This window comes from Pseudomonas sp. TSO6 (assembly GCF_056098905.1).
In genome coordinates, this window is the sequence record NZ_JBLZWV010000042.1 from 114,103 (window position 1) to 171,773 (window position 57,671).

Genomic DNA, 57,671 nt, shown 5'->3' on the forward strand with positions numbered 1-57,671 from the left:
GACGGCCCAGTTCGCGGTTCAGTTTGTCGATGCTCTCGAACGCGCGCCAGGGCGAAAAAGGGTCTCCAGGCACGTAAAGCAACACCCGACGCGTCGTGTTGAACAGGACGCCCTGCTCGACCACTACGAACACTGTCACCTGCTCAATCCGGCAACCCAGCAATTTCAGTTGCCTGGCCTGCACAAGGTCGCCCGCCAAGCGCGGCAGCTCGCCCTTCTCGCACACAGCCACCATCAGATTGAGTTCGCTGGCATCCAGCGTTCCCTCCTGCCTGGCTTTGTAGGCGTCCACAAGCATGGTGTAGCGCGTGGCATCTACAAGCTGTGATACCAGGCGCTCGGCACTGCCAGTGGGCGAGAGGACGGCATCCAGATGACGTTGATAGCGCTCACCCAGGTCCAGCTCACGACACAGTCCGGCAAATTCGATGCTCGTAGGGAGTTTGACCGTGCCATGGCGTGGAAGCAGCAGGCGGTTACCGCGCGGCTGACCACCTTCCTGCGCCTGCGCGGCCGTGAAGTTGCGCAATGCTACTTCGAGCAGCGGCTTTTCTTCATACACCACGTCAGTCAGGTGCGCGCCTACCGGCTGACTGTTGATCACAGGCTCCCGGCGGCCCTCCAGAAACCTGAGCAAGTACGGGTTACGGCCAAGCCCGTAACGCTCGTCAAGGGCCTTCCCCAAGGCTGATGCGACGAAACTGTCGAGGCCCTCGATACCTCGCAGCACCGCCTTCACGTGCTCACAGCAGCGAAGGCTGTTTGCCAATGCCTTGCCGATCTCAGGCAGTTGCTCAGCCGGTGCATGACGCAACCAGGGCGGCAGGCGCCTGCCGATGATGCCGTCCTGGAAAGTATCGATGGCGGCCTGCGCATCTGACGGCACAGTGGTGTCCATGGCTGGGGGCCTCTTCATGAAAAGAAGCCAGACTAAGTCGCCTGCCCCGCGCCAGGCGCTATATAACTAATGCCTGCGGCCAAACAACCGGCCACCCGCTAGTTGAGCAGACGTGGCGCTGCATTCCTGTCCAGCGCTTCCAGGGTCAACTGCAGCAACATCGCATGCTCCCGTTGCTGATTGCTGATCTGTAGCCGTGCGATCTCCTCTTGCCGGTTACCCGACGCCATCAACCGTTCCAATTCATCGTGTATGCGTTGCGGCACTTGCAAGCGCGCAGGGAACATCTTGCGCAGGTAGTCCTGCCAGAACCACTGCTCCGACAGAAAATGCGCAACACCTTCCGGGGTCTGTCTGGCCAGGACGATGTCACGGGCCAAGCGCACGTCTTGCTCGGTCAGGGCCGGAATACCTGCATAGAGCATTGCATCTGGCTGAGCGGGTAAATCCAAAGACTTGCGCAAGGTGATCCGGTATGCCAAGGCGAACTCGATCGACTCATTGCCCGCCCCCACCCGCTGGGCATGTTCAGCGGCTATCTGGTCGAGCAACGCCAACCGCCACAAGCGACCACCGAGCCATAGCAAGGCCCGCTCAGGTTGCCGGGCAAACTCGCCACGTCGCGCACGCCATATCATCACTCGCAGTTCCAGGTCAGCGAACCTAGCGGTGGCGTTATCCTGGCAATCGGTCGCCGCAGCGTGCTCGAACAGCTCATTCTTGAGGGCATCGTCCTCAGTCATAGCCTGGAACATTTCGAACACGCGGGCTGCCAGCGCGGACGCAGTCGAGGAAAACCTGAAGGCACCCGATGCTGTCAGCACCGACAGGGTGTTGAAGAACTCAGCCGATTGCTCCTCGGCCTCGAGATGGACCCACAGCGCAGCCATTTCATCGCGACGCTCGTCTGGCAACACATCCAGAAAGCGCAGCCGGTAAGGCACGCGACTCGCCTCAAGCCAATGCCAGGTAGAAAGCCCATCATGCGCAGCCGCCAGTAGATTGCCGGAAAGCTCGACCCTGCCCGAGCGCCACAGCTGCGACAGATGAAAACCATCGGGCAGCTCGGAAATACGGTTGCCGCTGAGGTTCAGGGTGTGCAGTGCTGGCGCGTCCATCAGCCCGTAGGGGAACACGGGCATCTGGGTGTTCGACAGGTGCAGGGCATTGAGCTCGCTCATTGCGAGCACGGAAAATGCCCTGCGCAATGGGTTGTCCGATAGGTTCAGGTACACCAGGGAACGGCAATCCGCCAGGATCAACGCCTGGCTTTGGTCGAGAACGATCTGGTTACCCGACAGGTCGAGCACTTCCAGCCTTTGCACAAGCATCAGCGGCAAAGGCAAACGCCTGAGTCGGCAATTGGTGATTTCCAGGTTGCGCAAGTTGGGAAACGCGCGCAGGAACTCATCCGGAACCCGCTCAACGCGCATCGAGCGCAAGGCCAGGATCGAGACATGGGGAAAGCCCACTTGCACCGGTAGGGCCGGCAGTTGATATAAACCGCTGCCGGTCTGGGTCAGCATGAAGCCTCCGTCTGCCGCTGCCGCTTCCCCTTGCAGTTCCGGGACAAGGCAGCGCCAGCAGTCGATCAGCCCCTTTTTGAACTCACGCCGGGCGGCCAGTTCCGGTGTCGGGAAGGCACTGCGTACCCACTTGCTCAAGTGACTCTTGAGCAGTCTGTACTGCTGCTCCAGCATTTGTAACCTGGCTTGCGCGTTGCCTGACTCCAGCCAGCGGCCGATCTGCTCGTCGCTGAAGGCTGGGTACAGGTCTCGCAGCCGGGCCTGAAGCGCCCTCGGCCTGGACAACTCCAGCGCCGCCCAGAGCCTACCGCCAGCCATGGGATAGCCAACCCGGCCATCAGCAAGACGTTGCGGCGCAAGAAACGAGCCGCTCGGCCGCTCCAGCCTGAGCAGGTTCACCACGGCTTGGCGTTGGTCGATAGCAACGTTTGCCAGCGCCTGGCGCAGTGCGGGCACGAACGGCTGGCCTTGGCCGATGGCCGCTTGCGATGCGTCGTCATAGGCCGCGGCCAGGGTCTGGAACAACTCGCCCGCCTCACCGGCAGGCGTGTGCGCCTGGGTACGCAGGCGGAACAACCCATGCCGGTGAAACAGGTCAAACGTGTGCCCCGATCCCTCGATCATCAGTAACGGTTCGCTGGCATCGCCGTCAAACAGTCGCCACCCCCGCCCGCCAGCCCCCGGCACGTGCACCAGCAGATTCAGCACGACCCGCGCCAGGTCGAGGTTCTGCGGGGTGTCGAAGCTCAGCGCCTCGTACACCCGTGCCATGCGAATCCGCGCAACCTGCAACCTCGCCGCCTCGGCCATCAATAACGGCACGCGCCCCGTCTCACGCAGAAGCTGCAGGTCATCCTCGCTGGCATCGCGCAGCACCTCATTCGCCGCCAAGCGGTGCAGACTGGCAAAATCCCCACGCAGTGGGCGGCCAGTTTCGGTGTCGGGATTCTGCTCCTCGTACAACGTCTGCAGCAGCTTTCGTCGCCCGGCCCAAGCCACATCGGCCAACGCTGCCCCGTCCTTGCCAGCCGCCTGTGGGAGGCTCATGACCCGCTCCAGTAGCTGTGGGTCGGCGGTGGCCGCCCCCTCGCGCAACCGGTTGACCAACGTACCTATCCTGCCAGCGAGCAGCACGCGCTCGACGGTGTCGGCCAGCACTGCCTCCGGCGGTCGGCCATACACATGCCATGCTCGCAAATGCTCGTCATCGAGGCCATGGATCGCCAGCGACTGGTCGATCTGCGCGTCATCGAGGTCGCTGAATGGCCTGCCCAGGCGGCGGAACAACTGGCGAGTGTCGTCCCACTCGGCAGGTTGCTCGCACCACAGCCGCCACGCACCGGCACCATTGTGGCGTAGCGGCGGCGCATAGCCCTGATAAGGCAGCAGTTGCCAGTGCTCATCCTCGTTGCGCCAAGTTATCTCATACCAGTGGCCATCCATGCTGATCCAGCGCCGCTCGCCCAGGCGGTGCATACCCTCCGTATCCGGCACCGCTGTGTCCGGCGGGCTTTCGCGGCGATAGGGCCGCAGATCCGCGTTCCACAGTTTTTCCTCACCGTTTTCCAGCTGCGCCGGCACCAGTTTGTCCACCTCGCTCCAGGCGCGTCGCGCCGTAGCGACTACGGCAACGGTCGCACCTATAGCCAGCAACCCTTTGCCTACATTGAGCAGATGCGCCAGCGCTGCATTGCGCTCGTTCTCCTGCCAGTCCCCGACGGCCTGGAACGTCTGTTCAAGCAGCTCCCAGGCCATCACCCCCAGCAACACCGCGCCAATGCCCGGAACGAAGAACCCTGCAACGCCCACCAGGGTCCAGCCTTCAGCGCGCAGACGGCGGCCATGCTCGGCCTGGACCTCGCGATCGAGCATGGCCACGGGCGGGGCGATGATCGCAGCATCGTCCTTGATCTGGGCAATCCAATCGCCAGCAAGCTGTTCGAACAGCGGCAAGCGATAGGCAGAAGTCTGCTCATCGAGGTCCCTGGTTGCCCAGATGGCCACGTCATCGAGCCGTTCGCTGACGGCCGAGAAGAATCGCTGGCTATCGCGACGGCGCACGAAGCGATTGAAGAAACGCCGGTAGTCATCTTCGCGCAGGCGTTTGCCAAGCACCCGGCGGGCATAATCTTCCAGGTCGCTACGCACGCTCCAGGGGCCTTGCGGGTCACCCGGCACGTAAACCAATACGCGCTTGCTGGTGTTGTACAACAAACCTTCGTCGATCACATCCAGCACTACGATCTGCTGCAGACGGCAGCCGAACAGTTCCAGTTGCCGAACCCTGACCGGCTTTCCTTCAAGCTTGCCGAGCACATCGTGAAGGCAAAGCTCCACTACCCACTGCAGCTGGCCTGCGCTCAACACACCTTGCGCCCTGGCCTGAAGGGCGTCCACCAACATGCTGTAGCGTTGCCGTCGCGCCAACAACGCTCTGATTCCGGGCTGGAGAACGGCGTCCAGATGCGCCTGGTATTTCTGGCCAAGATCCAGCGTTCGGCACAACGTGGCGAAGCCCGGTGCAGAAAGCTCGCTACGCTTGGCGCCGCCCTCATCGACCAGGCAATTGCCACGCGGCTGCTCGCGCGCCTGCTGTGCGGTGAAATTGCCTAAAGCGGCCTCGAACAGAGGGATATCGTAGTAGTCGGTGCCAGGCACCGGAACTCGGCTGGTCACATAATTGATCGTGGGCGAGGTGAAGGTGTACCACTGGCGAAAATACAGCTGATCAAGGTCGAGGTCGCCGCGGGCACTGAGCGCTTGCTGCAGCAAGGGCCGGGTAAAATCATCCAGGTTGCGCAGCCTCGCCAACGCTGCCGACAAGCCTTCGCGGCAGGCCAGCAACGCTGGCAGCGCCTCGCTCAAGTACTGGTATTCGGCCCTGCCCAACTGCGCTATCCAGGCTGGCAGCCGCTGCGCGATGTACTGGTCCTGGCCTGCTTGCACGATGGCAAGGGTATCGACCGTATTCGATGGTTGGTTTGCATTGCCCTGCATATCTGCCTCCGCGATGACGTGGAGGCGCGAGTTTGCACAGTGTTGCGTCGGACCGACGCCTAGCTATCTACCACCCGTTCAGAACAGCAGCAATTGCTGGTCGGTAAGGCGCGTGAAGTCATCGCCGACAAAAGGCAGGATGGCATCTGCCACCGGTTGAAGCTGACGGCTGATGTAGTGATCGTAGTCGATCGGTGCCTGCAGGTTTTCCAGCGGCTCAGGGCCGGCGGTGGTGATCACGTAACTGATCCAGCCCCCACGCTGGTACTGCAGAGGGCGTCCCAGACGTTTGTTGTACTCGTCGGCAAGGCGTGCGGCACGCACATGCGGCGGCACGTTGCGCTGGTAATCGGCCAGCGGGCGACGCAGGCGCTTGCGATAAACCAGCAGTTCGTCCTGCTCGCCGGCCAACGTTCGCCGCACGTACTCGCGGACATAATCTCGGTAGGGCTCGCTGCGGAACACACGGCCGTAGAGTTCCTGCTGGAACTGCCGGGCCAGCGGTGACCAGTCGGTGCGCACCGATTCCAGGCCCTTGTAAACCATTTCTTGCGAACCGTCGGCCCGCTGCACCAGGCCGGCATAGCGCTTTTTACTGCCTTCATCGGTACCGCGGATGGTGGGCATCAGGAAGCGTCGGTAATGCACCTCGAACTGCAGTTCGAGGGCGCTCTGCAGGTTCATGGTCTCGTGCAGATGGGCTTGCCACCATTGGTTGACCTTTGCCACCAGCTCGCGGCCGATGCGCGCCGCGTCCTCCTCGGCGTGGGCCCCCTTGAGCCAGACAAAGGTGGAGTCGGTATCACCGTAGATCACATCGTAGCCACACGCCTCGATCAGGGACCTGGTCTGGCGCATGATCTGGTGGCCGCGCATGGTGATCGACGACGCCAGGCGCGGGTCGAAGAAACGGCAACCGCTGGAACCCAGCACGCCATAGAAGGCATTCATGATGATTTTCAAAGCCTGCGACAGCGGCGCATTGCCCTCGCGCTTGGCTGCTTCCCTGCCCTGCCACACCCGTTCGACGATGGCTGGCAGGCAGTGCTGTGTGCGTGAAAAACGCCCACCGCGAAAACCCTCGACCGAATGTGCGTCGTCAGGCAGACGCAGGCCTTCAATCAGCCCGACAGGGTCGATGAGAAAGGTACGGATGATCGACGGGTACAGGCTCTTGTAGTCCAGCACCAGCACCGAATCGTAAAGCCCCGGCCGCGAATCCATGACAAAACCGCCGGGGCTGGCTTCGTCAGGGCGGCTGCCAAGGCTGGGCGCGACAAACCCAAGACGGTGCATCTGTGGAATGTACAAGTGACAGAACGCAGCTACCGACCCACCGCTGCGGTCCACGGCCAGCCCCGTCACCGACGCACGCTCGAGCAGGAAGTCGAGCAGCCGGGTATGGGCGAAAATGCGCGTGACCAGTTCGCAGTCCTTCAGGTTGTAGTGCGCCAGGGCCGGTTTGTCTTCGGCGAAGCGGCGGTTGATCTCGTCCATGCGTTGGTACGGCGTGTCGATGGCCTTGCCTTCGCCCAGCAGGGTCTGGGCGACGTTCTCCAGGCTGAACGAGGGAAAACTCCAGGTAGCCGAACGCAACGCCTCGATGCCATCGATCAGCAAACGCCCCGGCGCATCGGCAAAAACGTGGCCACCACCGGCATGGCTGCGCAGGGTCATGGCCGCACCGTTGCGCCCCAGCGTCAGTGGCACCTGCAACGACTTGGCATGCTCATGCAGCAGGCGCAGGTCGAACTGCACCAGGTTCCAGCCAATGATCGCGTCCGGGTCATGCCTGGCCATCCACTGGTTGAGCCGGGTAATCAAAGCGGCGCGATCGGCGCAATACTCCAGGTCGAAGTCAAGCTCGGCGGCATCGCCGTTGGCCGGGCCGAGCATGTACACCTGGCGCTGGCCACAGCCCTCCAGCGCGATACTGTACAGCTCGCCACGCTCGCTGGTCTCGATGTCCAGCGACACCAGGCGCAGCGGCGGGCGATAACCGGGCGAGGGTTTGAGCTGGGCATCGCCGAGGACGCCCTGGGCATCGGGTTGGCCGGTGAACTGCACCGGGGCAGTGATGAACCGCTCCATCAGGTAGCGTTCGGGTGGGCGGATATCCGCTTCGAACACCTCGACACCCGCCGTACGCAGGCGTTGCTCCAACTGCATCAGTTGCCGGTGCTGCCGGCAGTACAACCCCAGCACCGGGCGCTGGTCGAAGTCTTTGAGGGCCAGTGGCCGCAGCTCGACGCCGGGCTCGTTGGCCAGCAACACCCGCGCATGCGCCTCATGCGTCTGCGCAATGAACGCCACCGAGACCTGTGGCGCCAGGCGTAGCTGCCGTGGCCCCTGATCGGTTGCCAGCCAGAACTCCACGCAGGTGCCTTCGGGCGTGTCATGCCAATGACGGGTCAGCACAAAACCCTGCTGCAACTCCACTGCGTCGACCTCTGCTGAAAAACGCAATTCTACGCTAGCGGGCCCCCGCCACGAAGCCACTTCTGCGCGCCGCCCAGGTCAGCAACAAGGCCACCGCGATCAATGCCAACACCACCCCGCCAAAGGCCTCGGTCCCGCCCCCGACGAGCAACGCGCCACCCACGATCCCGCCCAAGGCGATAGCGCTGTTCCACACTGTCACCAGCATCGATTGCGCCACATCCCCGCCCTCGCCCGCCGCATCGGCACAGGCGGTCTGCAGCAGGGTCGGTGCGCCACCGTAGGTCAAGCCCCACAGGGCGATGCTCAGGTACATCAACCACGACGACGCCTGCCCCAATGCCAGCGTGGCCAAGGCAAAACCGGTCAAACTCAGCAACACCAGCTTGCGCAGGTGTCGGTCGACCAGCATCCCCACCAGGCCGATTCCGGCCAGGGCCGAAAGGCCAAACACCATCAGCACCGGGCCAATGTCCGCCGCCATGCCGGCCGCCGCCAGCAGCGGCACAATGTAGGTGTAGAGGATGTTGTGGCCAAGGATCCAGGTCAGGATCACCAGCAGCACGATCAACACCCCCGGCGTGCGCAGCACCTGCATGGCCGCCGGGCGCTTGCCAGCGGCATGCCCCGGGTACTCCGGCACCGAGCGCAGCACCCACACCACCAGCAGCAACGCCACCAGGGTGACCAGCACAAACGTTGCACGCCAGCCCAGCCCAGCGCCCAGCCAGGTGGCAATGGGCAGCCCGAGCGACAACGCAATCGGCTGCCCGAGCATGGCCAACGCCATGGCCCGGCCCTGCAACGGTGCCGGCACCATGCGCCGGGCATGGCCAGCGATCAGGCCCCATGCCAAGCCGGCCGCAGCCCCCGTGAAAAAGCGCAGCACCAGGGTCAGGCTGTTGGAGCCCGACAAGGCCGTCAGCCCGTTGAACAGCACGAAGCCGAGGATCGCCAGCAACAGCGCCCGGCGCCGATACCAGCCTTGGGTCAACGTAACCAACGGGATGGCGGTCAGTAACGAGCCCAAGGCATACGCCGTGACCCATTGCCCGGCCATGGCCTGGCTGATGTGCATGCCGTTGGCGATCTGGTCGAGCAAGCCCGCCGGCAGGGTTTCGCTGAGGATGGCGATAAAGCCAGTCATGGCCAGCGCCAGCAGCCCGCTGACGGGCAGACGCTCGCTGCTGGCGTCCAGCAACGGTGGGGAGGATGTCTGGGACATTGCAATTGCCTTGAGTTGGAAAACAAGGCGGACAGTCTGCAAGCAAGGCCACTGCGGAAAAAGACGGGTACAATGCCGCTCACCCCGGACACCTGTGTCCGCAATCAGGAATGCAGCATGGACAGCCTCAGCGGCTTCGTGGTGTTCAATCGGGTGGCTGAAACCCGCAGTTTCGTCGCCGCAGGCCAATCGCTGGGCATCACTGCCTCGGCCGTGGGCAAACGCGTGGCGCGCCTGGAAAGCCGCCTGGGCGTGCGCCTGTTCCACCGCAGCACACGCAGCATTACCCTCACCGCCGAAGGGATGATGTTCCTCGAGCGCAGCCGACGCATCCTTGCCGAAATAGAGGCCACCGAGCAGGAACTGTCGCAGGCCATCGAAACGCCGCGCGGGCGCCTGCGGGTGAGCATGCCGCAGGTGACCAGACTGGTAATGCCGGCACTGGCCGAGTTCATGGCACTGTACCCACAGGTTGAACTGGACCTGGACTTCTCCGACCGCATGGTGGATATCGTCGGCGAAGGCTTCGATGTGGTGATGCGCGGCGGGCAGCCGGTGGACTCCCGGCTCAGCGCCAAATTCCTGGGGCACTTTCAGCACCGCCTGGTGGCCTCGCCCGAGTACCTGCGCGAACGCGGCACACCCTTGCACCCACGCGACCTGGCGGCGCATACCTGCCTGCATTATCGATTCCCCAGCAACGGCAAACTGGAAACCTGGCCGCTGCGCCAGGAGCATCCCGAGCAAGCCTATGACATCCCCATCTCGATGGTCTGCAACCACGTCGAAACACGCGTCTGCTTTGCCTTGAACCACCGCGGCATTACCTGTCTGCCGGACTTCAACGTGGGTCGTGAATTGGGCAATGGCTCGCTGGTCAGTGTGCTCGACGACTTCATGGAACGGCGCGGCAGCTTCTATCTGCTGTGGCCGTCCGGGCGGCAGATGCCGCCGAAGTTGCGGGTGTTCATCGATTTCATGCTCGAGCGGGTGTTCAACCGTACAGGTAGTTGATGTCCTTGTAGGCCAGTGGTGGAACCTGGCCCAGCAGGAAGTCGCGCAGCTTGTGCATCTGCCGCGCTTTTGGGCTGGCCTTTAGCCAGGTCATGTAGTACCCGTCACCGGTGGCCACTGCGTGCTTGAACGGCGTGGCCAGGCGCCCGGCCTGCAGGTCGGCACTGGCCAGCACCAGGTCGACCACCGAAATACCCAGGCCTTGCTGGGCAGCCGAAATGCCTTGGTCGAGCGTATCGAACACTTGCCCCTGGTCGATGCTGATCTCCAGTGCGCCCATCCGCGCCAGCCAGCGCCGCCAGTCCCGCCGGTCGGGTGACGGGTGCAGGAACTCGCATTGGGCGAGGTCTGCAAGGGCCGGTTGAGCCTGTGGCATGTAGTCGGGCTGGCACACCGGGATAAGCCATTCATCGAACAGCTTGAAACTCTCGATATCAGCGGGAAAACGCCCGCTGGCCAACAGGATGGCGCAGTCGTAGGGCTCGGAATAGAAGTCCACGGTGTCGATATCCATCCACACGCTGGACAGTTGCACACTGCAGTTGTCATCGGCCTTCTTGAACGCATCCAGCGCCCGCAACAGCCAGCGCATGGTGAGCGTTGACGGCGCCTTCAGGCGCAGGCCGTAGCGGTCCTGGCGCAGCAACGCGCAGGCATTTTCGATGATCTTGAAGCCAACCTTCAGCTCTTGCGACAGCAGGCGCCCGTGCTCGGTCAGGCTCAGTTTCGGGCCACGCCGCTCGAACAGGTCGCAGCCAAACAGGGCTTCCAGGGTCTTGATGTGATGGCTGACCGCCCCCTGGGTCAGGGCCAGTTCTTCCGCCGCACGGGTAAAAGAGCCATAGCGAGAGGCCACCTCGAAGGCACGCAGGGCGTGCAAGGCCTGAATCCGTTCCGACATGGCGACGTCCCGAGCATGAACAAGACTAATAGTAGGTCATAGTTCCACGCGTTTTACAACGTCGAGAGCGTCTCGGAAAATGCAGGTAAATAATAAACATAACCAAGATCCTGCCTGCATATGACTGGAACGTTCACTTAATCAACGCCTGGGGAAATCATGTTTACGGGATATGGAAATTGCTATCGCCTGGATGCGCTAGAGCAGGCCGTTGAACATGGATGCAATACGCAACACTGGACCTTCAAAACCATAGAACACTTTCGCAGTATCCTCGCCAACCCCGAATTCCCTTGCCTGTTCGGCCGCAAGGCGGTAAATGGCGAAACCTGCCACATCCTCTTCGCCCGCGCCGAGCAACTGGCCGATGACATCGCCCAGGGCCTGGCTGACTACGTGGGTACCGTCGCCCCGATCACACCCAAGCAGCGCATCGGCAGCCCACTGGTGGTGTTTCTCGAAACCGCCGCCGATTACACCCTGGCCGAACAGCAGGCGCTGGCCTGGAAGGTGCTGCGTGGCGTGCATGCGCGCGACCCGCACCCCTGGCCGCAGGGCATGCCCACCGACCCCGACGACAACGGCTGGTCGTTCTGCTATGCCGGCATGCCCTTGTTCATCAACATGAACTTCCCCGGCCACCAGCAGATGAAAAGCCGCAACCTGGGGCATCACATCACCTTCGTCATCAATCCACGGGCGAACTTCGACGAAGTGGCCAACGCCAACACCGAGAGTGGCAAACGCATCCGCGAGCGCATTCGCGAGCGCGTGCACCACTACAACGACGGTGTAATGCCCGACACCCTTGGCTTTTTCGGCGACACCGACAACTACGAATGGAAGCAATACCAACTGCAGGAGGCAGGTTCGCTCAACCCGTCACGCTGCCCGTTCCACGCACATGCCGCACACCCTGCGACACCCGACTTACTGATCGAGAACTGACCGTGAATACCGCACTCACCTTCACCTATGCCCTCACCGTCCTGCTGCTCATCGCCACCCCCGGCCCGGTGGTGGCGCTGATCGTCAACACTGCGGCTGCCTCCGGCTCGCGCAAGGCCATGTTCACCGCCGTTGGCACCAACTGGGCCTCACTGGTGCTGATCGGCGCCGCAGCCTGGATCATCCTCACCAGCGCCGCCATCGACAAGGCATGGCTCAGCACCATGAGCCTGCTAGGCTGCCTGTTCATCGGCTACATCGCCGTGGGCACGCTGAGGGACGCCCTGCAGGCGCCGGCCCCGGAGGCGGCGAGCGAGGCGCCCAAGGCCGCGCGTGGCGGGCTGCTGCAAGGCTTCATGGTGGGTATTTCCAACCCCAAGGACATCATCTTCTTCATCGCCTTCTTCCCACAGTTCATCCAGATCACCGAGTCGTTCGGCAAAAGCATGGTGGTGTTGTCGCTGCTGTGGGTGGCCATCGATTTCGCCGTGCTCAGCCTGTACATCTTCGCCATCGGCAAAATCGCCTCGCAGCGCAGCAACCGCGTGATCAGCCTGGCTTCGGGCGTTGCCCTGCTGCTGATCGCCGCCGGCGGCCTGCTGTACAACCTTAACGAACTGGCGGCCTGACCCTGATGCGAAGTGCCCGTTGCAACAGAAGGAAAGACCATGACAGCGACTGATACGGGCCCGCCTCCTTCGCCGCTGCAACAGGACTACCAGCGCTTTCTGCTGCTGGGCAGCCGCCGTGCGCCGCACACTGTGCACGTGCATGAAACCGGCTACCGCTCCGGCACCATCAACACCGATGCCCTTGGCCTGCGCTACAGCCATTGCGCCGGGAAGCGTTTTTCGGCGGCCGAACGCGGCGGCGCTTCACGTATCAACCTGCTGGTCGGCGGCTCCACGGCCTTGGGCATCGGCGCCAGCTCCGACGAACACACGGTGGCCTCGCACCTGTCGGCGCTCACCGGCGAGGTCTGGCTGAGCCTGGCCGGTTGCGGGCTCAATGCCAGCCAGGAGCTGCTGATGTTCCTGACTCACCAGCACCGCCTTGGCCAGCTCGGCCACGTGGTGGTGCTCAGCGGCCTCAACAGCCTGGCCCACGAAGCGCTGAGTGAAGTGCTCGGCAGCCCCAACAACCCACTGCACGCCAAGGCCTACCAGGCTTTTCTCAACAGTTTCAGCGAAGGCCTGCAGCCTGCCGCACCACCCCGCAGGCCGTCACTGTGGCGGCGCATCGGCCAGGCCCTGACCACGCCTGCGGCCCAAGCCCCGGTCATCTGGCCGCTTTCGCCCCCGGAAAAGCGCCTGGCCCGCGCGGCCGACAGCATTGGCCGCACCTTGCGTCAGTGGGACCGGCTGCTGGCAGACAGCCACGCTACCCTCACCTTCATCCTGCAGCCGTTGCTGCCCTGGTGCCGGGACACCCTGCCTGCTGGCGAGCAGGCCATGCTGGCCGCGCTGGAACAACAACCGGCAAACTTCGACCGGCTGCTGGACGGCGCATTCGACAGCCAGTTGCACTCGGCCTTCTTCCGCCGCATCAAAGGCCAGGCCGACCCGGTGCCCTGCTATGACATGAACGGCATGCTCAGCAGCTCGCCAGTGTTCGGCGCCGACCTGTTCATCGACCGGCTGCACCTGAACGACCTGGGCAACAACGCCCTGGCCAAGGTGATTACCGCCAAGCTTGGCCTGGCCCAGGAAAAACACGCTCAACGCAAGGTCACGCCGATCAAGCTCGTCTGACAGTTGTCGACTGGTCTTCCGGCCACCCCCATTGGGTGGCTAGAATAGGCCGTCGTTCCGATTTTCCAGAGGCGTACGCTTGACCGCCATTAACATCGAAGCCGCCCATCCTTGCCTGGCCGCCCACGGGGCTTGCCTGTGAGCCGCATGCGACGCCTGCCCCCGCTGTTGGCCGCCCTGATGCCGCTGGCTGCGCACGCGCTGGAGGTGCGCATCGACCCTCACGCCGACCTGCTCTATCGCCAGGCCTTGCCGCTGCTGGAGCAGGCCGATAACCAGGGCGACGATACCAGTACCCTGCGCACCGCCTTGGGCGGCGATCCCGAGCTTAGCCGCCAGGGCCAGGCCATGGCCCATACGCTGCCGACAGCGGTTGCCTTGTTGAAAAAGTCGGTAGAGCTGGGCCATCCGGTCGCGCAGTACCGCCTGGCGCTGTACTACATGACTTACCTGCCCGCCGCGCAAATTCCGGATGCCGCTTGCCCGTTGCTCGAAGCCAGTCTCAAGCAGGGGTTTGCCGCACCCGCGCCAGCGATCGCCACCTGGTGCCGGCCCTACAATGCCAGCAGCGAATACCGTACCGCGCTGGAGGCCATCCCCAGCATGGCCACCGTGTACGCCCCCTACTACCCTCAACCGACCACCCGCCTGGCCTGCAGCCGCAGCCGGCCAGAAGGCTTGCAAATGTTGTGGGGGCGCCAGCGCGACTACCAGGCCGAGGTGTACCGCCTGCTCGGCGACCTGGACCCACCGCACCGCCTGAGCCTGCTGCAGAAAGCCGTGGACATCAACGGCTGCGTGACGGCGCAACAACACCTGACCCGCCACCCGTGATCCTCTGCCAGACGCGGTCCCTGTCGGGCAACTGTCTCACCCAAACTTTGGATTCCGCGCGATCACTGTAGGAGCAGCCTTGTGCTGCGAAGAGGCCGGTAAGGCTAAAGATTGTTTTCGGCTGCAATGACCTCTTCGCAGCACAAGGCTGCTCCTACAGGGCTTGTGTTTGCCTTGAAATCAAACCCGATCAGCAAGATCGTTCAAGCCATCCCCCGCCCCGTCTGGCATGCTGATCTGCCTCGTACACGCATTGCAGCCATCATGCCCCACATCGCTCGCCAAGCCTTCCTCCACGGCGCCATCGCCATCATGCCGTTGTCCCTGGCCGTCGCCCCCTGGGGCCTGCTGGCCGGCTCCATGGCCATCGAGGCCAACCTCAGTGCCTGGCAGGGGCAAGGGTTATCGGCCATCGTCTTCGCCGGTGCCGCGCAACTGGTCGCCATTGGCATGCTCAAGGGCGGCGCCAACCTGGCCTCGATCCTGCTCACCACCCTGCTGCTGACCTCGCAGCACCTGCTTTATGGCCTGTCGATGCGCCCGGTGCTGTCCAGCCAGCCATTGCGCTGGCGGCTGGGCCTGGGCTTTCTGCTGACCGACGAGTTCTTCGCGTTGACCAGCAAGTACGACCAGCAGCAATTCAACCGCTGGTATGCCCTGGGGGTAGGCCTGACGTTCTACGTCGCCTGGAACCTGTTTACCCTGGCCGGCATCCTGCTGGGCCAGAACATTCCCCACCTCGACCAACTCGGCCTGGACTTTTCCATCGTCGCAACCTTCGTCGCCCTGATCGCGCCGCTGGTGCGCAACCTGGCTACCGTGGTGTGCGTAGCCGTGTCGCTGTTCTGCTCGGTGCTGTTCAGCTACTGGCATTGGGAGGCCGCCTTGGTGGCCGCAGGCCTGCTGGGCATGAGCGCCGGGTTCATCTGCCAGAAATTTGCCGGAGCCCGCGCATGACCTGGATCCTGATTTTCGCCATGGGCGCCATTGTGTTCCTGAACCGCTACGCGTTCCTTGAGCCACGCCTGCCCTTGCGCCTGAGCTCCAATGCCCGGCAGTTCCTCGGCTTTGCCGTGCCCGGTATGCTCACCGCCATCTGCGGCCCGATCATCTTCATGCCCGACCACCAGCTCAACCTGAGCCTGCTCAACCCCTACCTGCTCGGTTCACTGGTGGCCATCGCCCTGGTGCTGTTGACCCGCAGCGTGTTGCTGAGCATGCTGGTGAGCATGTTGATCTTCTTCCTTCTGCGCAGCTGGCTGGCATGACCACGCCCCTGCGCGAGCAGACACACCTCTGGCAGGCGCCGGCCCTGGGCGACGTCGAGATGCTGCACGCGCGTTACTTCCAGCAGCGCTTCGCCCCGCATGTGCACGAAGGCTACGTGTTCACGGTGATCGAATCCGGCGCCCAGCGCTTCTGGCACCGCGGCAGCGAGCACCTGGCGCCGGTCGGCAGCATGGTGCTGATCAACCCCGACGAGCTGCATACCGGCGCCACCGCCCATGAGGCGGGCTGGCGCTATCGCGGCTTCTACCCCGAGCACGAGCGGGTCACCGGTGTACTGGACGAACTGGAACTGGGCCGCCACGGCATGCCCAGCTTCAAGGACAGCGTGATCCACGACCCGGCCCTGGCCATCGCCTTCAGCCAGCTGCATCAGTTGTCCGAAAACGGCGCCAGCGCCCTGCAGCAACAGACCGCGTGGCGCCAGGCGGTGCTGGCCCTGGTGCAACGCCACGGGCAATGCGCCGAACCCTCGGCCCCAGGCCACGAACCACTGGCCGTGGCCCGCGCCCGCGAACTGCTGGAAAGCCAATTGGCCGACCCACCCTCGCTCGAAGCGCTGGCGGCGGCCGTCAACCTGTCACCCTTCCACTTCGCCCGTGTGTTCCGCCAGGCCACCGGCCTGCCGCCGCACGCCTGGCTGAAGCAGCGGCGCCTGGCCCGCGCCCGGGAAATGCTGAAGAGCGGCCTGGCCGCTTCGGAGGTGGCGTTCGACCTTGGTTTTGCTGACCAGAGCCATTTGAGCCGGCAGTTCAAGCAGGCGTATGGGGTTACGCCGGGGGCGTATCGGCAGGCATGCGCTCAATCTGTATTCCCTGCCTGAAGCCCGCAACACAAGCTGGCCCCATGTGCCAACATCGCGCGTCGGGCTATCCACGACTGTCGCCATCCGGGGAATGTTCTTTCAGGCTCCAGCGCACTGGCGCGATGAACAGCATGAACGTCATCCAGATTAAGGTTGCCGGCCCCGCAAGCACAAAGACCAGGCTGGCAATCAGCCCTGAAACGGCGTCACCGATGACGGCAGTGAAGTAGTAGAGGGAAAAATTTCTGCCAACTTCATGCTCGCTCGACAAACACTGGATGTTGGTCACGATAGCGATATCGACAAATGCACCAATGAAGCCGACCAGGAACAACATCAACAGGAACAGCCAGCTGTTGAATTGCAGTGCCACAGCTGCAGCAAAAAACAGTGCACCGTACAGCACCCAGTAACGCACTACCAATCGTGCGGTGGTGCGCGGGTTGAAGCGTGTGTAGAGCACGCCACCCAACACAGTGCCTGCCGCAAGCAGTGAGAATACGTAGCCCACCGCCGCTTCAGAGGCGAAGTGTTCCAGCACTGACGCAGGAAGGATGAAGCGAATCACCGAGGTGGCGAACATCGCACAGAGCGTGGTGCAGCCAATAACAGCAAACAAAGGCGCATTGCTGACCCTGAGCTGACTGACACAGCGCGCCGCATCCCGGACTATGGCGCGCCCATCGAATGCCTGCCGGGCGCCCTGCCTGGCAGGCCCCAGGGTAGCGATGGAAATGGCCGACAACACCAGGCACCCCGCAAAGAACAAAAAGGTTGCTTCGCGAGTCAGCAGTAACACACATGCCGAAAACACCAGCGGCCCGATAATCGAGGCAGCATCCTCGATCACCTGGATACCGCTGTTCACCGAGGCCAGCTGGGCCTTTTCGACAAGGTCCGGAAAGTACGCGCGAAACGCGGGCACATAAAGGCATTCGAGCGCTGTCATCAGCATCGCAAGGCCGACCAGGACGGGCAACACGGGTGAGGACAAGCTGAACAAGGTAAAGAAGGCAAGTGCCAGCAGGCCTTTGGCCGCCTCGACCGCAAATAGTGTTCGTTTCTTGTCTGCGTTATCCGCCAGCCAGCCCCCCAAGGGTGAAAACACCATGCTCGGCAAGTAGCGGAAGAAATAGGCGATGCCAATCAAAAGCAGATCCGCCTCGGTCATGGACACGATTGCCACGGCAAACGCAGCTTCGAAGGCAAATTCACCACATTTGGAAAAGCAATAGCCCAACGCCAGAGAACGTGTTCCGGGGTTACGACTCAACGCCTGCATAATGGCTGTATTCCTGAGCCAGCGGTTTAGGTCGACTGACTTTAGAGTTCATCCACCACCGGGCTCAATGCTGAAGTTGTAACCATAGCGGGCACGGCCAGCGCAGAAAAAATCAGGCTGAGAATATTCCTACACGCGTCAACCAATGCCGAAAGCGGGCCTAGGTCTGCAAAACTGCATGACAGAACTATGCAGCACACCAGATCAAGCAGTTAAGGTTGATACCCCATGCCGTGTAGCGGCATCGGTTTAAACACTGTGTTTATTCGCCCCAAACAGTAACTCGGTGTTACTTGGGCAATGGAGCGTTCATTTTCGCCTCTTCGGCAACTCCTGCAGAGGCAACGGGAGCCCCGCCAACCCTCTGCTACACTGTCAAGGCTGAATGGAGGATCCTGCCATGTCCGAAAGAGAGCTCACCACCCTCCTGTCGCTGATGAACCAGCGCCAGGCCTGCCTGAACAGTGCCTGCAAGGAGATTGCCGACTGGATCGACCGGCAGGGCGATGTGCCCGCCGCCGGCAAGATCCGCGCCAGCCTGAAGGCACTGGAGGCCGATGAGGCCCAGGTTCGAAAGACCCTTACGTCGCTGACGCTCGACAGGCCGCTGCCGCGCTTTCGTAGCTGAAAGGCGCCGCTGAAAAAGAAAAGGGCCGCTAAGCGCGGCCCTTTGGTCTGTCAGTGCTTCATATGCATGTGGTCATGCCCACCGCCAGCCTCGGCGTTGAGCGGGCGCACTTCTGCCTGCACATCCAGTGTTTCCTTGGCCCCTTTTGCGTCTTCGATGGTAAGGGTCAGCGGCACTTTATCGCCTTCCTTCACCTGATCGTTCAGGCCCATCAGCATCACATGCAGGCCATTGGGGTCCAGGGTCACGGCCTTGCCGGCCGGCAACTCTACAGCCTTCACCTCACGCATGCCCATCACGTCGCCGTTCATGGTCATCTCGTGCACCTGCACGGTCTTGGCCACGGGCGAAGCCACGCTCACCAGCTTGCTGTCGCTGCTGGCGGTCAGGGTCATGAAGGCACCGGTGGACTGCTGGTGCGGCACGCTGGCACGGACCCAGGCATCGCTCACGGTAGTCTGGGCCAGGGCCGGCAGGGCCAGACCCATCAGTGCCAGGGCAGCCAGGCCGCGTTTGATCGGTTGCATCGACATTCAGCAGATCTCCATCAGGGTGACCAGGTCTTCGGCGCATTCCTTGGCATTCAGGGAATGGCCCAGGCTCAGGCGCAGGGTGCCACGCGTATCGTAGACGTAGCTGGTGGACGAGTGAGAAATGGTATAGGTGTCACCGGCCGGGACCTTCTCGTAGAACACTTTGAACTCCTTGGCCACTTCCGCGATTTCTTCGGGGGTGCCAGTGAGTGCAGTGAACGACGGGTCGAAGGCCTTGACGTAGGCATCGAGCACTTCGGGGGTGTCGCGCTCCGGGTCCAGGGTGATGAACACCACCTGGAACAGGTCGCGGTCACGACCGCGCAGCAGTTTGCGGATTTGTGCCGCGCGCGCCAGGGTGGTCGGGCAAACCGCCGGGCACTGGGTGAACCCGAAGAAGATCATCGGCATGCTGCCGTAGAAGCTCGACAGGGTGCGCACATTGCCTTGCGGGTCCTTGAGGCGGAACTTGCGCCCAAGGATCTCGTTGCTCATGTTCTTGCCGTACTTGAACTCGAGCCCGCGGGCCGGGCTGCAGCCTGCCAGCAGGCCAAGCCCGAGAACGCCCATCCCGGCGACAACCGCGCGCCGGGTAAATAGATCATTCATGAAACCATCCTTTACAGGGAAGGTGCCGGCCCTCGGGACGGGCCGGCTGAAAAACCGGGGCATTCTTGCATGACACCCAAAGCGGTTCTACCCGACGAACGCGGGTATGGCCTGCAGCCCTTTGAATACGGGCTGCGGCCTGTTGTCGCAGGGGTTGAAACCGTAACAGTTTGTTGCTAAGAGAGCCGCCCTTACACAAGCCATGCAGGTGCGTCAGCCTTAGTAGTAGGCGTTCTCTTTCTGGGTGTGGTCAGTCACGTCACGCACGCCCTTCAGCTCCGGAATACGCTCGAGCAAGGTGCGCTCGATGCCTTCCTTCAGGGTAACATCGGCCTGGCCGCAGCCTTGGCAACCACCACCGAACTGCAGCACCGCGATGCCGTCGTCGACCACGTCCACCAGGCTGACCTGGCCACCGTGGCTGGCCAGCCCGGGGTTGATCTCGGTCTGCAGGTAGTAGTTGATACGCTCGTTGATCGGGCTGTCTTCGTTGACCATCGGCACCTTGGCGTTCGGCGCCTTGATGGTCAACTGGCCTCCCATGCGGTCGGTGGCGTAGTCGACCAGCGCGTCTTCCAGGAACGGTACGCTGACTGCGTCCAGGTAAGCGGTGAAGCTCTTCAGACCCACGGCGGTGTCGTCAGGCTTCTCTTCGCCCGGCTTGCAATAGGCAATGCACGTCTCTGCGTACTGAGTGCCCGGCTGGGTGATGAAAATTCGAATGCCGATGCCAGGCGTGTTCTGCTTGGAAAGCAGATCGGCCAGGTAGTCATGGGCGGCGTCGGTAATGGTTATATCGCTCATGTAGGTTCCTCACAGACTTGCCGCCAAGTGTACGCCAACCGGCTCCTCGAACAAAGTCCTAGCATTTGACTCGGGAAAGCGCATATTCCGCGGCCTGCCCCCGTGGCGCCGCCAGCCAGGCCTGCATGCGCCGGTACAGGCCGCGCTCCAGCCACTGGTAGCTGAACCACGACATTAGTCCAATGGACGGTACGCACAGGGCGAACACCAGGTAGGGGTTCAAATGCAGCCGCTCGCTGGCGAACCAGCCGGCATACAGCACCAGCACATGAACCAGGTACACCGAATACGAACAGTCGCCCAAGGCCTTGAGCAGCCGGTTGCCCTGGAAGGCCGGTTCCAGGGCGATGAAGGCCAGCACGATCATCGCGCTCGGCACGCCCCAGTGCAGCAAGCGCTGGGACGCATCCAGGTGATAGATGGCCAGGCCCGCCACCCCCAGCACCACCAGCGGCAGCCAACGCCCCTGGCGGATCAGGCCACGGCGGTACAACACACCCAGGCCGATGCCGAGCAGGAACTCGTAGATGATGTCGTTGTTGTAGAAGCGGCTGAGCACACCCAGCCGGCCCAGCACCTCACTGACCAGTAACAGTGCGACGGTAACCAGCAGCAGGTGATGCCGTTGGCGTACCAGAAAGGCCAAACCGAACAGCAGGTAGAAGAACATCTCGAAGTTCAGCGTCCAGCCCACGTTCAGGGTCGGGTACAGGCCATAGCCACCGGGGTTTTCCGCCGGGATGAACAGCATCGACAGGAGCATGTGATGCCACGCGAATTCCTGATGTGGCATCCATTGGCTGAAGGCCAGCAGCAAAGCGGCCATCAACGCGGTGTAAAACCAGTAGGCAGGGACGATACGCAACACCCGATTCAGCAGGAACTGGCGCGGTTCGATGGTTTTGTCGCGGGTCGACAGGTAGATGACCAGCCCGCTGATGACGAAGAAGATGTCGACACCCACGGCGCCACGGTCGGTGAGCAGTTGGCCCACAGGACCGGTGGCGTGGAAATCGAAGAAGATCTGCATGAAATGGTGGCACACCACCACCCAGGCGGCGAACGCCCGCAGTGCCTGAAGCGAATACAGCATGAAATACCCTGCGCTTGCCGGTGAATTGAGCCCTTCGGGAGCGCTTTGCGCTCCATCGCCGGCAAGCCAGCTCCCACAGGGACCGCGCTCACCGGCAATCGGGCTGCATAGCAGCCCCCGGACCACCCACCATTTCCGACCGCAGGGTACTCGGAAAGGTCAGCCTACCCGATCAGAGGTTCTCATAGCGGTTCATGTCCAGCACACCCGCCTCCACCGGCGTGGTCTCCTTGATGAAGCTGTTCAGGTCATGGAAGTAGCGCCAGAAGTCAGGGTGACTGCGGCGCACACCCCAACGCATGACAATGCGCTCGAACCTGGCTGCATCGTCTTTCGCATACTCCATGTCCTCGACGAATTCCGCCACATCGTTGGTTGGCACATTGAAGATGAAGTTGGGATAGCTGCTGAGCACGCCCGGGTACAGCGTCAGGGTATCCAGCCCCGGCTGGTAGCGGTACGCCTCGCCCAGCAGGAACGCCACGTTGCTGTGCGCGCGGTTGCGCAGCAGGCTGTACACCTGGCGCTGGCCGCCCTGCCCTTCGATGCGCAGCATGGTCGCCTCGGGCAACTGGTTGATCACCTTCAGCCCGGCAGCCGGGCGCGACACCAGGCGGCTGAGCGACTGCTCGGCATTGCGGAACTCTTCGCTCATCTGCGGCCGTGAGCAGAACGCGCCCTGGCAGCGGTTGATCGGGTCGGGCGCAGCATTCAGGCTGCCGGTGCGCTGCAGCAGCTTCAGGCCAAAGTCGCGCTTGGGGTCGCGTGGGTCGAGCTTGATGCCGCTCGGGGTGTCGCTGTCGATGTCTTCATAATCCATCCACATCTTCACCTTGCCGCTGTTCTGGTACCAGTCGCTGAGAATCGCCTGGCGATGGTCAGCCGGCATCAGGCGCAGGAAGTTGACCTCGGCGCCATTGCGGATCAGGTCGAAGTACAGGCGCGTCTGCAACTGGTGCGAAACGTTGCCGAACACGTCGAAGTTTACCGCCAGCTGGTAATAGGTGCGTTCCAGCAACGGGTAGTCGAACAGCCACACGGTCTGCGGCACATCACCGATCAGGCCCTTGCTGACCGAAGCGCTGTCGAAGTGGCGGAAGATACTCAGCAGCGCGTTGTCGTTACCGGCCCACAAGGTCGACCAGCCCGGCGCCGGCATGTCGGCATAGGCGTCGCGGCGCAGCTTTTCATACGCGTTGCGCTTGTCGCGGTAGGCGTGCCACAGGCTCAGCACACTGCCCACGTCATCGATCTGCCCGGGCATGGCCAGCAGCGGCGTGGCCTCGCCACGGTACTTGGCGTCGGTGATGTAGCGGTCGAAGGCCGGTTCCTGGAACAATGCCCAGAAGTTGTCGCGGATCACGTCGGTAGCGATCTGCCCGCGGCACACCGGGCCACGGATGAACGTGCGCACGAAGTACTCGGCGTTATCCAGCATGAACTGGTAGCGCGCCACTGCCGGGATGGCCTCGAAGGTTTCGAACGGGTTGGCCCGGTGACGCGGGCCGTAGCCTGGCAGCGCGGCGGCATGCCAGTCGCCGGCGTAGAACAGCTGCTTCACCCGCTTAAGCTTCTGCGGCCCCATCGGGTAGGTGATGTGCGTCTTGTGCACGATCACGCCCTGCACCGGGATCAGGCGGTAATAGAAGTCGGTGCCAGGTGGGTCGTTGGGGCGACGCGTGGCAATGATGTCGGCCGGCTGGCCGCTGGGCGTTCGTGAACGCACCCACTGGAAGAAGTGTCCCTGCTCGCCGCCAACGAAGTAGATGTGCGCCAGGAACAGATGCTCGTAAAGCCAGCGGCCGACCAGCGCCTCGGTGGAACCCGGGCGGTTGAGCAGCTCTTCCCAGTCGGCGATCTGCCTGGCTTCGGTATCACTGGGCTTGATCGGCTGGTACTCCACCGGCGCCCCGGCCGCCAGCCAGCGGCGCATGGTGTCGTATTCCTTGTCGGTCAGCCCGGTCACCGCCAGCGGCATGCCCTCCTTGGGGTGCGCACCGGCATAGGCGTCGAACTCATGGGGCAACGGGCACATGTTGTTGCGGCTCAGGCCCAGGACGATGTCCTCGGGCAGCTTGGCGTTGGGCGTGAGCGGGGTCTTGTGCCCCAGCTCCAGCATGCGCGCCATCAGCGCGGCCTGGCTGCCCTGGTTGTCGAGCACCGAGTAGAAGCCTTTCTTGCGCCATTGCTCTTCGCTGTGGGCGTCGTAGAACAGCCGCGTGGTGGGCACCGCCTTGCTGCGGTCGCCCTCGTAGACCGGGACCTTGCTGGCCCCGCGTACCGCACCTTCCGGGCTTTCCAGCTTCAGCTGGCAGGCGGCGTCGTTGCAGGCATGGCAGGCCACGCATTTCTCGGTGAAGATCGGCTGAATGTCCCGGGTGTAGGAAATAGCCGGGCTCGACTGGGGGGCTTGCCCGAACACCGCGCCGCTGATGAGCAGGGCGAAGGCGCCGGCAAGGATACGATGCACCATGTGCGAAAAGTCCTGATTCTAAAAAGCTATCACGATTGTTGCCTGGTCGTGCCGGGTGCTGTTAACCGTGCCATCAACATGAGCGGTTTTCATGCAAATGGGCGATGCGCCTAAGAACCGCGCAACTTTGATATGATTCCGCACCTTCTGATATTTGCCCGACCAGGTAGTTCCTATGTCCGACCGCAGCGCTCGTCTCCAAGCACTCCAGAACGCCCTCAAAGAGCGCATCCTGATCCTCGACGGCGGCATGGGTACTATGATCCAAAGCTACCGTCTCGAGGAACACGACTATCGTGGCACGCGCTTCGCCGATTGGCCAAGCGATGTGAAAGGTAACAACGATCTGTTGCTGCTCAGCCGCCCGGACGTGATTGCTGCCATCGAGAAAGCCTACCTCGATGCCGGGGCGGATATCCTTGAAACCAACACCTTCAACGCCACGCAGATTTCCCAGGCCGACTACGGCATGGAATCGCTGGTCTATGAGCTGAACGTGGAAGGCGCGCGCATTGCCCGCCAGGTAGCTGATGCCAAGACCCTGGAGACGCCCGACAAGCCGCGCTTCGTCGCAGGCGTGCTCGGCCCTACCAGCCGCACCTGCTCGATTTCCCCGGACGTCAACGACCCTGGCTACCGCAACGTCACGTTCGATGAGCTGGTAGAGAACTACATCGAGGCCACTCGTGGCCTGATCGAGGGCGGCGCCGACCTGATCCTGATCGAAACCATCTTCGACACCCTCAACGCCAAGGCGGCCATTTTTGCCGTGCAGCAGGTGTTTGAAGAGGACGCTGTCGAACTGCCGATCATGATCTCCGGCACCATCACCGACGCCTCCGGCCGTACCTTGTCGGGCCAGACCACCGAAGCGTTCTGGAACTCGGTGCGCCACGCCAAGCCGATTTCCGTGGGCCTGAACTGCGCCCTTGGCGCCAAGGACCTGCGCCCGTACCTGGAAGAGCTGTCGACCAAGGCCGACACCCACGTTTCCGCCCACCCCAACGCCGGCCTGCCGAACGCCTTCGGTGAGTACGACGAGACCCCGGCCGAAATGGCGGCGGTGGTCGAGGAATTCGCTGCCAGCGGTTTCCTCAACATCATCGGTGGTTGCTGCGGTACCACCCCGGGCCATATCCAGGCCATTGCCGAAGCGGTGGCCAAATACAAGCCACGCGAGATCCCGGAGATTGCCAAGGCCTGTCGCCTGTCGGGCCTGGAACCGTTCACCATCGACCGCCAGTCGCTGTTCGTCAACGTGGGTGAGCGCACCAACATCACCGGTTCCGCCAAGTTCGCCCGGCTGATTCGTGAAGAGAACTACACCGAAGCCCTGGAAGTCGCCCTGCAGCAGGTCGAGGCCGGCGCCCAGGTGATCGACATCAACATGGACGAAGGGATGCTCGATTCCCAGGCGGCCATGGTCCGTTTCCTCAACATGATCGCTGGCGAGCCGGACATTTCCCGCGTGCCGATCATGATCGACTCCTCCAAATGGGAAGTGATCGAAGCCGGCCTGAAGTGCATTCAGGGCAAAGGCATCGTCAACTCCATCTCCATGAAGGAAGGCGTCGAGCAGTTCAAGCACCACGCCCGCCTGTGCAAGCGCTACGGCGCCGCCGTGGTGGTAATGGCCTTCGACGAGGTCGGCCAGGCCGACACCGCCGCGCGCAAGAAGGAAATCTGCAAACGCAGCTACGACATTCTGGTCAACGAAGTGGGCTTCCCGCCGGAAGACATCATCTTCGACCCGAACATCTTCGCCGTCGCCACCGGCATCGAAGAGCACAACAACTACGCCGTCGACTTCATCGAAGCCTGTGCCTATATCCGCGACCACCTGCCCCATGCGCTGACCTCAGGCGGTGTGTCCAATGTGTCGTTCTCGTTCCGTGGCAACAACCCGGTGCGCGAGGCGATCCACTCGGTGTTCCTGTTCCACGCCATCCGCAACGGCCTGACCATGGGTATCGTCAACGCCGGCCAGCTGGAGATCTACGACGAGATCCCGGCCCAGCTGCGTGAGAAGGTCGAGGACGTGGTGCTCAACCGCACCCCGGAAGGGACCGATGCCCTGCTGGCCATTGCCGACGACTATAAAGGCGGCGGCGCCACCAAGGAAGTCGAAAACGAAGCCTGGCGTTCGCTGCCGGTCGGCAAGCGCCTGGAGCACGCACTGGTCAAAGGCATCACCGCATATATCGTCGAGGACACCGAGGAGTGCCGCCAGCAATGCGCACGCCCCATCGAGGTCATTGAAGGCCCGCTGATGAGCGGCATGAACGTGGTTGGCGACCTGTTCGGTGCAGGCAAGATGTTCCTGCCCCAGGTGGTCAAGTCGGCCCGTGTGATGAAGCAGGCAGTGGCGCACCTTATTCCGTTCATCGAAGCCGAAAAAGGCGACAAGCCAGAGGCCAAGGGCAAGATCCTGATGGCCACGGTAAAAGGTGACGTGCACGACATCGGCAAGAACATCGTCGGCGTGGTACTGGGCTGCAACGGTTACGACATCGTCGACCTCGGTGTCATGGTGCCTGCCGAGAAAATCCTGCAAACCGCCCGCGACGAGAAGTGCGACATCATCGGGTTGTCTGGCCTGATCACCCCGTCGCTGGACGAGATGGTCCACGTTGCCCGCGAAATGCAGCGCCAGGGCTTCGAACTGCCCCTGATGATCGGCGGCGCCACCACCTCCAAGGCGCACACCGCAGTCAAGATCGAACCGAAGTACAGCAACGACGCCGTCATCTACGTCACCGACGCCTCGCGTGCGGTCGGCGTGGCCACCCAGTTGCTGTCCAAGGAGCTCAAGCCGGGCTTCGTCGAGAAGACCCGCCTGGAGTACGTGGATGTGCGCGAGCGCACCGCCAACCGCAGTGCCCGCACCGAGCGCCTGAGCTACGCCCAGGCCATCGCCGCCAAGCCGCAGTACGACTGGGCCGGCTACCAGCCAGCGGTGCCCTCCTTCACCGGCGTCAAGGTGCTGGAAGACATCGACCTGCGCACCCTGGCCGAATACATCGACTGGACCCCGTTCTTCATCTCCTGGGACCTGGCTGGCAAGTTCCCGCGCATCCTCACCGACGAAGTGGTTGGCGAAGCTGCCACCTCGCTGTACAAGGACGCCCGCGAGATGCTCGACAAGCTGATCGACGAGAAGCTGATCAGCGCCCGCGCGGTGTTCGGCTTCTGGCCGGCCAACCAGGTGGCCGATGACGACATCGAGGTGTACGGCGAAGATGGCCAGGCGTTGGCCACCCTGCACCACCTGCGCCAGCAGACCATCAAGCCGGACGGCAAGCCCAACTGGTCGCTGGCCGACTTTGTCGCGCCAAAAGCCAGCGGCGTCACCGACTATGTGGGCGGGTTCATCACCACCGCCGGCATCGGTGCCGAAGAAGTGGCCAAGACTTACCAGGACAAAGGCGACGACTACAGCTCGATCATGGTCAAGGCCCTGGCCGACCGCCTGGCCGAAGCCTGCGCCGAGTGGCTGCACGAGCAGGTGCGTAAAGAGCACTGGGGCTATGCCCGCGACGAGCACCTGGACAACGAAGCGCTGATCAAGGAGCAGTACAGCGGCATTCGCCCGGCCCCGGGCTACCCGGCCTGCCCCGACCACACCGAAAAGGAAACCCTGTTCCGCCTGCTCGACGGCACCGCCATTGGCGAAACCGGGCCGAGCGGCGTGTTCCTTACCGAGCACTTTGCGATGTTCCCGGCCGCGGCGGTCAGCGGCTGGTACTTTGCCCACCCGCAGGCGCAGTACTTTGCCGTGGGCAAGGTCGACAAGGACCAGATCGAGCGTTACAGCGCACGTAAAGGCCAGGATGTGAGCGTGAGCGAGCGCTGGCTGGCGCCGAACCTCGGGTACGACAACTAAGACTATTGGGGCCGCTTTGCGGCCCATCGCGACCCAAGGCCGCTCCTACAGGGGACCGCATTCCCTTGCAGGAGCGGCCTTGGGTCGCGATGGGCTGCACAGCAGCCCCAATGGGCACCTACACTGTCCCTGATTGCCTCTGATTCTTCAGGAGCCACCATGGACGATTCCAGCCAGGGCAAACCCCCAACCTTCTGGCAGATGCTGCACAGCATCCTCGCCGCCGCCTTCGGCGTGCAAAGCGGCAAGAACCGCACGCGCGACTTCACCCACGGCAAAGCCAGCCATTTCATTGCACTGGGCACGCTCTTCACCCTGATATTCATCATGGTGCTGATCGGCCTGGTGCAACTGGCCCTGCACCTTACCCGCTAGCCTGTACCGGCCTCATCGCCGGCAAGCCAGCTCCCACAGGTTTTCTGCAGCCTCTGGGCCTGCGCTGTACCTGTGGGAGCTGGCTTGCCGGCGATGAGGCCGGTACAGGCAACACAAAAACGCCCGCAGGACATCCCCCGCAGGCGCTGTTGCTAGTCACGGTCTAAAAGAAAGTCTACTGGTGGCTGACCCAATACACGGCAGTGACCACCACCAGGACGATCAGGCAGAGGATCGCCCAGGCATCGACGCTGCTGTCAGCTTTGCGGACCTTGGTTGAGTTTCCCATTGCATTGCCTCTTGTAGTGGTTATGGGAATGCACTTCACAACCAGCAGTTAAGACGAGCAATGCCCTTCCCTCAAGCAGGGTCTTTCAATAGTCGACCGGTGACGTCAGAAACGGGTACTGGTAGCTGGCCGGCCGCCCTTCGGCGCTGTAATGCAAAAATTCTACGCCATAGTCGGGCCGCTCCAGCAGTTTCAGCCAGCGCCTGGCCTTGGCCTGGTCGATTGCCTGCATTACCGGGGCACTGTGCACGCGCTGGCCATCGCGGTTCAGCGCCACACCCTGGGCATCGTCGTGCAACATCACCATGGCCCAACCGCCAAGGGTGAAATGCCCGCCCATCAGCGCGCTCAAGCGCCCGTCGATACGGGCACGCAAGGCCTCGGGCGAACTGTTGACGGCGCCGAACAGCACGTCACGCCCCGGTGTATGCCCGGCCTCCTCGAACGCCTGCATGGCGCCAAAGGCCATCTCGTCATTGGCTGACCACACCAGGCGGGTGGCCGGGTATCGCTCCAGCAATTGCTGCGCCTGCTCGTAGGCGCGCTCGCGGCTCCAGCCGCCGTATACCACCTGGCGCAGGCGGACCTGAGGGAAGTCGGCCAGGGCGCGGCGCATGCCCTCCTCGCGCAACTGCGAGGCCGGTGTGGTCTTGAGCCCGGCAAAGGCCACCAGGTCCACCGGCCCTGCGTCGCGAGGCAGTTGCGCAACCATCAGGTGCAACATCTGAAAGCCCGCCTGCTCGTCGTTGCTCATCAGGGTACCGAGTGGCTCAGGATATTTGTCGGGCTGGGCCTGGATGCTGCGGGCCTGGCTGGCGGTCAGGCCATTATTGACCAGCAGCAGCTTGACCCCGGTGCCACGCGACAACCGCAGGATTTCCGGTGCCACATACTGCTCGTTGACCAGCACCAGGTAATCCGGCCGCTGCGCCCCACTCAGGATCGCCCTGGCCTGGGTCAGCGCCAGGTCGGCGCGGCGCTCGCTGTACTCCACGCGCAGGGACATGCCCAGTTCGTCCGCAGCGGCCTGCATGAAGCGGGTGTAGCTGGTCCAGAATGTCTCGGTGGACAGCCCCGGATTGAGAAACACCACCGAGGCCGGCTGCGCATTTGCCGCCAGTGGCAGGGCAAGACACAAGCTTTGGCACAGGGCCTTGAGCATGGGGTCACATCTCTGCGAAGCAAACGCCGGATTATAACCGTCTGGCTACCGCCAGCGCACAAATGGCAGTCAGTCTCACATAGTCCATTTGGTTCTTTTCATATGCAAAAACATCACTTTAGCGCATAACCGCAACCTGATATGGTTCCACGGCTCCGTACCGGAGTGCGCGGCCGTGCGCGCGAATAGCTGCATGCCTGAGACAGGACTTTTATGTACGTATACGACGAGTACGATCAGCGGATCATCGAGGACCGCGTCAAGCAGTTCCGTGATCAGACCCGCCGCTACCTGGCCGGTGAGCTGAGCGAAGAAGAATTCCGCCCTCTGCGCCTGCAGAACGGCCTATACATCCAACGTTTCGCGCCAATGCTGCGTGTCGCCGTGCCGTACGGCCAGCTGAGCGCCCGCCAGGTCCGCACCCTGGCGAAGATCGCTCGCGACTACGACAAGGGCTACGCGCACATTTCCACCCGCCAGAACGTGCAGTACAACTGGCCGGCACTGGAAGACATTCCGGACATTCTCGCCGAACTGGCCACCGTGCAGATGCACGCGATCCAGACCAGCGGCAACTGCCTGCGCAACACCACCACCGACCAGTTCGCCGGTGTGGCCGCAGACGAAATCATCGACCCGCGCCCGTGGTGCGAAATCGTCCGCCAGTGGACCACCTTCCACCCGGAATTCGCCTACCTGCCGCGCAAGTTCAAGATTGCCATCAACGGCTCGCAGGAAGACCGCGCTGCCATTGAAGTGCACGACATCGGCCTGGAGCCGGTGCGCAACGCTGCTGGCGAGCTGGGCTTCCGTGTACTGGTCGGCGGCGGCCTGGGCCGTACCCCGGTGGTCGGCTCGTTCATCAACGAGTTCCTGCCGTGGCAGGACCTGATCAGCTACCTGGACGCCATCCTGCGCGTGTACAACCGTTACGGTCGCCGTGACAACAAGTACAAGGCGCGGATCAAGATCCTGGTCAAGGCACTGACGCCTGAAGTGTTCGCCGAGAAGGTCGAGGCCGAAATGGTCCACCTGCGCGGCGGCAACACCACGCTGACCGAAGACGAAGTACTGCGCGTATCGCGCCATTTCGTCGACCCGGAGTACCTGGCCCTCGAAAACGTCGACTACGCCGCCCAGGACGCCGAAAACCCAGGCTTTGCCCGTTGGCGCTCGCGTAACACCCGTGCCCACAAGCGCCCTGGCTACGTCGCTGTAACCCTGTCGCTGAAGCCTACCGGCGTTGCCCCGGGCGACCTCACCGACAAGCAGCTGGACGCCGTGGCCGACCTGGCCGAGCGCTACAGCTTCGGCTTCCTGCGTACCTCGCACGAGCAGAACATCATCCTCGCCGACGTCGAGCAGCGTCAGCTGCACGCGCTGTGGCTGGAACTGCGCGAAGGCGGCTTCGCCACCCCGAACATCGGCCTTCTGACCGACATCATCTGCTGCCCGGGCGGTGACTACTGCTCGCTGGCAAACGCCAAGTCGATCCCGATCGCCGAGTCCATCCAGCGCCGTTTCGACGACCTGGACTACCTGTTCGACATCGGTGAAATCGACCTGAACATCTCTGGCTGCATGAACGCCTGCGGCCACCACCACGTGGGCCACATCGGCATCCTCGGTGTGGACAAGAAGGGTGAGGAGTTCTACCAGGTGTCGCTGGGCGGCAATGCCGCGCGCGGCGCGAGCCTGGGCAAGATCCTCGGCCCGTCCTTCGCCCAGGATGCCATGGCCGATGTGATCGAGAAGCTGATCGCCGTGTACGTCGAGCAACGTACCGAGGAAGAGCGTTTCATCGACACCTACCAGCGTATCGGCATCGACCCCTTCAAGGAACGCGTCTATGCAGCGAATCATTAAGAACAACCAGATCGTCGACGAAACCTGGCACCTGCTGCCCAAGGAAACCTCGTTCGACGAGCTGACCAACTGCGACGACTACATCGTGCCGCTGCAGCTGTGGCGTGACCATGCGCACGTGCTCAAGGCCCGCGACGGCGGCCTGGGCGTGTGGCTGGACAGCGACGAAGAAGCGGAAGAAATCGGCGAAGACGTGCAGTACTTCCAGGTCATCGCACTGAACTTCCCGGCCTTCACCGACGGGCGCAGCTACTCCAATGCGCGCCTGCTGCGCGACCGCTACAAGTTCAAAGGCGAGCTGCGCGCCATCGGCGACGTACTGCGCGACCAGCTGTTCTTCATGGCCCGTTGCGGTTTCGATGCGTTCGCCATCCGTGCCGACAAGGACCCGGAAGACGCGCTGCAAAGCCTCAAGGACTTCTCGGTGACCTACCAGGCCGCCACCGACGAGCCGCTGCCGCTGTTCCGCCGCCGCTGACCGTCCCGCTCCAGCGAACAGCCCGCCTCTCGGCGGGCTTTTTCGTTCCTGGCCCCTGGCGTTGAAGGGCCTTACGACTTCTATCCAGTTAAACCTGCCGTTGCGCTCCTTCACACTCTGAACAGATGTGCCCGGAATCATTCTTGCCTACAGTTCAAATGACTTTGACGCAGCAGCCGCTTATTCGCTGCCTTCTGAACCGGCACACTGGCCGTTACATGATCCTCCCCCACTTTTCAGGAGTAACCCCATGAGCGTTCCTTCCTTCGGCCTCGGTACCTTCCGCCTCACCGGCCAGGCCGTCATTGACTCGGTCAAGTCGGCCCTGGCGCTGGGCTATAGGGTCATCGACACCGCACAGATCTACAAGAACGAAGCCGAAGTCGGCCAGGCCATCGCCGAAAGTGGCGTGCCGCGCAGCGAGCTGTTCATCACCACCAAGATCTGGGTCGACAACTATGCGGCCGACAAACTGATTTCCAGCCTGCGCGAAAGCCTGGAGAAACTGCGCACCGACCACGTCGACCTGCTGCTGATCCACTGGCCCGCGCCAGGCAACGGCGTTGAGCTTCGCGAATACATGACTGCGCTGGCCGAAGCGAAGACGCTGGGGCTGACCCGCCAGATCGGTGTCTCCAATTTCAATATCGAACTGACCCGCCAAGCCATCGATGTGGTCGGCATGGGCGAAATTGCCACCAACCAGATCGAGCTCAGCCCGTACCTGCAGAACAGCAAGCTGGCCGCGTTTCTCAAGGAGCAAGGCATCACCGTCACCTCGTACATGACCCTGGCCTATGGCAAGGTCCTGAAAGACCCGGTACTGGCCGAAATCGCTGCCAAGCACAAGGCCACCGTCGCCCAGGTTGCGCTGGCCTGGGCCCTGCAGCTGGGCTACGCGGTAATCCCGTCTTCGACCAAACGCGAAAACCTGGCCAGCAACCTGCTTGCCCGTGACCTGAAGCTGGACACCGACGACATGGCACGCATCGCCACGCTGGAACGCAATGGCCGCGAGGTAAGCCCTGACGGCCTGGCGCCGGCCTGGGACTGATGTAGGGTTGGGCGGGCGCAGCCAGTATCGCCTGACTGCGACCACCTGAAGGCGCGGCGCACTACGCGTGAAATCATGCATTGTTCCACGCACTGCAATTATGAAGTGCCTGGCGCATCCGTTCTCTTGTTCGGGCATCGGCGGTTAATCTGCTACACGTAAACCGACCTGAGGAGTACCGCGATGTCCCGCCCACCCCTGCCGCCCTTTACCCGCGAAAGTGCCATCGAAAAGGTCCGCCTGGCCGAAGATGGCTGGAACGGCCGCAACCCGGCCAACGTTGCACTCGCCTATACCCCTGATACGGTTTGGCGCAACCGCGCCGAGTTCCCCCGTGGGCGTGCCGAGGTCGAGGCATTCCTGACCCGTAAATGGAACCATGAACTGGAATACCGCCTGATCAAGGAGCTATGGGCTTTCACCGGCAACCGCATTGCCGTGCGCTATGCCTACGAGTACCACGACGACAGCGGCCAGTGGTTTCGTGCCTATGGCAACGAAAACTGGGAGTTTGCCGAAGATGGGCTGATGCAGAACCGGCATTCGAGCATCAACGAACACCCCATCAGCGAAGCCGAACGCAAGTTCCACTGGCCGCTGGGGCGCCGCCCGGATGACCACCCCGGGCTGAGCGAACTGGCCCTCTGATCAACCCAGCAGCAATGTGACCTTTTTTGCACTCAATGGCCAGATGCCCGAAACTCGACAGTGGCTGCCTGTTCGGCGCGAGACAGGCAACCCGGGCACTGGCTAACCTGCTGCGGCAATGCCTTGCTCACTTGCCACAGAAGAACCTTGCCCATGACCCTCTCCGCCGCCTCCGTGACCGCCGCCACGCCTGCCGACCAACCTCAGGGCTTTGTCGTCCGCATCGTCGGTGCTGCCGCATTCGCCCACCTGCTCAACGACTTGATCCAGGCCGTATTGCCGTCGATCTACCCCATGCTCAAAAGCGATTTCGCGTTGAGCTTTGCCCAGATCGGCTGGATCGCCCTCGTCTACCAGGTAACAGCCTCGCTGCTGCAACCCTGGGTCGGGATGTACACCGACAAGCACCCGCAACCCTACTTGTTGCCTGCCGGCATGCTGGTGACACTGGTGGGTATCGCCCTGCTGGCCTTCGCGGGCAGCTATGAAATGCTGCTGGTGGCCGCTGCGGTGGTCGGCGTAGGCTCCGCAACCTTCCACCCCGAAGCTTCGCGCGTGGCCCGCATGGCCTCCGGCGGGCGCTTCGGCACCGCTCAGTCGACCTTCCAGGTCGGTGGCAACACAGGCTCCGCCCTGGGCCCGTTGCTGACCGCTGCCATCGTCATTCCACACGGCCAGCCAGCCATTGCCTGGTTCATGCTGGCGGCTGCTCTGGCTGTAATGGTGCTGCTGCGGGTCACCGGCTGGAGCGTGCGCCACGGCCAGGCGCGCCTCAAGAGCTTCGCCGGCCAGCAGGCCCCCGGGCTGTCGCGGGGCGCCATGTGGCGCGCAGTGGTGGTGGTCGCCGTGCTGATGTTCGCCAAGTTCGTCTATATCGCCTCGTTCACCAACTACTTCACCTTCTACCTGATCGAGCACTTTGGCCTGAGCGTGCAACACAGCCAGCTGTACCTGTTCGTGTTCCTTGCAGCGGTGGCGCTGGGCACCTTTGCCGGCGGCCCGGTGGGTGACCGCATCGGGCGCAAGGCGGTGATCTGGGTTTCGTTCCTGGGGGTGGCGCCCTTCGCCCTCGCCCTGCCCCATGCCAACCTGGCCTGGACAGCGGTACTGGCGGTGGCCATCGGCCTGGTGATGTCCTCGGCGTTCGCAGCCCTGGTGGTGTATGCCCAGGAAGCGGTCCCAGGCCGGGTCGGCATGGTCTCGGGGGTGATGTTCGGGTTGATGTTCGGCATCAGCGGCATTGGTGCTGCCGGCCTGGGCGAGCTGGCCGACCGGCATGGCATCGAGTGGGTTTACCAGGCCATCGCGTTCCTGCCGCTGCTGGGCCTGACCACCGCGCTGCTGCCAGCTACCCGCTCAAAGGCCCGGCCCAGCCGTTGCTGCTAAAGTGGCGCTGCCAGGCTGCATCTATACGAGGTCACGATGGTAAAGCCGCAGCGTGAATTGCTGGTGGAGGTCGATCAGTGGACCTGGGAAGTGGGTAGCCGCGCGACGGACTACCCCAGCGACTGGTTCATCGAGCCCCATACCCATGCCAAGCACCAACTGATCTATGCCACCAAAGGGCTGATGATCGTCGAGTCCGGGAACGAATGCTGGACAGTGCCGCCCAGCCGCGGTGTGTGGATGCCTTGCGGCCAGGTGCATGCCATCCGCTGCGTCGGCGATGTGAAGATGCGCAGTGTGTTCGTGCGCACCGATGCGGCTGCGGGCCTGCCTCTGCAGAGCAAGGCCATCAGCATCTCGCCGTTGCTCAGCGAACTGATCAAGGCCTCGGTGGGCTTTACCGCACCCTTTGCCGAGGACTCGCGCGAAGCCCGGGTAATGCGCCTGATCCTCGACGAGATCTGCGTCCTGCCGACCTTGCCGCTGAAGCTGTCGCAGCCCAGCGACAAGCGCCTGCGTGTGATCTGCACGCGGTTGCAGGAGCGGCCCGACGATAATTCCACCGTGGCCGACTGGGGCCTGCAACTGGGCGTGGACGAAAAGACCATCCAGCGCATGTTTCGCAGCGAAACCGGAATGACCTTCGGCCAGTGGCGCCAACAGGCTCGGCTGATGCAGGCGCTGGAGCGAATTGCCCTGGGCGAGCGGATCATCGATGTGGCGGGGGCACTGGGGTATGACAGCCCCAGTGCCTTTGCCAGCATGTTCAAGCGACAGTTCGGTACTACGCCCAGTCAATTCTTCAAATAACCTGAAGCTCACACATCGACTGTGCCGGCCCTTTCGCGGCTAAAGCCCACACCGGTACTGCATAAACCTGAATCCTGCGCGAAACCTGTGAGAGCGGGTTCACCCGCGAAGAGGCCGGCACAGGTCTCCTCAGTCAGCAGCTTGCGGCTCGAACACAGTCACCGCACGCGCATCCACCGGTTTGGGCAGCAGCCCTTCCCGGTAGAAGGCATCGGCAATACGCTGCTGCTCACCCAGGTTGCCCAGTTGCACCGGCTGCACGTCATAGCTGCGTCGGCCATTGGCCTGCTGCACCGTAGCGCTGTCCAGGTTGCCCCAGAGCGGCCCCAGCACCCGGGCAGCCGCTGCGGGGTTGGCTTTGGTCCAGGCACCGATTTCGCGCAGCGCCTGGTACACCTGCTGCAGCACTTCAGGGTGCGCCTTGGCGTAATCGCTGCCGGCCAGGTAGTAACGCTGGTAGCTCGCCAGCTCGCTGCCATCAGCCAGAACGCGCGCGTTCTGCTGGCGCTGGGCGCTCGCCACGTAGGGGTCCCAAGTGACCCAGGCATCGACCTTGCCATTCTCGAACGCCGCCCGGCCGTCGGCCGGGATCAGGTACGCCGGGGTAATGTCCTTGAAGCTGAGGCCGGCCTTGGCCAGGGCCTGGATCAACAGGTAATGGCTACCCGCCGCCTTGGTCACCGCCACCCGCTTGCCCTTGAGGTCGGCCAGGGTCTTGAGCGGCGAGCTGGCTGGCACCAGGATGGCCTGGGCTGTGGGCGATGGCGCCTCACGAGCAAAATAGGTGAGTTTGGCACCGGCCGCCTGGGTGAACACCGGTACGGTATCGGCCACGTCCGCCGACAGGTCGACATTGCCCAGGTTCAGCGCCTCCAGCAGCGGCAGGCCACTGGGGAACTCGTGCCAGCTGACGCGGATACCCTCGGCCTGCAGGCGCTGCTCCAGCGTGCCACGGGCTTTGAGCAGGGTCAGCAGGGTGGAGGATTTCTGGTAACCGATGCGCAGGGTCTGCTCGGCGCTGGCAAGCGACGGCAGCAGGCCACCGAGCAGCAGGCCCAGGGCCAGGTGACGCAGGCGTTTGCGGTGCAGCATGGGGTGTCTCCAGGTCAATGTTGGGCCAGTGAGTCAGTGGCGGGCACGGTAAAGCCCGTGGCGAAGGTCGGGGCAACGTCCAGGCGTTGGCTCATCAGGCCGTGGGCGTGGTAGAAGTCGGCGGTTTCCTGCTGTTCGCCGATGGTCTTCGCGTCGATGGCCTGCCAACGCAACTGGCGACGCTCGAACTGCAGGCGGGCAGCGTCCTGCGGGAAGCCGATGATCGCGGCCAGGGTTTGCGAATAGCTGTCCAGGTGCTGGTACGCCCAAACCTGGGCGCCGGCCAGGCGGGCCAGGTAATCCTGCAATGCGGCCTTGCGCGCCGGGTCATCCAGCGCCTTGTCGGTGGCCGCCAGGAAACTGTTGCCACTGGACAACCCGCGGCCATTGACCAGCACCTTGCCTTGGCCGCTCAGCTCGGCCAGCGCGGTGTAGGGTTCCCAGGTCGACCAGGCGTCCACCGAGCCATTGGCCAGGGCGATCTTGGCGTCGACCGGGCCGAGAAAGCGGAACTCCACGTCTTTTTCGCTGAGCCCGACCTGATCCAGCGCCTTCAGCGCCAGGTGATGGCCGATAGAGCCACGGCCAGTGGCAATGCGCTTGCCCTTGAGGTCGACAGCGCTGTGCAGCGGAGCATCAGGGCGCACCAGCAGCGCCGTGCCATATGGGTCTGACTTGTCCACGGCAATGGCCTTGACCGGCGCACCGGAGGCCAGCACGAAGAGCAATGGCGCATCACCGATGATGCCGGCATCGATCGCGCCGGCATTCAGTGCCTCGGCCAACGGCGCGGCAGCGGGGAATTCGGCCCAGCGGATGTCGTAAGGCAGGTCGCGCAGGGCATCGGCGGCCTCCAGCTGGGCGCGCATATTGCCTTTCTGGTCACCGATGCGCAGGGTCAGGCGGTCACTGGCAAATGCCTGTGTGGCCAGCAGTGTGGCAGCGGCGAGCAGCAGCAGGCGAGATCGAATGGACATCCGCAGTTCCTTGCAGGTTGAAAGAACTGTGAATGTAGCGGGCCGCATCAAATAAATAAAAGTGATTAAAGTAATAAGCTAATATGCAAAAGAATATCGATGACGAATAACCCTCGTCGTAGCCAGTGGGTGATTGATGGGAGCGCTTTGCGCCCCAGTCGCCGGGACAGAAGACGCAAAAGAACCACTGCGCCGTACTTCAGCCGGGCTTACTCCGAACGCCTGCTGGAACTACTGGGCAAAACGCCCGGCGTTGCTGAAGCCATGGCGCAAGGCCACTTCGGCCACCGACCCGCCCTCCCCGCGCGCAAGCACCTGGCGCGCACTTTCCAGCCGCACCTGCCGTTGATACCCGACAATCGATGTACCAGCAAAACGGCGAAAGCCATCCTGCAAGGCGCGCAGGCTGACATTGGCCAACCCCGCCAGCTCGGTGCCACTGACCAAACGCGCCGGGTGCTCGTGCAGGTAGGCCATCGCCAGCTTCACATGGCGCGGCGCCACCCCGGGCGCAGGGCATCGCTATAGTTGTGCGGCCAGGCCTCCAGCACCGCATCCACCATAATTTCCTGCAGGCGGGTCGGCATCAGCACGCCGGTATTGATCAGCTGGTCGAACTGCGCACCGGTGGCCATTTCCAGCAACGCACGTATGCCCTGGAACACCGGCAACGCCAGGTCCACCACCGGGGCAAAACACACCGGTGCCGCCAAGGGCTGGCCTAACCACAGGGACAGGCGCTCGGCAAACAACCCGCGGTGTATCTTGGCAGCGAACCTGCCAAGCCGTGTACAGTACCCCTACAACAATGCCCGCAAAGGAGCCCGGCACATGACCGTGACGCTATCCCCCCTGCAGATCGACTGCGCTTTCGATTCCGGCAACATCCAGGTGCTGGACGCCAGCAACCCGGCCCAGGTGCACCTGGCCATCCGCCCGGACACCCACAGCGGCCACTATCAGTGGTTTCACTTCAAGGTCAGCGGGCTGACGCCGGGCCAGGTCCATCGCTTCAGCCTCGACAACGCCTCCGGCTCCTCGTACAAGAACGCCTGGAGCGGTTACAACGCAGTGGCCTCCTACGACCAGCAAAGCTGGTTCCGCGTGCCCAGCCAGTTCGACGGCACGGCGCTGTCGTTCGAAGTGAAAGCAGAGCAGGACCAGATCTGGTTCGCCTACTTCGAACCCTACCCACGCGCGCGCCACAACCAGTTGATCGAACGCGCGCAGCAGTTGCCGGGGGTCGAGTTGCTGGCCAGCGGCCGCAGCGTGCAGGGCCGCGACATTCCCCTGCTGCGTGCCGGCGATGGCGCCGCAGGTAAGCGCAAGCTGTGGCTGATTGCCCAGCAGCACCCGGGCGAACACATGGCCGAATGGTTCATGGAGGGCGTGATCGACCGCCTGCAAGCCAACGACGCGGTGATCCAGGGCTTGCTGGCCAAGGCTGACCTGTACCTGATCCCCAACATGAACCCCGACGGCGCCTTCCTCGGCCACCTGCGCACCAACTACAAAGGCAAGGACCTCAACCGCGCCTGGCAGGACGCCAACGTCGAGCTGACCCCGGAGGTGTTCTTCGCCCAGGCGCAGATGAAGCAGTACGGCGTGGATGCGTTCATCGACGTGCATGGTGACGAAGAGATTCCGCACGTGTTCACCGCCGCCTGCGAGGGTAACCCGGGTTACACCCCGCGGCTGGCAAAACTCGAAGAGCAATTTCGCAGCACTTTGTGCAGCGTGACCCGCGACTTCCAGACCGTGCATGGCTATACCCGTGACCAGCCGGGACAGGCGAATACCACGCTGGCCTGCAATGCCGTGGGCATGGCCCATGACTGCCTGTCGCTGACGCTGGAGATGCCGTTCAAGGACCATGACGACGCGCCCGATCCGGTCACCGGATGGTCGGGTGCACGTTCGAAGGCGCTGGCGGGGGCGGTGCTGGAGACCCTGTCAAAAATGGCGGACGATTTGCGCTGAGCCCTGCCTCACGCGGCCCCTGTAGGAGCGGCCTTGTGCCGCGAATGGGCCGCATAGCGGCCCCGGCAATCTGTGCTGGGTCTGCCATCTTGGGGCTGCTGCGCAGCCCTATCGCGACACAAGGCCGCTCCTACAGGGGACCGTGGAAGGGATGGGGTTCAGTCAGAACTGCACATCCAGTATCACGCTGTCGGAATAGGTTGCTGCCGGCGGCGTAGCCTGGTCGGTATAGACCTTGGCGTTGTAGTTGAACACCTGGCTACCCGTGCCGGTACCCGCACCGGGGTTTATGTCGGCATCCGTGCTGGAACGCCTGGCAGCCCCCGATGAACCCCAACGCACTACCCCTGCACTCTTGAAAATGTCATAGGCCAGGTAGTTGTTGGCCGACGACTTCATCCGTCGCCGCCCGCCCGACACGTTCTGCCCGTCATCCAGCCCCACCGTGTAGTTGCTGCCCTTGGTGCACGACACGTTTATGCCCTGGCTCACCGTGCCAAACCCTGCCACCACAGGCGCACTGGCGAAGCTGATGTTGGGTGTGGTGATCTGGCAATCGTTGGTCACCGTCAGGGTCACCGTCAGCGGCTTCGTACCAGTGCCTTGGTCAGTCCCGATACAGATGCCGCCTAACCCAATCCCATCGCAGTACTTCCAGGTCCACTCGACATTGAGGGTTTCCTGGTAGAGCCCCGCCGCAACGTTGGCGTTGATCTGAGTGCGCATGTAGATCGGCACGGCTTTGGGTGTACCGTTGAGCAACCCCAGCAAGTCGAGGATGCCGGTGGTCCTGAATTCGAAGCCCGTACCCCGAGTGATCGGATAGGTAGTGGTGGCGTCGGCATACAGCGTGTAAGGGATGACATCTCCGGTGGGCCCTACCAGGCCGTTGGTAGCCGAGGTGATCTTCACCACGAAGGAATCGGTACTACTAAGCACACTCAGCACCGAGCCATTGCACTGCAAACCCGAGTTGGCACTGGAAGCCGTCTGCACCGTGCTTCGTACCTGGGTCGAGTTGAGCGAGCCAAATGCCGCTGCCGAAGTCGCCACTGACGTGCACTTGGCCCAGGCCGGGCCCGCACACAGCAGCACGGCGCACGCCCACACCCCGCCCCACCAGGCCTTCATTTGCACACCAAGGGGCCGACCAAGGGGATCGAGCCTTGTGCCTCAGGCAGATCGAACGCCACCTCGCAATGCCCACCACCTTCCAGCTCCACCAGCAGGCGGTTGTGCGCCGCCAGGTTTTCCAGATACACCAGGCCATCCCAGCCCACCACGGCCTGGCTGCCACTTTCTTCATGAGTGACACGGCTGCCCAGCTTGAGCACTTGCTGGTTGCCATCGACCAGTTCGATGCTGGCCGCCATTACGCGTTTGAGCGGGAACTCCAGCAAGTAGCCGCTACCCCGGCGCACGGCCACACGCTGCTCCACGTCCCCTGCGAGAATGTCCGGCGGCAGGTCCATGGGGTCGATCTCGTACTTGCCGCGGTAATAGCCACTGCTGTACGGCACCAGCAAGTGCCCCTTGGCATCCGTGCGGCCGACATCCTGGTTTTCGTAGCGCACCGGCACATCGGCGTAACCGCCGGTGCTGACCACCACGAAGGCATCGTCGATGCGATTGGCGGCGAATACGCCGGCATCCATCCACACCAGCGAGCCACTGGCGTCGGCCCAGCGGGTCATCGCGCCGCTGCTGCCATACACACCGGCCTGCAACTGCACCGACTGCAAGCGCCAGGTGACGTCGGCCTGGCGGTAGGCATCGCGGTCGCTGCCTGCGGCATAACCCAGGTTGTAACCAACACCGCCACCTACCGGCACGGCGTGGCTGTAGTTGACCCGTTGCAGGCTTTCGCCTTCGTTGCTGCGCTCCATGCCCAAGGCCAGGGTGCCGTGCAGGTCGAACGGAATCACCAGCTGCGCCTGCACGGCCCACTGGCTGTCACCCACTTCACGGTTGGCAGACAGGTACACACTGGTGCTGCCCCATAGCGGCCTGCTGTAGCTCAGGTTGATCAGCCGCGTGCGCGTGCCGTCACCGGCGCGCACATCGAAGTAACCGGCGCCGATGCTGCCGTACTCGTTCAGGTTGAGGCTGAGGGTGACCTGCTCGCTGCTTTTGCTCAGTTGCATGTCCGGGGAGTCCACCCGGGTCAGGTCGGCGTAGTCGCCGTGGCGTTGCAGGCGCTGGTAACTGAAGCCAATGCGCTGGCTGTTGTACTGATAACCCAGGGCGACCTGGTGGCCCTTGTCACCGTCGAACCGGCTTTGCGCAAGGGCGGCGTTGAGCACGCCGAAGTTGCCAAGGCGCATGTTGCCGCCCAAACCGCCAAGCATCAGCGACTCGGCAGTTTCGGCGTGGGTTTCCAGGGTGAAGGTGTCGCTGAGGCCATAGCGCAGGCTGCCCGAGGCAACCCCGGGCCCATAGCTGAAATCGCGCACAGCGTAATCACGGCGCAGGCTACCGGCGGCCACCGAGTAATCGGACAGGCCCTTCTGCAGCAGGCTGCTGGTGACATAGAACGGCAAGGTGGTCGACACCTGCCGGCCAAGGGCATCTGTGGTGACCACCACCGCCTCCCCCGCGCCGTTGATGAACGGCACGTTGGTCAGGGTGTACGGCCCAGGCTGCAGCTCGGTGGTGCTGGACTTGAAACCGTTGATGAACAGGTCGAGCGAGGTCGGCACCGCGGCCTCGCCGGCGAACGCCGGTAACGGGTAAGTGACCAGATCGGGGCGTGCAGCGAAGTCGCGTGACACTTGCAGGCCGCCCACCCGCACCGAACTGCTCCAGGGCAAGGCGCCGGTCACGAAGTCACCGGCTTCGTAAGTGAGCAGGCGCTGCTCGTCGGTGAAGCGCCAGGTGGTGTCGTAACGCATGAAGCCCTGGCGGGTATCGTCCGCCTGTGCGCCATTGAACGACTGGCGCCATTGCCCGGTACTGGAGAAGGTCCCCCAACTGTCGAACAGGCGCAACTCGTTCCAGGCGGCCAGGTAGGTGCCGCCCTCATCGGTGTCGTTCAGATACAGGTCGTAGTTGAACAAGGCGCCGAAACTGCTGCGCGCATCGCTGGCCGGGTACAGGTTGCGGTCACCCACTTGCTGGTCTGGCAACCAGGCCGGCGGCACCTGCAGCAGCAGGCGCTGGTTCTGGCTGTCGTAGTCGGTGTGCAGCCCCGCGATGCTGTCCAGGGCCACCTCGCCCTGGGGGTTGCCCGGCAAGGAGATACCGGCGGCCCGCAGTACGTCGCTGCCCAGGTACAACTGCCCGGCCCGCTGCTGCACCGGTACCAGTTCAGCCCTTGGCATCTGGTTCACCACCAGGTCGAGGTACAGGGTAGCGTCGGCGATGGCGGACATCTCCGTGGGCGGCGGGGGCAGGTCGTCGGCCAGCGCCAGCCCAGGGCTGACCATGACCAGCCCCAGGCACCAGCGGCGCGTCGTCGCCGAGAGCCATTTCACACACGGTTTCCAACCATTGCCGGGTCCTCCCTGGCCCCTGCACTGCATTCAGTCGTTGACTCACTGGCCCTGGCGGATAGCGTCCGCCGCGCTCTGGCCATTGACCCTGCCCTTCAATACGCTGCCGCTGGTGGAGGCCACGGGAGCAGGCCAGAGCATGCTGGCGCCCGGCAGCACATAGCCCAGCAGGCCTTCGGCCAGTGGCTTGCTCTGGCTGCCTTGCTGCACCACCACATCGGTCAGCCGCGCATGCACGGGGCCTGTGTTGCGCAGTTCCACGTAGGGTTTGCCCTGCACCGTCACCGGCCGCCAGCTGAGCTGCGGCTTGCCCACGCCTTCGGCATTGCGTTTGCCTTCAGGGTCGGCCTTGCCCAACAGCCCCTCGCCATAGACGAACAGCGGCACCGAATAACGCATCTGTAAACGGATGGCCGCAGTAGCGCCGGGCTCGGCCTTGTCGACCGGAATGGCGGGCGGGATCTCGTCGATGATGATGCGGTAGGCCTGCTCCTGGCCGGCAGGTGAAGGGCCGGTACGGGTCAGGCGGATCAGCTGCTTCTGCCCGGGGGCAATGTTGGCGACCGGCGGGCTGCCGATGATCTCGCGCTGCGCCTGGAACTGTTCCTGGTAATCACCCTGGCGCCAGGCGAATACCCGTACCTGCAAATTGGCCGGGTCAGTGCCACGGTTTTCCAGCCACAGTGCACCGGCCTTCTGGTCGGCCTCCAGCACCGGGTCGATCGGCCAGATCAGCACCGAGGTGGCCGCCCCGGCCGGCAGGCTTGCCAGCCACAACAATCCGATCAATCCACGCGCCCACTTCGCGCCTGCCCGCATGCAGCTCTCCTTAGACACTTGTCGTTGGTGCGCTGGCCTTCACCAGGTCACCGTCACTTGCACCACATCGGTGTAGGTCCCTGCCGGCAGCACGCCGGTCAGCTGGACCCGCCCGTACACCGGCAGCTTGATTGCCGTCGGGTCGGAATAGCTCACGGCCACGCTCTGGCCGATCCCCAGGGCCTGGCTGTAGGCCGCGTCCCGGTACAACTGGTAAGCCAGCACTTGCGTGCCGCTGGTGCGTTTCAGGTTGCGTGTGCCACTGGCACTGTTCTGCCCGCCGTCCACGCTCATGCTCATGGCCACGCCCGGCGTGCACTGGAAGGTCACTGTCGAGCCACCCAGCGAGGTGCTGAGCAACGCTTTGGACAGTGCCGACTGTGAGCCATAATCGAGCGTGCCGTAACTGGTGACACCTCCCATCACCAGGCACCCGGCGACAATCTGCGCCGTTACCGTGAAGGTACTGGTGGTCACCGCCCCCAACGGGGCAGCCAACAGCATGCCGATTCCGGTCAGGCCACCAGCCAGCCAGCCGCGCATGGTTCAGAACGACAGTTCGACCGAAATCGTGTCGCTGTAGACCCCTGCGGGCAGGCCCGCCTTGCCCACGGCCTTGCCGTAAAGGTTGACGGTCTGGGCCACGCCAGTGCTGGTCGGCAGGGTGATGGTGCCGTCGACGGCCAGCAACGTCGTACGCCCGGTGTCTGTATAGAGGTCATACGGCACAAAATTGCCGGAACCGTCGGCGAGCGCACGCGTGCCACCGCTCGACTGGCCGTCATGCAGGCCTGCACGCACTTTGATCACAGGCACCGTACCCGCCGAGCACAGGATGCTCATGGCACCACTCCCGCCTCCCAGCACCTGGGCATTGGCGGTGACGAACAAGGCATCCTGGGTACCGAAGTTCAAGGCACCGAAGTTGAGCCCCGACGTACCCGAAGTACCATTTACCTGGCACGCCGAGATCAGCGTCAGGGTCGAGTTGATGCTGCCGGTCACCGTAGCGGCCTGGGCCTGGGAAGCCAGGGCCAGGCCCAGGCCTGCGAGCATGCAGCATGAAAGGTTCGTTCGCATCGGAGTCTCCTTGCGTGGTTACCAGTCCAGGGTCACTCTGAGGGTGTCGCGGTACAGCCCGGCCGGCAGTGCGCGCGGTTGCGCCACCACCACACCGTAAATGGGGATCGGTACTTGCTGGGTGCTGTTGATGGTGAAGGCACGCGCCTGGCCGATGGCGTAGCGGCTGTTGCCGCCCGGGTCGACCGCCAGCTGATAAGGGATCAGTTCCCGGCCGTTGCTCAGCCGGCGCACGCCGTCGTCGCCATTCAGGCCGCCATTGATCCGCACATTGAAGGCCCTTACTTCGGGCGTGCAGCTGATCTGCAGGGAGCCCGCGCCGCCCGCTTCGTCAACCCGGCTGCGCAGCGGCTGGTCCCAGTTCGGGCCACGCTCGCCAAAGTCCAGCAGCCCCGGGTTGCCCAGCACAGCCGGTTGCGTGTCGTCGCTGCTGATCTGGCAGGCTGCGCTGATCACCAACCGCGCCTGGATGAAGCCGGTGGTGCTGCCATGCGCCGCACCACCAGGAACCAGCAACGGGCCCAGGGTAAGCAGCAGGATCGAAGTGCGGTTCATGGCGTGGCGTCCTTGTGCATGGTGGCGTCCCTACCAGGTGACCGTGACTTTGAGCAGGTCGGCGTAAACCCCTGCATTCGGCACCCAGGCCAGTTTGTCGATGCGAGCGTACAACGGCAGCTCGACCGAGCCGCTGCTCGGTACCCTTGCCGACTGGGCGACCCCTACCGCCAGAGGCTCACGCCAGGCTGCGTCGCGGTACAAGCGATAAGGGATGGGCCTAGCCGTGTGGTCGTCGCTGGCCAGGTAGCGCAGCTCGCCGACGCCACCATGTTGGCCGCCATCGACGCGCACCTGATAAGGGGTGTCCGGGTTGCACTCAAGGCGCGGTGGGCGCTGGCTTAGCAGAACGCCGCTCAACGGTGCGCCGGGGCCGTCCAGGCGTGCCGCCGTGCCCAGATCGATGCGTCCGAGGGCCTGGGCTCCCGCGTCGCGGGTCTGGTTGACCAGCATGCAACCGCGCTGCACCAGCACACGCACTTCCACGAGAAAATCCGCTGCCACGGTACTGCCGCTGAACAACAGGCCCAACAACGCGGCCATTAAGCGCTCCGTCACCTTTTTATCCTTGTCGAAACGTCCTGAACAGAGCGTAGCAGCGAGGCAGTGCAACCGTGGTGGCCCCAAGCCGTTTTTTGGTATTAGCGATAAAGCGATAGCGCCCCGTTAAAAAAAGCCGGAACGGCGCAGAACCCCAGGCCACCTCCGTGTCTCCAATGGCCGAGGGCCGGTAAATGTGCCCGGTTTCTGGTAGGGTAAAGCACGTTCCTCCAGCGCCGGGCGCCAATGCCATACATGGACGGACATGACAGGAGCGTTTTCATTGATGACTGCAGACACCACGCTGGCAGAAGCCATGGAGCGCTGTGCCCGGGAACCGATCCACGTGCCGAGCAGCATCCAGCCCCACGGTTTCCTGCTGGTGCTGGACGCCACCGACCTGTGCGTGCTGCAGGCCAGTGAAAACGTCGAGCACTGGCTGGGCTTGCCAGCCCGTGAACTGATCGGTTGCCCCTTCGCCAACCTGGTCAGCGACGGTTTTGACCTGCACGCGCAGCTCGCAAGGCTGCCCGAAGATGAGGTCTTCCCCTTCCACATCGGTGACGTGCGCTTGCGCCAAAGTGCGCCGTACAGCACCCCGCTGCATTTGCTGGTGCACGGCCACGACGAAGTACTGATTGCCGAATTCGAACCCCCTCGGCTGTCGCCGGAACTGACCGGGCAAGGTGACTATTACCCGCTCGTGCGCAGCTTTGTCGGCAGCCTGCAACTGGCCAGCAGCCTCGAAGACCTGCTGCAGCAAACGGTGCTGCAGCTCAAGCGCATCACCGGTTTTGGCCGGGTCAAGGCGTACCGTTTCGATGCCGAGGGCAACGGCCAGGTGCTGGCCGAGTCCGCCGACCCAGGCTACCCCGCTTACCTGGGCCTGTGCTTCCCGGCTGCAGACATCCCGCGCCAGGCGCGCGAACTGTACCGGGTCAACCGCATCCGCGTGATCGAGGATGCCAACTACCAGCCCTCGCCCCTGCTACCGGTCATCAACCCGCGCACCGGCAAGGCACTGGACATGAGTTTTGCCGCACTGCGCAGTGTGTCGCCGGTGCACCTGCAGTACATGCGCAATATGGGCACACTGGCTTCGATGTCGCTGTCGATCGTGGTCGACGGTGAGCTGTGGGGGCTGATTTCCTGCCACCACCAACAGCCACGTGCGGTGGACCTGCGTACCCGCACGGCCTGCGAGTTGCTGGCCAGTGTGCTGTCGCTGCAGATCGAGTCCCGCGAGTCCCACGCCAGCACGCGCAAGCTGCTGGCGTTGCGCCAACACATCGTGCGCATGATCTCGTCCATGGCCGACCACGACAGCGTCAGTGACGGCCTGCGCGACCTGCCCCAGGTGTTGCTGGCCTTTGCCGGCGCCCAAGGCGCCGCAGTTATCTCGGCCGAACGCTGTGACCTGATCGGCCAGACCCCGCCTGAAGCCCAGGTGACCGCGCTGGTGCACTGGCTTGGCCAGCGTGGCGAAGACACGGTGTTCCACAGTGACAACGTGCGCCGCGACATCACTGACCTGCCCGAGCTGGCCACCCACGCCGGTGGTGTGCTGGCGGTGGCCATCTCGCAGATCCATTCGCACTACCTGCTGTGGTTCCGGCCCGAACAGGTGCGCACGGTGAACTGGGCGGGCCAGCCGACCAAGCAGGTCGGGCCGCAGGGCAACCTCGACCCACGGCACAGTTTCGAACGCTGGCAGGAAGAGCTGCGCGGCTATAGCGAGCCTTGGGACCCGTTAGTGATCGACGGCGTGCTGGAACTGCGCACCGCCGTGCTTGGCATAGTCCTGCGCAAAGCCGAAGAACTGGCACAGCTGGCGGGTGATTTGCGCCGTTCGAACAAGGAGCTCGAAGCGTTTTCCTACAGTGTTTCCCACGACCTGCGCGCGCCTCTGCGGCACATCGCCGGCTACACCGAACTGCTGAGTGAAATGGAAGGCCAGGGCCTGACCGAGCGCGGCAAGCGGTTCTTGCAGCACATTGGTGAAGCCGCGCACTTTGCCGGCAGCCTGGTCGACAACCTGCTCAACTTCTCGCAGATGGGCCGCTCTGCATTGCGCCTGTCCGACGTAGACCTTAACGCGCTGGTCGAGGCCATTCGCAGCGAACTGGCCCCCGATTACGAAGGCCGCGCAATCGTTTGGGACATCGCCCCGCTGCCCAAGGTGATCGGCGACCCGGCGTTCATCAACATGGCCTTGCACAACCTGATCGCCAATGCCATCAAGTACACACGCGGCCGTACGCCTGCGCACATCGGCATCAGTGCCGTGGAGCATCCTGGCGAAACCGAGATCTGCATCCGCGACAATGGCGTGGGCTTCGACATGGCCTATGCCAACAAGCTGTTCGGCGTATTCCAGCGCCTGCACCGCATGGAAGATTTCGAGGGCACAGGGATTGGCCTGGCAAGCGTGCGCCGCATCATCGAGCGCCATGACGGCCGGGTCTGGGCCGAAGGCCAGGTCGACCAGGGCGCAAGCTTCCATTTCACACTCCCCCGAAACACTGCTACCTGAGGCACCGCTACCATCATGCTCAAACCCATCCTGCTGGTCGAAGACAACCCCCGGGACCTGGAACTTACCCTGCTGGCCCTGGAGCGCAGCCAGTTGGCCAACGAGGTCATCGTGCTGCGCGACGGCGCCGAGGCACTTGACTACCTGCTGCGCCGCAACACCTATGCCGACCGCGACGACGGCAACCCTGCCGTCTTGCTGCTGGACCTGAAACTGCCCAAGGTCGACGGCCTGGAAGTGCTCAGGGCAGTGCGCGCCACCGCCGAACTGCGCAGCATCCCCACGGTGATGCTGACCTCCTCGCGGGAGGAGCCTGACCTGTTGCGCGCCTATGAACTCGGGGTCAACGCCTACGTGGTCAAGCCGGTGGAATTCAAGGAATTCGTCGCCGCCATCTCTGACCTCGGGGTATTCTGGGCAGTGCTTAACGAACCGCCACCCGGCTCACTGCGGCTGAATCGTCGCGGTAGCAACTGAGGCCGCCGCAACGATGCAGCAAACGCCGTTGAAACTACTGATGGTCGAAGACAGCTCGATGGACGCCGAGCTTACCCTGATGCGCCTGGAGCGCAGCGGGCTGCATGTGCAGTCCCAGCTGGTATTCGACCATGTGGGTGTCGACCATGCCCTGCGCGAGGCCCGCTACGACCTGATCCTGTGCGACTGCGTGCTGCCGGGGTCGTCTGGCACCGAGGTGCTGGCCATTGCCCAACGCCTGGCACCGGACGTTCCGTTCATCTTCCTCTCCGGCATCTACGGCGAAGAGCACGCGGTGGAAATGATCCGCCTGGGCGCCACCGACTATGTGCTGAAGAAGAACCTGCCACTGCTCCCCAAGGCAGTACGCCGGGCACTGACCGAAGTGCAGGAACGCCAGCGCCGGCGCCGCGCCGAAGAGGCTCTGATCGACGTCGAGGCGCGGGCACGTATCGCCATCGACGCCGCCGGCATGGGCACCTGGGACCTGCGCCCGCAAGAAGGCCTGCTGGTGTGGGACGACCGCTGCAAGACCTTGTTCGGCCTGCCTACCAGCACCGAAATGAGCCTTGAGGTGTTCCTCCGCGGCATCTATCCCGATGACCTGCCAATGGTGCGTGAGGCGGTGGAATACGCCATGCGCCCGGAAAGCGGCGGCCGCTACCGCGTCGAATTTCGCATCGCGCAACCCAACGGCCTGGAGCCGCGCTGGTTGCTCAGCAGCGGCCAGAGCCAGTTCGTCGATGGCCAGTGCGTGCGCTTTTCCGGCGTGCTGCAGGACATCCACACCCAGCGCCTGGCCACACAGGCGCTGCGTCAGCTCAACGAGATGCTGGGGGAGAGGGTCGAACGCCGCACCCGCGAACGCGACCGTGCCTGGGAGCTGTCGCAGGACCTGCTGGCCGTGCTGAACAAGGACCTGACCCCAGTCGCACTCAACCCCGCCTGGGAAGCCAGCCTGGGCTTCTCCCGCGAGCGCCTGAGCCAGTCGTCGTTGCTGCATCTGCTGCCCGAAGCCGACCAGGAACTGCTGCTGACCGAACTGGCTGCCCTCGCCCATGGCCGTACCAGCGTACGTTTCGTCGGCCGCATCCTGCATGCCGGCGGCCAGCAGCGCTGGCTGTCGTGGGTGGTGGTGCCGGAGGACACGCTGCTGTATGTGGTGGCACGCGACATCACCAGCGAGCGCGAAGCCGCCCTGGGCCTGGCAGAAGCCAACGCCCGCCTGCGCGAACAGATCAACGAACGCGAGCGCATCGAGGCGGCGCTGCAGCAGATGCAGCGGCTCGAAGCCGTCGGTCAGCTGACCGCTGGCGTGGCCCACGACTTCAACAACCTGTTGACGGTGATCCTTACCGGCGCCAGCTTTCTTGAGCGCGACCTGGCCAAGGCCAACCTGGACAAGGCCCGTACGCGCCTCACCCACATCCGTGAGGCGGGCGAGCGTGGCGCCAAGCTGACCTCGCAGCTGCTGGCATTTTCCCGCCGCCAGCGCCTGGAGCCGGTAGCGCTCAACCTCAACCAGACCCTGGCCGGCCTGGAAGAGCTGTTGCGCCGCACACTGGGTGGCAACGTCTCGGTGCGCCTGGACCTGGACCAGGCCCTGTGGCACGCACTGACCGACCCCACCCAGACCGAGATGATCATCCTCAACCTGGCGATCAATGCCCGCGATGCCATGCCTGACGGCGGCCAGCTGACCCTGACCACCCGCAACACCCGCATTGACAACCGCCCGCAACGCCCGGAAGACCCGGACCCGGGCGAGTACGTGATGCTGAGCATCCGCGATACCGGCTGCGGCATGAGCGAAGACGTGCTGGCCAAGGTGTTCGAGCCGTTCTTTACCACCAAGGACATCGGCAAGGGCTCGGGCCTGGGCCTGGCCCAGGTGTTCGGCTTCGCCAAGCAGTCCGGGGGTGGTGTACGCATCGATACCTCCCCGGGCCGCGGCACGCAGGTGGCGGTGTACTTGCCCGCCGTGAAGGACCAGATCGTGAGCGAGCCGGTGATCCCGACGCTCGGCCAGCCGGTCAGCGACAGCGGCCGCAACCGCACGGTGTTGCTGGTGGATGATGACCATCTGGTGCGTGACTTGCTTGGCGATGTGTTGCGCCAATATGGCTACCAGGTGCGACAGGCGCACAGCGGCGAACAGGCGTTGGCCTTGCTGGACGACGAGATCGACCTGCTGCTTACCGATTTCGCCATGCCCGAGTTCAACGGCGCGCAACTGGCGCTGGCGGCACGCGAACGGTACCCGCGCCTGCCGGTGGTGTTCCTGACTGGCTACGCGGAGTTGCAGGGGCTGGAGTTGCCGGGCAGCGTGGTGGTTCAGAAACCCGCGCAAGCGGATGAACTCGCCAGGGTGCTGAACGAGATGCTGGGCATTGCCGGGTAATTCGGGAAAGCACAAACCTTGGCAGGAGCGGCCCGGCAAGGCCGCTCCTGCCAGAATCGTGCGACGGAATTAAAAATACGCAAACGACAAAACCCAGCGCTTATCTTTCTAAGCACCGGGCGATATACGTTTGAAACTGGAAAATGGCAGGGGCGGCTGGATTCGAACCAACGCATGGCAGGATCAAAACCTGCTGCCTTACCGCTTGGCGACGCCCCTGTATCGGATGCAGCATTCGCTGCTCTGACAATTCCAACTGAGTGACAACTGGGTTGTTGTCTTGGAATGCGCGGCACTTTAACAACAAAGTTTTGATCTGTGAACCCCCTGATGAAAAAAAATTGCCAAAAAACAGCGGGTTAGTCATTTCGGCGGTTTGTGCAGCGACCATCCGTCGCTTTCCCCCCGCTTCGCTTCAACACAATCGCATTCCTCCCTTCCAATCTATTGAGCCAATTGCATTGACCAAGGAGGACCCCATGCCTGTCTCTCACGACCTGTACCAGGACCTGCACTACCCGCGCGAAATCGTCCAGCAGCGCCGCCAGCAGGACAAAGCGCTGGACCGGCTGCTGGACGAGTACATGGACATCGACAACCAGGTGCTGGCCGCCGAATCGATCTCGGCGGGCAACTTCGTTGACGAAGACCTGCGCCACCTCAAGGAGCGCCGCCTGGCGGTGAAATACATGATCGAGCGCCAACTGGAACGCAAAGCCTAGGCAAAGCAGGTGTGCGGCCAGACCTATCGCATCAAGTGATCATTGCCGGTCACTTTCTGTATTAGTCAAAATGGCCTCCCTGGGGCAAGCTGCACGCTGCCCCGTCATCGCCCAAGGAGCTTTGCTTTTGTCTGCCTGGATCCCTGCCCCACTGCGCCAGCTCGGCCAGCGCCTGCGCGGCGCCACCGCCAGCCAGAGCGAACTGCTCGACTGGTTCGAGGACAAAGCCCGAAGCCGCAGTTACCAGCTGAGTGACGGCCAGCGACGGGTGATCCACTGCATGGCCGAACAACTGGCACAGCTAGGACAAGGGCAGCCACGCAGCCTGTACCTGTACGGTTCGGTGGGGCGCGGCAAGAGCTGGCTGCTGGACGGGTTTTTCCAGGCGGTGCCGGTCGAAGCCAAGCGCCGCCTGCACTTTCATGATTTTTTTGCCCGCCTGCACCAGGGCATGCACCGCCACCGGGCGCTGGACGATGCGCTGGGCGCGACCCTCGACGAACTGGTGGGTGGCTGCCAAGTGTTGTGCTTCGACGAATTCCACGTGCATGACATCGGCGATGCCATGCTGCTTACCCGCCTGTTCAACGCCCTGTTCGCCCGCGGCGTGTTCCTGCTGGTGACCTCCAACTATGCGCCCGAAGGGCTGCTGCCCAACCCGCTGTACCACGAGCGTTTCCTGCCGGTGATCCGCCTGATCAACGGGCGCATGCAGGTGCTGGAAGTGGGTGGCGACACCGATTTTCGCAGCTTGCCGGCCAACCGCGAGCACCAGCGGTTTACCCAAGGCCACTATGTATGGCCGGGGACGGCAGCGCAGCGCCAGGCACTGGGCGTGCCGGACGAGCAGCCGGTAATGCTTGAAGTGAACAACCGCCCGCTGCGTGCGCTGGCCATCGATGGCCGGCGGGTGGTGCTTGGCTTTGACGACTTGTGCGAAAAGGCCACGGCGGTGATCGACTACCTGGCGCTGGCGCAGCAGTACGATGAATGGATCATTGATGGGCTGGATGACCTGGCGGAGTGTTCGCTGGCGGCGCAGCAGCGCTTCGTCAACCTGGTGGATGTGCTGTATGACCAGGACCGACAGGTGACAGTGATTGGCAAACGGCCGCTGGAAGAGAGCCTGGGCGGGCCGCTTGCCGACCTGATGCGTACCCGCAGCCGGCTGGGGCAACTGCACCAGGTAGCCCCCTAGCACTGCATTGCCCGCATCGGCCTAATCGCCGGCAAGCCAGCTCCCACAGGTACGGCGGAGGCTTCAGGGCCTGTGATGAACCTGTAGGAGCTGGCTTGCCGGCGATGAGGCCCTGAACGTCAAAGCATCAACCCGCCCTGGGCAAATCCGCCAGCACCGCCTCGATCTCCCCCAGCACCGCCGGGTCATCCAGGGTCGAAGGCGGTACATAGTCCTGCCCGTCGGCAATCTTGCGCAGCACCGCGCGCAAGATTTTCCCCGAGCGGGTCTTGGGCAACCGCTTCACCAGCCGAACCCGGTTGAAACAGGCCAGCGGGCCAATCGCCTCGCGCACGCTCCCTACCAGGTCTACCAGCAACTGCGCCTCGGCAATGCCCTCGCCGTCCTTGAGCACAACGAGCGCCAACGGCACTTGCCCCTTGATTTCATCGTGCACGCCAATCACCGCACACTCGGCCACCGCCGGGTGGCAGGCCACCAGGTCCTCCATTTCGCCCGTGGACAGCCGGTGGCCAGACACGTTGATCACGTCATCCGTGCGCCCCATGATGTAGACGAAACCGTCATCATCCAGAAAGCCGCCGTCACCCGTGTGGTAATACCCCGGGTAAGTGCGCAGGTAAGCCTGCAAATAACGCTCGTGGTCGCCCCACAGGGTCTGGCTGCACCCAGGCGGCAATGGTAAGGCAATGACGATCGAGCCCTGGTGGTTGGGGCCCAGCAAATGGCCCTCGTCATCCACCACACGCACGTGATAGCCCGGAACCGCCCGGTTGCTTGAGCCCGGTTTCGCCGCACTGCCTTCCAGCCCAACGCAGGGCGCGGTAACCGGCCAGCCGGTTTCGGTCTGCCACCAGTGGTCGTGCACCGGCTTGCCACTGACCCGCTCCAGCCATTCATGGGTGCTGGAATCGAGCTTCTCACCCGCCAGGAACAGTTGGCGCAGCGAGCTGAGGTCGTGCTTGCGGATCAGCTCGCCCTCCGGGTCTTCCTTGCGGATGGCACGCATGGCGGTGGGCGCACAGAACAGCGCGTTGACCTTGTATTGTTCCACCACCCTCCAGTAGGCCGAGGCGTCCGGCGTGCGGATCGGTTTGCCTTCGTAGAACACCGTGGTGCAGCCGCTCATCAGCGGCCCATAGACGATCAGCGAATGGCCGACCACCCACCCCACATCGGAAATGCCCCACCACACGTCCCCGGCCTGCATGCCGTAGATATGGCGCATGGCATAGCACAGCGCCACGGCATTGCCGCCATTTTCGCGGACGATGCCCTTGGGTTTGCCGGTGGTACCAGAGGTATACATGATGTACAGCGGGTCGCCGGCATCCAGCTCGACGGGTGCCACCGGCTGGGCGCCGAGCAAGGCTGCCTGCCAGTCCAGGTCGCGGCCTGGCTGCAGCTGCGCCTGCGCCTGCGGCCGTTGCAGCACCAGCACATTGCGCGGCTGGTGCCGGGCCAGCTGCAGGGCGCGGTCGACCAGCGGCTTGTAGGCAATCACCTTGTCGAATTCCAGCCCGCAGGATGCCGTCAGCAGCAGCGTGGGCCGGGCGTCATCGATGCGCAGGGCCAGCTCGTTGGCGGCAAAGCCGCCGAACACCACCGAATGCACCGCGCCAATCCGCGCGCAGGCCAGCATGGCCATGGCCGCTTGCGGCACCATGGGCATGTAGATGATCACCCCGTCGCCCTTTTGCACCCCTAGCTGGCGCAGCAAACCGGCCAGGCGCGCCACTTCGTCGCGCAAGTGGTTGTAGGTGTAGGCCTGCTGCACGCCGGTGACCGGCGAATCGTAGATCAGCGCCACCTGCTCGCCACGGCCCAGCTCGATCTGGTGGTCGAGGGCCAGGTAGCAACTGTTCAGACGGCCATCGGCGAACCAGCGGTGGGTACCGTCGGCGTTGTCTTGCAGGGTCAGGGCAGGCTTGCGGTGCCAGGCCAGATGCGCGGCCTGTTCCGCCCAGAAAGCGGCAGGGTCGGAAATGGAATGGTCGTAGCTGTGCTGGTAGCTCATATCGAAGGGAACCCGGTACTTGTTGTTATTGAAGGGCGAAACCTGAGTATGGACCGCTACACCCGCGCCGCCATGGGACTAAAGTCACAACCGACCTGCAAATTTGCAGACACGCAAAAGCGCCCCATAACGGTGCAAAGCCTCTAGAATAGGCCACCCTTCAACCACCGAGCAGCCCATGGATATCGATCAGGCCCGAACATTCCTGGAAATCGTGCGTTGCGGCAGCCTGGTCGCCGCCGCCGAACGCCTGTTCGTGTCACAGACGGCAATTACTGCCCGGGTGCAGCGCCTGGAGCAGCAACTGGGCTGCCAGCTATTTGTGCGCAGCCGCAACGGCGCCAGCCTGACCAGCGACGGCGAAGCATTCGTCAGTTATGCCAACCAGCTGGTACAAACCTGGGAAGCGGCGCGGCGCGACCTGCCGCTGCCCGAGGGCTGCCAGCAAGTGCTGCATGTGGGGGGAGAAGTGAGCCTGGGCAACCCGATGATGCTCGACTGGATCAGTGCCCTGCACCGTGAGCTGCCCAGCCATGCCATCCGCAGCGAGGTAAGCGATGGCGAGTCGCTGCTGCGCAAGGTCGAGATGGGTTTGCTGGACGCTGCGCTGGTGTATCAGCCGACCTACGGGCCGGGCCTGCAGGTGGAACAGTTGATGGAAGAAAAGCTGATCCGCGTGCGCCGGGTTGACCAGCCAGAGCCCTACATCTACATCGACTGGGGCGAGGCCTTCCGCCGACAGCACGATGCCGCCCTGCCCGACTGCGCCCGCCCGGCGCTCAGTTTCAACCTGGGCCCCCTGGCCTTGCAGTTCATTCTCGATCAGGGCGGCAGCGGTTACTTCCGCACGCGCGTGGTGCAGGCGTACCTGGACAGCGGCGTGTTCGAGCGGGTACCGCAAGCGCCGGAATTCACCTACCCGACCTTCCTGGTGTACCCACGCAAACGCGACAGCGAAGCCCTGCAACAGGCCTTCGCCATCCTGCGCCGGCTGGTAGCCGCCGGCGCCAGCGACTGGTCACAACGCTGGGACCCGGTTATCTGAAGCCTCGGCTTTGCTGAGCAGTTGGCGCTTGAGGCCAGCGATCAGGTCGGTCTGGGTGATTACCCCCACCAGCATGCCGGCATCGAGCACCGGCAGGCAATGCAGGCCCTGCTCGCACAACAACGGCAACAGGCGCTCCAGCGGGTGTTGGCTGCTGACACTGACCACCCGCCGGCTCATCACCTGCTCCATGCGCACCGCCTTGCGGCCGAACAGCCCGCGCCAGCTGAAGCGGCCACGCTGCATGGCCGGGCCGACCAGGTCGCTGAGGCTGACGATGCCCACCAGCTTGCCCTGCTGCAGCACCGGCAGGGTTTTCAGGTGGTGGCTGGTCAGCATTTTCCAGGCCTGCTCGAGGGTGGTCTCGGGCGTGGCGAACTGTACATCGCGCGACATCACCGAGGCCGCAGTGATACCGCCAAGGCTGCGCTGCAGGGCATGCTGCTCGGTGGCGAGGATGATGCGTTCCAGCTCGTCACGGGTGACATCGATGAACTCACCCAGCTCTTCCAGAGCTTGGTCCAGGTCCTCGCCACGGATGCCCACCCGTTCACTGGGCAGGGGGTCGTGGGTATGGTGCACATCTTTGCGCGGCGCTACGCCTTTCGGGTAGCGCACACCGGTCAGGCGATTGTAGAGCACCGCCACGCTCACCAGGATCAGTGCATTGAGCAGAATTGGCTCAAGCAGGTGGTCACCCATGGCGGTCAGCCCTGAGTCGGCCAATACCGCACTCACTGCCACCC

The 57,671-nt window shown here is 63.4% G+C and carries 47 protein-coding genes, 1 tRNA gene and 1 pseudogene (2 of these 49 only partly in view); 24 read left to right on the top strand and 25 right to left on the bottom strand.

Annotated features, from left to right (window positions below; genetic code table 11):
* From ACN6NG_RS19170 to ACN6NG_RS19185, 4 genes are all read right to left on the bottom strand, one after another.
* Window positions 1-898, bottom strand: the 5' end (the start) of a protein-coding gene (locus ACN6NG_RS19170) for an NEL-type E3 ubiquitin ligase domain-containing protein (protein ID WP_063427079.1). 3,596 nt of this gene lie to the left of the window's left edge; 898 of the gene's 4,494 nt are visible here — the first part of the coding sequence; it begins with the start codon at window positions 896-898; its stop codon lies off the left edge, out of view.
* Window positions 899-996: 98 nt separating this feature from the next.
* Window positions 997-5,421, bottom strand: coding sequence for an NEL-type E3 ubiquitin ligase domain-containing protein (locus ACN6NG_RS19175; RefSeq protein ID WP_474315540.1), 4,425 nt, complete (start codon window positions 5,419-5,421; stop codon window positions 997-999).
* 78 nt (window positions 5,422-5,499) lie between these two features.
* Window positions 5,500-7,860 (bottom strand): DNA polymerase II, encoded by a 2,361-nt coding sequence (locus tag ACN6NG_RS19180; protein ID WP_063427083.1) that lies wholly within the window; start codon window positions 7,858-7,860, stop codon window positions 5,500-5,502.
* Between the two features lie 34 nt (window positions 7,861-7,894).
* Complete coding sequence (locus ACN6NG_RS19185) at window positions 7,895-9,085, bottom strand: MFS transporter (RefSeq protein ID WP_063427085.1); 1,191 nt, start codon at window positions 9,083-9,085, stop codon at window positions 7,895-7,897.
* 117 nt (window positions 9,086-9,202) lie between these two features.
* Between ACN6NG_RS19185 and ACN6NG_RS19190 the strand changes: the two genes are divergently transcribed.
* The gene (locus tag ACN6NG_RS19190; RefSeq protein WP_063427087.1) at window positions 9,203-10,099 is read left to right on the top strand and encodes a LysR family transcriptional regulator; all 897 of its coding nucleotides are present in this window, start codon (window positions 9,203-9,205) and stop codon (window positions 10,097-10,099) included.
* Here the strand turns inward: ACN6NG_RS19190 and ACN6NG_RS19195 are convergent.
* Window positions 10,080-11,000, bottom strand: a complete 921-nt coding sequence (locus ACN6NG_RS19195) for a LysR substrate-binding domain-containing protein (RefSeq protein ID WP_059395121.1) — start codon at window positions 10,998-11,000, stop codon at window positions 10,080-10,082. The genes ACN6NG_RS19190 and ACN6NG_RS19195 overlap by 20 nt on opposite strands.
* Window positions 11,001-11,159: 159 nt before the next feature.
* Here ACN6NG_RS19195 and ACN6NG_RS19200 point away from each other — a divergent pair, with 159 nt between their 5' ends.
* From ACN6NG_RS19200 to ACN6NG_RS19230, 7 genes are all read left to right on the top strand, one after another.
* Window positions 11,160-11,948, top strand: a complete 789-nt coding sequence (locus tag ACN6NG_RS19200) for a YqcI/YcgG family protein (RefSeq protein ID WP_063427089.1) — start codon at window positions 11,160-11,162, stop codon at window positions 11,946-11,948.
* A 2-nt stretch (window positions 11,949-11,950) separates the two neighbouring features.
* Complete coding sequence (locus ACN6NG_RS19205; protein ID WP_016500479.1) at window positions 11,951-12,577, top strand: LysE family translocator; 627 nt, start codon at window positions 11,951-11,953, stop codon at window positions 12,575-12,577.
* A gap of 39 nt (window positions 12,578-12,616) precedes the next feature.
* On the top strand, window positions 12,617-13,699 hold the full coding sequence (locus ACN6NG_RS19210) for a hypothetical protein (RefSeq protein ID WP_063427091.1): 1,083 nt from the start codon (window positions 12,617-12,619) through the stop codon (window positions 13,697-13,699).
* Between the two features lie 147 nt (window positions 13,700-13,846).
* Window positions 13,847-14,533, top strand: a complete 687-nt coding sequence (locus ACN6NG_RS19215; protein WP_063427092.1) for an SEL1-like repeat protein — start codon at window positions 13,847-13,849, stop codon at window positions 14,531-14,533.
* Between the two features lie 264 nt (window positions 14,534-14,797).
* Window positions 14,798-15,490 (top strand): AzlC family ABC transporter permease, encoded by a 693-nt coding sequence (locus ACN6NG_RS19220; RefSeq protein ID WP_049275400.1) that lies wholly within the window; start codon window positions 14,798-14,800, stop codon window positions 15,488-15,490.
* Entirely contained in the window at window positions 15,487-15,801 is a 315-nt protein-coding gene (locus ACN6NG_RS19225) for an AzlD domain-containing protein (RefSeq protein ID WP_010953340.1), read from the top strand. The genes ACN6NG_RS19220 and ACN6NG_RS19225 overlap by 4 nt, the downstream gene beginning before the upstream one ends.
* On the top strand, window positions 15,798-16,643 hold the full coding sequence (locus ACN6NG_RS19230) for an AraC family transcriptional regulator (protein WP_063427094.1): 846 nt from the start codon (window positions 15,798-15,800) through the stop codon (window positions 16,641-16,643). Before ACN6NG_RS19225 ends, ACN6NG_RS19230 begins: the two co-directional genes overlap by 4 nt.
* Window positions 16,644-16,689: 46 nt before the next feature.
* Here the strand turns inward: ACN6NG_RS19230 and ACN6NG_RS19235 are convergent, their stop codons facing one another.
* On the bottom strand, window positions 16,690-17,907 hold the full coding sequence (locus ACN6NG_RS19235) for an MFS transporter (protein WP_063427096.1): 1,218 nt from the start codon (window positions 17,905-17,907) through the stop codon (window positions 16,690-16,692).
* A 400-nt stretch (window positions 17,908-18,307) separates the two neighbouring features.
* Between ACN6NG_RS19235 and ACN6NG_RS19240 the strand changes: the two genes are divergently transcribed.
* Window positions 18,308-18,535: a hypothetical protein gene (locus tag ACN6NG_RS19240; RefSeq protein ID WP_016500485.1), complete on the top strand. Its 228-nt coding sequence runs from the start codon at window positions 18,308-18,310 to the stop codon at window positions 18,533-18,535.
* Between the two features lie 50 nt (window positions 18,536-18,585).
* On the opposite strand, the gene ACN6NG_RS19245 is transcribed toward ACN6NG_RS19240, so the two are convergent.
* From ACN6NG_RS19245 to ACN6NG_RS19265, 5 genes are all read right to left on the bottom strand, one after another.
* Complete coding sequence (locus ACN6NG_RS19245) at window positions 18,586-19,068, bottom strand: copper chaperone PCu(A)C (RefSeq protein WP_043202000.1); 483 nt, start codon at window positions 19,066-19,068, stop codon at window positions 18,586-18,588.
* The gene (locus ACN6NG_RS19250) at window positions 19,069-19,677 is read right to left on the bottom strand and encodes an SCO family protein (RefSeq protein WP_016500487.1); all 609 of its coding nucleotides are present in this window, start codon (window positions 19,675-19,677) and stop codon (window positions 19,069-19,071) included.
* Window positions 19,678-19,896: 219 nt separating this feature from the next.
* The gene (gene nfuA / locus ACN6NG_RS19255; protein WP_016500488.1) at window positions 19,897-20,481 is read right to left on the bottom strand and encodes a Fe-S biogenesis protein NfuA; all 585 of its coding nucleotides are present in this window, start codon (window positions 20,479-20,481) and stop codon (window positions 19,897-19,899) included.
* Window positions 20,482-20,539: 58 nt separating this feature from the next.
* Window positions 20,540-21,574: an acyltransferase family protein gene (locus ACN6NG_RS19260; RefSeq protein WP_063427097.1), complete on the bottom strand. Its 1,035-nt coding sequence runs from the start codon at window positions 21,572-21,574 to the stop codon at window positions 20,540-20,542.
* A 172-nt stretch (window positions 21,575-21,746) separates the two neighbouring features.
* The gene (locus ACN6NG_RS19265) at window positions 21,747-24,047 is read right to left on the bottom strand and encodes a fatty acid cis/trans isomerase (protein WP_353455040.1); all 2,301 of its coding nucleotides are present in this window, start codon (window positions 24,045-24,047) and stop codon (window positions 21,747-21,749) included.
* 175 nt (window positions 24,048-24,222) lie between these two features.
* Here ACN6NG_RS19265 and metH point away from each other — a divergent pair, with 175 nt between their 5' ends.
* Window positions 24,223-27,930, top strand: a complete 3,708-nt coding sequence (metH, locus tag ACN6NG_RS19270) for a methionine synthase (RefSeq protein WP_474315549.1) — start codon at window positions 24,223-24,225, stop codon at window positions 27,928-27,930.
* 159 nt (window positions 27,931-28,089) lie between these two features.
* The gene (locus tag ACN6NG_RS19275; protein ID WP_016485950.1) at window positions 28,090-28,305 is read left to right on the top strand and encodes a DUF2970 domain-containing protein; all 216 of its coding nucleotides are present in this window, start codon (window positions 28,090-28,092) and stop codon (window positions 28,303-28,305) included.
* Between the two features lie 374 nt (window positions 28,306-28,679).
* Here the strand turns inward: ACN6NG_RS19275 and ACN6NG_RS19280 are convergent, their stop codons facing one another.
* Complete coding sequence (locus ACN6NG_RS19280; protein WP_474315551.1) at window positions 28,680-29,756, bottom strand: ABC transporter substrate-binding protein; 1,077 nt, start codon at window positions 29,754-29,756, stop codon at window positions 28,680-28,682.
* Between the two features lie 213 nt (window positions 29,757-29,969).
* Here ACN6NG_RS19280 and ACN6NG_RS19285 point away from each other — a divergent pair, with 213 nt between their 5' ends.
* The 6 genes from ACN6NG_RS19285 (at window position 29,970) to ACN6NG_RS19310 (ending at window position 35,998) form a co-directional block, all read left to right on the top strand.
* The gene (locus ACN6NG_RS19285) at window positions 29,970-31,622 is read left to right on the top strand and encodes a nitrite/sulfite reductase (protein ID WP_016500494.1); all 1,653 of its coding nucleotides are present in this window, start codon (window positions 29,970-29,972) and stop codon (window positions 31,620-31,622) included.
* Window positions 31,606-32,100, top strand: coding sequence for a DUF934 domain-containing protein (locus ACN6NG_RS19290; protein WP_016485947.1), 495 nt, complete (start codon window positions 31,606-31,608; stop codon window positions 32,098-32,100). Before ACN6NG_RS19285 ends, ACN6NG_RS19290 begins: the two co-directional genes overlap by 17 nt.
* Before the next feature lie 250 nt (window positions 32,101-32,350).
* Window positions 32,351-33,154 (top strand): 2,5-didehydrogluconate reductase DkgB, encoded by an 804-nt coding sequence (gene dkgB / locus ACN6NG_RS19295; protein ID WP_474315553.1) that lies wholly within the window; start codon window positions 32,351-32,353, stop codon window positions 33,152-33,154.
* A gap of 183 nt (window positions 33,155-33,337) precedes the next feature.
* A complete protein-coding gene (locus ACN6NG_RS19300; RefSeq protein ID WP_474315555.1) occupies window positions 33,338-33,802 on the top strand; it encodes a nuclear transport factor 2 family protein in 465 nt (154 codons plus the stop codon).
* Window positions 33,803-33,955: 153 nt separating this feature from the next.
* Entirely contained in the window at window positions 33,956-35,188 is a 1,233-nt protein-coding gene (locus ACN6NG_RS19305) for an MFS transporter (protein ID WP_063427106.1), read from the top strand.
* Between the two features lie 36 nt (window positions 35,189-35,224).
* Window positions 35,225-35,998, top strand: a complete 774-nt coding sequence (locus ACN6NG_RS19310; RefSeq protein WP_063427108.1) for an AraC family transcriptional regulator — start codon at window positions 35,225-35,227, stop codon at window positions 35,996-35,998.
* A 129-nt stretch (window positions 35,999-36,127) separates the two neighbouring features.
* On the opposite strand, the gene ACN6NG_RS19315 is transcribed toward ACN6NG_RS19310, so the two are convergent.
* The 3 genes and pseudogenes from ACN6NG_RS19315 to ACN6NG_RS19325 all read right to left on the bottom strand — a co-directional run.
* Window positions 36,128-37,090, bottom strand: coding sequence for an aliphatic sulfonate ABC transporter substrate-binding protein (locus ACN6NG_RS19315; protein WP_474315558.1), 963 nt, complete (start codon window positions 37,088-37,090; stop codon window positions 36,128-36,130).
* Between the two features lie 14 nt (window positions 37,091-37,104).
* Window positions 37,105-38,067 (bottom strand): ABC transporter substrate-binding protein, encoded by a 963-nt coding sequence (locus tag ACN6NG_RS19320; RefSeq protein ID WP_474315561.1) that lies wholly within the window; start codon window positions 38,065-38,067, stop codon window positions 37,105-37,107.
* A 231-nt stretch (window positions 38,068-38,298) separates the two neighbouring features.
* Window positions 38,299-38,831: pseudogene (locus ACN6NG_RS19325) on the bottom strand (helix-turn-helix transcriptional regulator); the annotation flags it as partial.
* Window positions 38,832-38,898: 67 nt separating this feature from the next.
* Here ACN6NG_RS19325 and ACN6NG_RS19330 point away from each other — a divergent pair.
* Window positions 38,899-40,047: a M14 family metallopeptidase gene (locus tag ACN6NG_RS19330; RefSeq protein ID WP_197899546.1), complete on the top strand. Its 1,149-nt coding sequence runs from the start codon at window positions 38,899-38,901 to the stop codon at window positions 40,045-40,047.
* Window positions 40,048-40,209: 162 nt separating this feature from the next.
* On the opposite strand, the gene ACN6NG_RS19335 is transcribed toward ACN6NG_RS19330, so the two are convergent.
* From ACN6NG_RS19335 to ACN6NG_RS19365, 7 genes are all read right to left on the bottom strand, one after another.
* On the bottom strand, window positions 40,210-41,178 hold the full coding sequence (locus ACN6NG_RS19335; protein WP_063427114.1) for a Csu type fimbrial protein: 969 nt from the start codon (window positions 41,176-41,178) through the stop codon (window positions 40,210-40,212).
* Entirely contained in the window at window positions 41,175-43,472 is a 2,298-nt protein-coding gene (locus tag ACN6NG_RS19340) for a fimbria/pilus outer membrane usher protein (RefSeq protein ID WP_474315575.1), read from the bottom strand. Before ACN6NG_RS19340 ends, ACN6NG_RS19335 begins: the two co-directional genes overlap by 4 nt.
* 108 nt (window positions 43,473-43,580) lie before the next feature.
* Window positions 43,581-44,357: a fimbrial biogenesis chaperone gene (locus ACN6NG_RS19345; RefSeq protein ID WP_474315564.1), complete on the bottom strand. Its 777-nt coding sequence runs from the start codon at window positions 44,355-44,357 to the stop codon at window positions 43,581-43,583.
* Between the two features lie 39 nt (window positions 44,358-44,396).
* Entirely contained in the window at window positions 44,397-44,900 is a 504-nt protein-coding gene (locus tag ACN6NG_RS19350; protein WP_063427120.1) for a Csu type fimbrial protein, read from the bottom strand.
* A gap of 3 nt (window positions 44,901-44,903) precedes the next feature.
* Window positions 44,904-45,437, bottom strand: a complete 534-nt coding sequence (locus tag ACN6NG_RS19355) for a Csu type fimbrial protein (RefSeq protein WP_063427121.1) — start codon at window positions 45,435-45,437, stop codon at window positions 44,904-44,906.
* 18 nt (window positions 45,438-45,455) lie between these two features.
* Window positions 45,456-45,992 (bottom strand): Csu type fimbrial protein, encoded by a 537-nt coding sequence (locus ACN6NG_RS19360; RefSeq protein ID WP_016500513.1) that lies wholly within the window; start codon window positions 45,990-45,992, stop codon window positions 45,456-45,458.
* A gap of 30 nt (window positions 45,993-46,022) precedes the next feature.
* The gene (locus ACN6NG_RS19365; protein ID WP_041167793.1) at window positions 46,023-46,550 is read right to left on the bottom strand and encodes a Csu type fimbrial protein; all 528 of its coding nucleotides are present in this window, start codon (window positions 46,548-46,550) and stop codon (window positions 46,023-46,025) included.
* Window positions 46,551-46,818: 268 nt separating this feature from the next.
* Between ACN6NG_RS19365 and ACN6NG_RS19370 the strand changes: the two genes are divergently transcribed.
* The 3 genes from ACN6NG_RS19370 to ACN6NG_RS19380 are packed head-to-tail and all read left to right on the top strand — an operon-like array spanning window position 46,819 to window position 51,943.
* Entirely contained in the window at window positions 46,819-49,065 is a 2,247-nt protein-coding gene (locus ACN6NG_RS19370) for an ATP-binding protein (protein ID WP_063427125.1), read from the top strand.
* Window positions 49,066-49,080: 15 nt separating this feature from the next.
* On the top strand, window positions 49,081-49,542 hold the full coding sequence (locus ACN6NG_RS19375) for a response regulator (RefSeq protein WP_016500516.1): 462 nt from the start codon (window positions 49,081-49,083) through the stop codon (window positions 49,540-49,542).
* 13 nt (window positions 49,543-49,555) lie between these two features.
* Window positions 49,556-51,943 (top strand): response regulator, encoded by a 2,388-nt coding sequence (locus tag ACN6NG_RS19380; RefSeq protein ID WP_063427127.1) that lies wholly within the window; start codon window positions 49,556-49,558, stop codon window positions 51,941-51,943.
* Window positions 51,944-52,087: 144 nt separating this feature from the next.
* On the opposite strand, the gene ACN6NG_RS19385 is transcribed toward ACN6NG_RS19380, so the two are convergent.
* Window positions 52,088-52,162: transfer RNA gene (locus ACN6NG_RS19385), tRNA-Gln, on the bottom strand.
* A 260-nt stretch (window positions 52,163-52,422) separates the two neighbouring features.
* Here ACN6NG_RS19385 and ACN6NG_RS19390 point away from each other — a divergent pair.
* Together ACN6NG_RS19390 and zapE are read left to right on the top strand one after the other, a co-directional pair.
* The gene (locus ACN6NG_RS19390; protein WP_012271609.1) at window positions 52,423-52,665 is read left to right on the top strand and encodes a hypothetical protein; all 243 of its coding nucleotides are present in this window, start codon (window positions 52,423-52,425) and stop codon (window positions 52,663-52,665) included.
* Window positions 52,666-52,792: 127 nt separating this feature from the next.
* Window positions 52,793-53,863, top strand: a complete 1,071-nt coding sequence (zapE, locus tag ACN6NG_RS19395) for a cell division protein ZapE (protein ID WP_197899334.1) — start codon at window positions 52,793-52,795, stop codon at window positions 53,861-53,863.
* A 127-nt stretch (window positions 53,864-53,990) separates the two neighbouring features.
* Here zapE and ACN6NG_RS19400 read toward each other — a convergent pair whose 3' ends face one another.
* On the bottom strand, window positions 53,991-55,880 hold the full coding sequence (locus tag ACN6NG_RS19400; protein WP_474315569.1) for a propionyl-CoA synthetase: 1,890 nt from the start codon (window positions 55,878-55,880) through the stop codon (window positions 53,991-53,993).
* A 178-nt stretch (window positions 55,881-56,058) separates the two neighbouring features.
* On the opposite strand from ACN6NG_RS19400, the gene ACN6NG_RS19405 reads away from it, so the two are divergent.
* Window positions 56,059-56,925 (top strand): LysR family transcriptional regulator, encoded by an 867-nt coding sequence (locus ACN6NG_RS19405; RefSeq protein ID WP_341798164.1) that lies wholly within the window; start codon window positions 56,059-56,061, stop codon window positions 56,923-56,925.
* Here the strand turns inward: ACN6NG_RS19405 and ACN6NG_RS19410 are convergent.
* Window positions 56,899-57,671, bottom strand: partial view of an HPP family protein gene (locus tag ACN6NG_RS19410; protein ID WP_353455018.1) — the 3' portion only. The gene runs 382 nt beyond the window's last position; 773 of the gene's 1,155 nt are visible here — the last part of the coding sequence; its start codon lies off the right edge, out of view — the gene reads right to left on this strand; the stop codon is at window positions 56,899-56,901. The two genes, ACN6NG_RS19405 and ACN6NG_RS19410, sit on opposite strands and share 27 nt — an antisense overlap.

Bases quoted from the DNA above. Each gene is read 5' to 3' on its own strand.
- ACN6NG_RS19195 (WP_059395121.1), bottom strand. From the start codon at position 11,000: ATGTCGGAACGGATTCAGGCCTTGCACGCCCTGCGTGCCTTCGAGGTG.
- ACN6NG_RS19225 (WP_010953340.1), top strand. From the start codon at position 15,487: ATGACCTGGATCCTGATTTTCGCCATGGGCGCCATTGTGTTCCTGAAC.
- nfuA (WP_016500488.1), bottom strand. From the start codon at position 20,481: ATGAGCGATATAACCATTACCGACGCCGCCCATGACTACCTGGCCGAT.
- ACN6NG_RS19375 (WP_016500516.1), top strand. From the start codon at position 49,081: ATGCTCAAACCCATCCTGCTGGTCGAAGACAACCCCCGGGACCTGGAA.
- ACN6NG_RS19200 (WP_063427089.1), top strand. From the start codon at position 11,160: ATGTTTACGGGATATGGAAATTGCTATCGCCTGGATGCGCTAGAGCAG.
- ACN6NG_RS19345 (WP_474315564.1), bottom strand. From the start codon at position 44,357: ATGCGGGCAGGCGCGAAGTGGGCGCGTGGATTGATCGGATTGTTGTGG.
- ACN6NG_RS19340 (WP_474315575.1), bottom strand. From the start codon at position 43,472: ATGGTCAGCCCTGGGCTGGCGCTGGCCGACGACCTGCCCCCGCCGCCC.
- ACN6NG_RS19355 (WP_063427121.1), bottom strand. From the start codon at position 45,437: ATGCGAACGAACCTTTCATGCTGCATGCTCGCAGGCCTGGGCCTGGCC.
- ACN6NG_RS19320 (WP_474315561.1), bottom strand. From the start codon at position 38,067: ATGTCCATTCGATCTCGCCTGCTGCTGCTCGCCGCTGCCACACTGCTG.
- ACN6NG_RS19305 (WP_063427106.1), top strand. From the start codon at position 33,956: ATGACCCTCTCCGCCGCCTCCGTGACCGCCGCCACGCCTGCCGACCAA.
- ACN6NG_RS19240 (WP_016500485.1), top strand. From the start codon at position 18,308: ATGTCCGAAAGAGAGCTCACCACCCTCCTGTCGCTGATGAACCAGCGC.
- dkgB (WP_474315553.1), top strand. From the start codon at position 32,351: ATGAGCGTTCCTTCCTTCGGCCTCGGTACCTTCCGCCTCACCGGCCAG.
- metH (WP_474315549.1), top strand. From the start codon at position 24,223: ATGTCCGACCGCAGCGCTCGTCTCCAAGCACTCCAGAACGCCCTCAAA.
- ACN6NG_RS19265 (WP_353455040.1), bottom strand. From the start codon at position 24,047: ATGGTGCATCGTATCCTTGCCGGCGCCTTCGCCCTGCTCATCAGCGGC.
- ACN6NG_RS19285 (WP_016500494.1), top strand. From the start codon at position 29,970: ATGTACGTATACGACGAGTACGATCAGCGGATCATCGAGGACCGCGTC.
- ACN6NG_RS19230 (WP_063427094.1), top strand. From the start codon at position 15,798: ATGACCACGCCCCTGCGCGAGCAGACACACCTCTGGCAGGCGCCGGCC.
- ACN6NG_RS19335 (WP_063427114.1), bottom strand. From the start codon at position 41,178: ATGAAGGCCTGGTGGGGCGGGGTGTGGGCGTGCGCCGTGCTGCTGTGT.
- ACN6NG_RS19405 (WP_341798164.1), top strand. From the start codon at position 56,059: ATGGATATCGATCAGGCCCGAACATTCCTGGAAATCGTGCGTTGCGGC.
- ACN6NG_RS19310 (WP_063427108.1), top strand. From the start codon at position 35,225: ATGGTAAAGCCGCAGCGTGAATTGCTGGTGGAGGTCGATCAGTGGACC.
- ACN6NG_RS19280 (WP_474315551.1), bottom strand. From the start codon at position 29,756: ATGCTCAAGGCCCTGTGCCAAAGCTTGTGTCTTGCCCTGCCACTGGCG.
- ACN6NG_RS19245 (WP_043202000.1), bottom strand. From the start codon at position 19,068: ATGTCGATGCAACCGATCAAACGCGGCCTGGCTGCCCTGGCACTGATG.
- ACN6NG_RS19250 (WP_016500487.1), bottom strand. From the start codon at position 19,677: ATGAATGATCTATTTACCCGGCGCGCGGTTGTCGCCGGGATGGGCGTT.
- ACN6NG_RS19185 (WP_063427085.1), bottom strand. From the start codon at position 9,085: ATGTCCCAGACATCCTCCCCACCGTTGCTGGACGCCAGCAGCGAGCGT.
- ACN6NG_RS19175 (WP_474315540.1), bottom strand. From the start codon at position 5,421: ATGCAGGGCAATGCAAACCAACCATCGAATACGGTCGATACCCTTGCC.
- ACN6NG_RS19350 (WP_063427120.1), bottom strand. From the start codon at position 44,900: ATGCGCGGCTGGCTGGCTGGTGGCCTGACCGGAATCGGCATGCTGTTG.
- ACN6NG_RS19380 (WP_063427127.1), top strand. From the start codon at position 49,556: ATGCAGCAAACGCCGTTGAAACTACTGATGGTCGAAGACAGCTCGATG.
- ACN6NG_RS19370 (WP_063427125.1), top strand. From the start codon at position 46,819: ATGACTGCAGACACCACGCTGGCAGAAGCCATGGAGCGCTGTGCCCGG.
- ACN6NG_RS19215 (WP_063427092.1), top strand. From the start codon at position 13,847: ATGCGACGCCTGCCCCCGCTGTTGGCCGCCCTGATGCCGCTGGCTGCG.
- ACN6NG_RS19260 (WP_063427097.1), bottom strand. From the start codon at position 21,574: ATGCTGTATTCGCTTCAGGCACTGCGGGCGTTCGCCGCCTGGGTGGTG.
- ACN6NG_RS19290 (WP_016485947.1), top strand. From the start codon at position 31,606: ATGCAGCGAATCATTAAGAACAACCAGATCGTCGACGAAACCTGGCAC.
- ACN6NG_RS19220 (WP_049275400.1), top strand. From the start codon at position 14,798: ATGCCCCACATCGCTCGCCAAGCCTTCCTCCACGGCGCCATCGCCATC.
- ACN6NG_RS19190 (WP_063427087.1), top strand. From the start codon at position 9,203: ATGGACAGCCTCAGCGGCTTCGTGGTGTTCAATCGGGTGGCTGAAACC.
- ACN6NG_RS19360 (WP_016500513.1), bottom strand. From the start codon at position 45,992: ATGAACCGCACTTCGATCCTGCTGCTTACCCTGGGCCCGTTGCTGGTT.
- ACN6NG_RS19400 (WP_474315569.1), bottom strand. From the start codon at position 55,880: ATGAGCTACCAGCACAGCTACGACCATTCCATTTCCGACCCTGCCGCT.
- ACN6NG_RS19275 (WP_016485950.1), top strand. From the start codon at position 28,090: ATGGACGATTCCAGCCAGGGCAAACCCCCAACCTTCTGGCAGATGCTG.
- ACN6NG_RS19210 (WP_063427091.1), top strand. From the start codon at position 12,617: ATGACAGCGACTGATACGGGCCCGCCTCCTTCGCCGCTGCAACAGGAC.
- ACN6NG_RS19330 (WP_197899546.1), top strand. From the start codon at position 38,899: ATGACCGTGACGCTATCCCCCCTGCAGATCGACTGCGCTTTCGATTCC.
- ACN6NG_RS19235 (WP_063427096.1), bottom strand. From the start codon at position 17,907: ATGCAGGCGTTGAGTCGTAACCCCGGAACACGTTCTCTGGCGTTGGGC.
- ACN6NG_RS19390 (WP_012271609.1), top strand. From the start codon at position 52,423: ATGCCTGTCTCTCACGACCTGTACCAGGACCTGCACTACCCGCGCGAA.
- ACN6NG_RS19300 (WP_474315555.1), top strand. From the start codon at position 33,338: ATGTCCCGCCCACCCCTGCCGCCCTTTACCCGCGAAAGTGCCATCGAA.
- ACN6NG_RS19315 (WP_474315558.1), bottom strand. From the start codon at position 37,090: ATGCTGCACCGCAAACGCCTGCGTCACCTGGCCCTGGGCCTGCTGCTC.